Source organism: Caballeronia sp. INML1, from assembly GCF_023631085.1.
Lineage (GTDB): Bacteria > Pseudomonadota > Gammaproteobacteria > Burkholderiales > Burkholderiaceae > Caballeronia > Caballeronia turbans.
Genome location: NZ_JALQDT010000078.1, coordinates 1 through 56,215, shown reverse-complemented (window position 1 = coordinate 56,215; position 56,215 = coordinate 1). Strand labels below are relative to the sequence as shown.

Annotated in this window: 53 protein-coding genes and 3 pseudogenes (1 of these 56 cut by a window edge); 25 read left to right on the top strand and 31 right to left on the bottom strand. The window is 60.3% G+C overall.

Annotated features, from left to right (window positions below; translation table 11 throughout):
• Nucleotides 1–655, top strand: the 3' portion of a protein-coding gene (locus NCR38_RS31530) for a low specificity L-threonine aldolase (protein WP_250478263.1). It extends 452 nt beyond the left edge of the window; the window shows 655 of its 1,107 coding nt (coding positions 453–1,107); its start codon lies beyond the left edge, outside the window; it ends in the stop codon at nt 653–655.
• 766 nt (nt 656–1,421) lie between these two features.
• Here NCR38_RS31530 and NCR38_RS31525 read toward each other — a convergent pair.
• The 5 genes and pseudogenes from NCR38_RS31525 to NCR38_RS31505 all read right to left on the bottom strand — a co-directional run bounded on the left by NCR38_RS31525 (nt 1,422) and on the right by NCR38_RS31505 (nt 5,323).
• Nucleotides 1,422–3,068, bottom strand: a pseudogene (locus NCR38_RS31525) (MFS transporter).
• Nucleotides 3,069–3,087: 19 nt separating this feature from the next.
• Complete coding sequence (locus tag NCR38_RS31520; RefSeq protein WP_250478262.1) at nt 3,088–3,528, bottom strand: tautomerase family protein; 441 nt, start codon at nt 3,526–3,528, stop codon at nt 3,088–3,090.
• A 155-nt stretch (nt 3,529–3,683) separates the two neighbouring features.
• Nucleotides 3,684–4,109 carry a MarR family winged helix-turn-helix transcriptional regulator gene (locus tag NCR38_RS31515; protein WP_250478261.1) on the bottom strand — a complete coding sequence of 142 codons (426 nt, stop codon included), beginning with the start codon at nt 4,107–4,109 and terminating at the stop codon, nt 3,684–3,686.
• A gap of 98 nt (nt 4,110–4,207) precedes the next feature.
• Nucleotides 4,208–4,708 carry a helix-turn-helix domain-containing protein gene (locus NCR38_RS31510; protein ID WP_250478260.1) on the bottom strand — a complete coding sequence of 167 codons (501 nt, stop codon included), beginning with the start codon at nt 4,706–4,708 and terminating at the stop codon, nt 4,208–4,210.
• Nucleotides 4,709–4,813: 105 nt separating this feature from the next.
• Entirely contained in the window at nt 4,814–5,323 is a 510-nt protein-coding gene (locus NCR38_RS31505; RefSeq protein WP_250478259.1) for a DUF302 domain-containing protein, read from the bottom strand.
• A gap of 284 nt (nt 5,324–5,607) precedes the next feature.
• Here NCR38_RS31505 and NCR38_RS31500 point away from each other — a divergent pair, with 284 nt between their 5' ends.
• The gene (locus NCR38_RS31500; protein ID WP_250478258.1) at nt 5,608–6,543 is read left to right on the top strand and encodes a ketopantoate reductase family protein; all 936 of its coding nucleotides are present in this window, start codon (nt 5,608–5,610) and stop codon (nt 6,541–6,543) included.
• A gap of 419 nt (nt 6,544–6,962) precedes the next feature.
• On the opposite strand, the gene NCR38_RS31495 is transcribed toward NCR38_RS31500, so the two are convergent.
• From NCR38_RS31495 to NCR38_RS31480, 4 genes are all read right to left on the bottom strand, one after another.
• The gene (locus tag NCR38_RS31495; RefSeq protein WP_250478257.1) at nt 6,963–7,229 is read right to left on the bottom strand and encodes a DUF4148 domain-containing protein; all 267 of its coding nucleotides are present in this window, start codon (nt 7,227–7,229) and stop codon (nt 6,963–6,965) included.
• Nucleotides 7,230–7,381: 152 nt separating this feature from the next.
• The gene (locus NCR38_RS31490; protein WP_409241449.1) at nt 7,382–7,615 is read right to left on the bottom strand and encodes a DUF4148 domain-containing protein; all 234 of its coding nucleotides are present in this window, start codon (nt 7,613–7,615) and stop codon (nt 7,382–7,384) included.
• 189 nt (nt 7,616–7,804) lie between these two features.
• Nucleotides 7,805–9,223, bottom strand: coding sequence for a heavy metal sensor histidine kinase (locus tag NCR38_RS31485; protein WP_250478255.1), 1,419 nt, complete (start codon nt 9,221–9,223; stop codon nt 7,805–7,807).
• The gene (locus tag NCR38_RS31480) at nt 9,223–9,900 is read right to left on the bottom strand and encodes a heavy metal response regulator transcription factor (RefSeq protein WP_040052414.1); all 678 of its coding nucleotides are present in this window, start codon (nt 9,898–9,900) and stop codon (nt 9,223–9,225) included. The genes NCR38_RS31485 and NCR38_RS31480 overlap by 1 nt, the downstream gene beginning before the upstream one ends.
• 266 nt (nt 9,901–10,166) lie before the next feature.
• Here NCR38_RS31480 and NCR38_RS31475 point away from each other — a divergent pair, with 266 nt between their 5' ends.
• The 4 genes from NCR38_RS31475 (at nt 10,167) to chrA (ending at nt 17,356) form a co-directional block, all read left to right on the top strand.
• Nucleotides 10,167–13,337 (top strand): efflux RND transporter permease subunit, encoded by a 3,171-nt coding sequence (locus NCR38_RS31475; protein ID WP_250478254.1) that lies wholly within the window; start codon nt 10,167–10,169, stop codon nt 13,335–13,337.
• 35 nt (nt 13,338–13,372) lie between these two features.
• On the top strand, nt 13,373–14,551 hold the full coding sequence (locus tag NCR38_RS31470) for an efflux RND transporter periplasmic adaptor subunit (protein ID WP_250478253.1): 1,179 nt from the start codon (nt 13,373–13,375) through the stop codon (nt 14,549–14,551).
• Nucleotides 14,552–14,562: 11 nt separating this feature from the next.
• Entirely contained in the window at nt 14,563–15,990 is a 1,428-nt protein-coding gene (locus NCR38_RS31465) for an efflux transporter outer membrane subunit (protein ID WP_250478252.1), read from the top strand.
• Nucleotides 15,991–16,123: 133 nt separating this feature from the next.
• Nucleotides 16,124–17,356 carry a chromate efflux transporter gene (gene chrA / locus NCR38_RS31460; protein WP_250478288.1) on the top strand — a complete coding sequence of 411 codons (1,233 nt, stop codon included), beginning with the start codon at nt 16,124–16,126 and terminating at the stop codon, nt 17,354–17,356.
• Between the two features lie 413 nt (nt 17,357–17,769).
• Here the strand turns inward: chrA and NCR38_RS31455 are convergent, their stop codons facing one another.
• Nucleotides 17,770–18,678 (bottom strand): LysR substrate-binding domain-containing protein, encoded by a 909-nt coding sequence (locus NCR38_RS31455; protein WP_284503721.1) that lies wholly within the window; start codon nt 18,676–18,678, stop codon nt 17,770–17,772.
• A gap of 99 nt (nt 18,679–18,777) precedes the next feature.
• Here NCR38_RS31455 and NCR38_RS31450 point away from each other — a divergent pair, with 99 nt between their 5' ends.
• The 3 genes from NCR38_RS31450 to NCR38_RS31440 all read left to right on the top strand — a co-directional run bounded on the left by NCR38_RS31450 (nt 18,778) and on the right by NCR38_RS31440 (nt 23,066).
• A complete protein-coding gene (locus NCR38_RS31450) occupies nt 18,778–19,713 on the top strand; it encodes a DMT family transporter (RefSeq protein WP_250478250.1) in 936 nt (311 codons plus the stop codon).
• 167 nt (nt 19,714–19,880) lie between these two features.
• Nucleotides 19,881–20,975, top strand: coding sequence for an NmrA family NAD(P)-binding protein (locus tag NCR38_RS31445; RefSeq protein WP_250478249.1), 1,095 nt, complete (start codon nt 19,881–19,883; stop codon nt 20,973–20,975).
• Nucleotides 20,976–21,386: 411 nt separating this feature from the next.
• Nucleotides 21,387–23,066, top strand: a complete 1,680-nt coding sequence (locus NCR38_RS31440; protein ID WP_250478248.1) for a phage integrase family protein — start codon at nt 21,387–21,389, stop codon at nt 23,064–23,066.
• Between the two features lie 685 nt (nt 23,067–23,751).
• On the opposite strand, the gene NCR38_RS31435 is transcribed toward NCR38_RS31440, so the two are convergent.
• The 3 genes from NCR38_RS31435 to NCR38_RS31425 are packed head-to-tail and all read right to left on the bottom strand — an operon-like array spanning nt 23,752 to nt 27,380.
• Complete coding sequence (locus NCR38_RS31435) at nt 23,752–24,729, bottom strand: ATP-binding protein (protein ID WP_250478247.1); 978 nt, start codon at nt 24,727–24,729, stop codon at nt 23,752–23,754.
• A gap of 27 nt (nt 24,730–24,756) precedes the next feature.
• Nucleotides 24,757–26,754 (bottom strand): integrase, encoded by a 1,998-nt coding sequence (locus NCR38_RS31430; RefSeq protein ID WP_250478246.1) that lies wholly within the window; start codon nt 26,752–26,754, stop codon nt 24,757–24,759.
• On the bottom strand, nt 26,751–27,380 hold the full coding sequence (locus tag NCR38_RS31425; RefSeq protein ID WP_250478245.1) for a hypothetical protein: 630 nt from the start codon (nt 27,378–27,380) through the stop codon (nt 26,751–26,753). The genes NCR38_RS31430 and NCR38_RS31425 overlap by 4 nt, the downstream gene beginning before the upstream one ends.
• A gap of 66 nt (nt 27,381–27,446) precedes the next feature.
• Between NCR38_RS31425 and NCR38_RS31420 the strand changes: the two genes are divergently transcribed.
• Together NCR38_RS31420 and NCR38_RS31415 are read left to right on the top strand one after the other, a co-directional pair.
• On the top strand, nt 27,447–28,019 hold the full coding sequence (locus tag NCR38_RS31420) for an aspartate carbamoyltransferase (protein WP_250478244.1): 573 nt from the start codon (nt 27,447–27,449) through the stop codon (nt 28,017–28,019).
• Nucleotides 28,020–28,674: 655 nt separating this feature from the next.
• Nucleotides 28,675–29,946: a hypothetical protein gene (locus tag NCR38_RS31415; RefSeq protein ID WP_250478243.1), complete on the top strand. Its 1,272-nt coding sequence runs from the start codon at nt 28,675–28,677 to the stop codon at nt 29,944–29,946.
• 30 nt (nt 29,947–29,976) lie between these two features.
• Here NCR38_RS31415 and NCR38_RS31410 read toward each other — a convergent pair whose 3' ends face one another.
• A complete protein-coding gene (locus tag NCR38_RS31410; protein ID WP_250478242.1) occupies nt 29,977–30,231 on the bottom strand; it encodes a hypothetical protein in 255 nt (84 codons plus the stop codon).
• Between the two features lie 124 nt (nt 30,232–30,355).
• Entirely contained in the window at nt 30,356–30,901 is a 546-nt protein-coding gene (locus tag NCR38_RS31405; protein WP_250478241.1) for a hypothetical protein, read from the bottom strand.
• Nucleotides 30,902–31,034: 133 nt separating this feature from the next.
• Here NCR38_RS31405 and NCR38_RS31400 point away from each other — a divergent pair, with 133 nt between their 5' ends.
• On the top strand, nt 31,035–31,310 hold the full coding sequence (locus tag NCR38_RS31400) for a hypothetical protein (protein ID WP_250478240.1): 276 nt from the start codon (nt 31,035–31,037) through the stop codon (nt 31,308–31,310).
• On the opposite strand, the gene NCR38_RS31395 is transcribed toward NCR38_RS31400, so the two are convergent.
• Nucleotides 31,304–32,722 (bottom strand): sensor domain-containing diguanylate cyclase, encoded by a 1,419-nt coding sequence (locus NCR38_RS31395; protein ID WP_250478239.1) that lies wholly within the window; start codon nt 32,720–32,722, stop codon nt 31,304–31,306. The genes NCR38_RS31400 and NCR38_RS31395 overlap by 7 nt on opposite strands.
• Before the next feature lie 460 nt (nt 32,723–33,182).
• Between NCR38_RS31395 and NCR38_RS31390 the strand changes: the two genes are divergently transcribed.
• On the top strand, nt 33,183–33,398 hold the full coding sequence (locus NCR38_RS31390) for a hypothetical protein (RefSeq protein ID WP_250478238.1): 216 nt from the start codon (nt 33,183–33,185) through the stop codon (nt 33,396–33,398).
• Between the two features lie 205 nt (nt 33,399–33,603).
• Here NCR38_RS31390 and NCR38_RS31385 read toward each other — a convergent pair whose 3' ends face one another.
• Nucleotides 33,604–33,855, bottom strand: coding sequence for a DUF378 domain-containing protein (locus NCR38_RS31385; protein WP_250478237.1), 252 nt, complete (start codon nt 33,853–33,855; stop codon nt 33,604–33,606).
• Nucleotides 33,856–34,291: 436 nt separating this feature from the next.
• Between NCR38_RS31385 and NCR38_RS31380 the strand changes: the two genes are divergently transcribed.
• The 5 genes and pseudogenes from NCR38_RS31380 to NCR38_RS34575 form a co-directional block, all read left to right on the top strand.
• On the top strand, nt 34,292–34,471 hold the full coding sequence (locus NCR38_RS31380) for a hypothetical protein (protein ID WP_250478236.1): 180 nt from the start codon (nt 34,292–34,294) through the stop codon (nt 34,469–34,471).
• Nucleotides 34,472–34,700: 229 nt separating this feature from the next.
• On the top strand, nt 34,701–35,051 hold the full coding sequence (locus NCR38_RS34410) for a hypothetical protein (protein WP_311394689.1): 351 nt from the start codon (nt 34,701–34,703) through the stop codon (nt 35,049–35,051).
• A 121-nt stretch (nt 35,052–35,172) separates the two neighbouring features.
• The gene (locus NCR38_RS34405) at nt 35,173–35,346 is read left to right on the top strand and encodes a hypothetical protein (RefSeq protein ID WP_311394688.1); all 174 of its coding nucleotides are present in this window, start codon (nt 35,173–35,175) and stop codon (nt 35,344–35,346) included.
• A 38-nt stretch (nt 35,347–35,384) separates the two neighbouring features.
• Nucleotides 35,385–35,528 (top strand): annotated as a pseudogene (locus tag NCR38_RS34400) (hypothetical protein); the annotation flags it as partial.
• Nucleotides 35,516–35,674 (top strand): annotated as a pseudogene (locus NCR38_RS34575) (hypothetical protein); the annotation flags it as partial. The pseudogenes NCR38_RS34400 and NCR38_RS34575, both read left to right, overlap by 13 nt.
• A gap of 1,080 nt (nt 35,675–36,754) precedes the next feature.
• Here NCR38_RS34575 and NCR38_RS31370 read toward each other — a convergent pair.
• The 6 genes from NCR38_RS31370 to ligD form a co-directional block, all read right to left on the bottom strand.
• On the bottom strand, nt 36,755–37,297 hold the full coding sequence (locus tag NCR38_RS31370; protein WP_250478235.1) for a hypothetical protein: 543 nt from the start codon (nt 37,295–37,297) through the stop codon (nt 36,755–36,757).
• Nucleotides 37,269–37,589, bottom strand: coding sequence for a DUF4148 domain-containing protein (locus NCR38_RS31365; RefSeq protein ID WP_250478234.1), 321 nt, complete (start codon nt 37,587–37,589; stop codon nt 37,269–37,271). Before NCR38_RS31365 ends, NCR38_RS31370 begins: the two co-directional genes overlap by 29 nt.
• A 6-nt stretch (nt 37,590–37,595) precedes the next feature.
• Nucleotides 37,596–37,805 (bottom strand): YjzC family protein, encoded by a 210-nt coding sequence (locus tag NCR38_RS31360; RefSeq protein WP_250478233.1) that lies wholly within the window; start codon nt 37,803–37,805, stop codon nt 37,596–37,598.
• Between the two features lie 332 nt (nt 37,806–38,137).
• Complete coding sequence (locus NCR38_RS31355; RefSeq protein ID WP_311394686.1) at nt 38,138–39,019, bottom strand: cation:proton antiporter; 882 nt, start codon at nt 39,017–39,019, stop codon at nt 38,138–38,140.
• Between the two features lie 12 nt (nt 39,020–39,031).
• Nucleotides 39,032–39,232, bottom strand: coding sequence for a tetratricopeptide repeat protein (locus NCR38_RS31350; protein WP_250478232.1), 201 nt, complete (start codon nt 39,230–39,232; stop codon nt 39,032–39,034).
• A 500-nt stretch (nt 39,233–39,732) separates the two neighbouring features.
• Entirely contained in the window at nt 39,733–42,243 is a 2,511-nt protein-coding gene (gene ligD, locus NCR38_RS31345) for a DNA ligase D (protein WP_250478231.1), read from the bottom strand.
• A 452-nt stretch (nt 42,244–42,695) separates the two neighbouring features.
• Between ligD and NCR38_RS31340 the strand changes: the two genes are divergently transcribed.
• A complete protein-coding gene (locus NCR38_RS31340; RefSeq protein WP_250478230.1) occupies nt 42,696–43,181 on the top strand; it encodes a DUF2934 domain-containing protein in 486 nt (161 codons plus the stop codon).
• Between the two features lie 100 nt (nt 43,182–43,281).
• On the opposite strand, the gene NCR38_RS31335 is transcribed toward NCR38_RS31340, so the two are convergent.
• The 3 genes from NCR38_RS31335 to imuA are packed head-to-tail and all read right to left on the bottom strand — an operon-like array spanning nt 43,282 to nt 48,546.
• A complete protein-coding gene (locus NCR38_RS31335) occupies nt 43,282–46,431 on the bottom strand; it encodes an error-prone DNA polymerase (protein ID WP_250478229.1) in 3,150 nt (1,049 codons plus the stop codon).
• Between the two features lie 14 nt (nt 46,432–46,445).
• Entirely contained in the window at nt 46,446–47,909 is a 1,464-nt protein-coding gene (locus tag NCR38_RS31330; protein ID WP_250478228.1) for a DNA polymerase Y family protein, read from the bottom strand.
• On the bottom strand, nt 47,833–48,546 hold the full coding sequence (imuA, locus tag NCR38_RS31325) for a translesion DNA synthesis-associated protein ImuA (RefSeq protein WP_250478227.1): 714 nt from the start codon (nt 48,544–48,546) through the stop codon (nt 47,833–47,835). Before imuA ends, NCR38_RS31330 begins: the two co-directional genes overlap by 77 nt.
• Before the next feature lie 419 nt (nt 48,547–48,965).
• Between imuA and NCR38_RS31320 the strand changes: the two genes are divergently transcribed.
• Nucleotides 48,966–49,310: a hypothetical protein gene (locus tag NCR38_RS31320; protein ID WP_250478226.1), complete on the top strand. Its 345-nt coding sequence runs from the start codon at nt 48,966–48,968 to the stop codon at nt 49,308–49,310.
• 34 nt (nt 49,311–49,344) lie between these two features.
• Complete coding sequence (locus NCR38_RS31315) at nt 49,345–50,304, top strand: SOS response-associated peptidase family protein (protein WP_250478225.1); 960 nt, start codon at nt 49,345–49,347, stop codon at nt 50,302–50,304.
• 17 nt (nt 50,305–50,321) lie between these two features.
• Here NCR38_RS31315 and NCR38_RS31310 read toward each other — a convergent pair whose 3' ends face one another.
• Nucleotides 50,322–50,585, bottom strand: coding sequence for a hypothetical protein (locus NCR38_RS31310; protein WP_250478224.1), 264 nt, complete (start codon nt 50,583–50,585; stop codon nt 50,322–50,324).
• 270 nt (nt 50,586–50,855) lie between these two features.
• On the opposite strand from NCR38_RS31310, the gene NCR38_RS31305 reads away from it, so the two are divergent.
• Together NCR38_RS31305 and NCR38_RS31300 are read left to right on the top strand one after the other, a co-directional pair.
• Entirely contained in the window at nt 50,856–51,557 is a 702-nt protein-coding gene (locus NCR38_RS31305; RefSeq protein ID WP_250478223.1) for a hypothetical protein, read from the top strand.
• A gap of 30 nt (nt 51,558–51,587) precedes the next feature.
• Complete coding sequence (locus NCR38_RS31300; RefSeq protein WP_250478222.1) at nt 51,588–52,031, top strand: Fis family transcriptional regulator; 444 nt, start codon at nt 51,588–51,590, stop codon at nt 52,029–52,031.
• Nucleotides 52,032–52,043: 12 nt separating this feature from the next.
• Here NCR38_RS31300 and NCR38_RS31295 read toward each other — a convergent pair whose 3' ends face one another.
• Both NCR38_RS31295 and NCR38_RS31290 read right to left on the bottom strand, forming a co-directional pair.
• On the bottom strand, nt 52,044–52,448 hold the full coding sequence (locus NCR38_RS31295) for a hypothetical protein (RefSeq protein ID WP_250478221.1): 405 nt from the start codon (nt 52,446–52,448) through the stop codon (nt 52,044–52,046).
• Nucleotides 52,445–52,774, bottom strand: a complete 330-nt coding sequence (locus NCR38_RS31290) for a hypothetical protein (protein ID WP_250478220.1) — start codon at nt 52,772–52,774, stop codon at nt 52,445–52,447. Before NCR38_RS31290 ends, NCR38_RS31295 begins: the two co-directional genes overlap by 4 nt.
• Nucleotides 52,775–53,160: 386 nt before the next feature.
• Between NCR38_RS31290 and NCR38_RS31285 the strand changes: the two genes are divergently transcribed.
• Nucleotides 53,161–53,484, top strand: coding sequence for a hypothetical protein (locus NCR38_RS31285; RefSeq protein ID WP_250478219.1), 324 nt, complete (start codon nt 53,161–53,163; stop codon nt 53,482–53,484).
• Between the two features lie 74 nt (nt 53,485–53,558).
• On the opposite strand, the gene NCR38_RS31280 is transcribed toward NCR38_RS31285, so the two are convergent.
• Both NCR38_RS31280 and NCR38_RS31275 read right to left on the bottom strand, forming a co-directional pair.
• Complete coding sequence (locus tag NCR38_RS31280; protein ID WP_250478218.1) at nt 53,559–53,750, bottom strand: hypothetical protein; 192 nt, start codon at nt 53,748–53,750, stop codon at nt 53,559–53,561.
• 20 nt (nt 53,751–53,770) lie between these two features.
• Nucleotides 53,771–54,697, bottom strand: coding sequence for a site-specific integrase (locus NCR38_RS31275; RefSeq protein WP_250478217.1), 927 nt, complete (start codon nt 54,695–54,697; stop codon nt 53,771–53,773).
• A gap of 190 nt (nt 54,698–54,887) precedes the next feature.
• Between NCR38_RS31275 and NCR38_RS31270 the strand changes: the two genes are divergently transcribed.
• Complete coding sequence (locus NCR38_RS31270) at nt 54,888–55,793, top strand: H-NS family nucleoid-associated regulatory protein (RefSeq protein WP_250478216.1); 906 nt, start codon at nt 54,888–54,890, stop codon at nt 55,791–55,793.
• Nucleotides 55,794–56,215: the final 422 nt, after the last annotated feature.

Here is a 56,215-nt window from a genome sequence, read left to right as displayed (position 1 = left end):
GCCTATCGGGCAGCTGGAGGCGGTGTGTGCGGTGGCACGGGCTCGTGGGCTAGCACTGCATCTTGATGGTGCCCGACTGTGGCACGCAAGCGCTGCGACCGGCATTCCGGAAAAAGAATACGCCAGGCATTTCGATTCCGTCAGTGTGTGCTTTTCAAAGGGGCTCGGTGCGCCAGTAGGTTCAGCACTCGCCGGCTCCCGCGAATTCATATCGCGAGCCCGTCGCTTCAAGCAGCAGATAGGTGGAGGCTTCCGGCAAGCTGGAATTATTGCAGCAGGGGCACTCCATGCGCTACGGCATCACCGTGATCGGCTGCTAGAGGATCATGAGCATGCAAAGTTGCTGGCCAATGGTATTGCTGGGTTGCCGGGCATCAACCTCGATGTGTCGTCCGTCGAAACCAATATTGTCCGGTTTGGTGTTACGTCGCTGCCAGCGTCAGATTTCGTTGAGAGGCTTTACGAAAAGGGTTTGTACGTGCTGCCGTCAGGTACCGACGGAGTCAGGGCGATTCCTTACCTGAACATTACGCGCAAACAGATCGGCGAGGCCATTGACATCATCAGCGCAGTCGCGGAGGCCCACTCAGGCTCCGCACAAGATGGTCAGGCGTCTGCTGCGATGAGCGGATCAGACAGAGCAGCAGGCTACTAAGCTGGATCCGCCACCGAAGGCACAGGAGGCGGCGCGGACACCACGCCGCGCGCGTGCCATACACGCTTCCATCAAGCCTGCGAGCTGCACGAACCTCCACGTCTCGAAACCTGAGTTTACAATACTATTGCGATACTGTTGATCCAACCTGGGCTGGACCTCGGTTGCTTGATTGCTTGATTCTTCGCGTTTAGGAAGCCGCCCGTCGTGCGCTGGGGCGGCTTTTTCTATGCAGTGGTCCATTACCGCTTGTGCACCGATAATTCGTTTCTTAAAGATCCAGTGACTTTCTACGCCAGCGCAAGCAGTATGGCTTCTCTCCACGATGCAAAGCTTGGGGTACGCGGCTTACCTATGGCGGGATCGTGACGGCTGTATCTTTTCTTAGGCTGCTGCCCGTTGCGCCGTATCGGTGATTAGTAACCCTTTGGTGTCGGAGCGCTGGAGCAAGCAAACGTCTGGTGGGAATCTGCGATGGCGCAACCGCCGGTTTGCTGCTGCGCATCTCGGCCTTCTCGGTCCACACCAAAAAAAAAGCCGACGCGTGGCGTCGGCAAAAGGGCTCGAGCGGAGCCCCTGAGAGAGTGATTCCAAATACCTCAGTTAAAACTTTGCCAACAAATCCGCTGATAGCCGCAAGCGCGGCGATCATTTAACAAGAACTGCATACATACTCGATGTCGACGCACTCTTATCGGCGGGTCGTGCTGTCTACGAATCTGCCCCGGTTTTGATAGTTCCAAAACGAACCGCGACGAACCAGATGTCATACGTCGATGTTTCGATGCCTCGTCTCAGGCAGGAAGATAAAGCCAACGACAAGCGACACCGCCGCGATGATGACCGGGTACCAAATACCTGAATATATGTTGCCGGTTGCTGCCACCAGGGCGAACGCAGTCGTCGGGAGAAAGCCGCCGAACCAGCCGTTGCCGATGTGATAAGGCAGAGACATTGCCGTGTACCGAATACGAGTGGGGAACAATTCGACAAGGGTCGCTGCAATTGGTCCGTACACGAGTGCCACTAAAACAACAAGTCCGGTCAGCATAACCATGACCATTAAGTAGTCAATTTGCTCAGGGTCGGCCTTTTCGGGGTATCCCACGGTCTTTATGCGAGCGGCAAGGTCTTTGTCAAACCTTGCGGTGCTACGCCTCAAGTCATCAGGAGACATGCCGGTACCTTCAAAGCTTCTAACGACATCGCCGCCGACCAGTACCTGGGCGACTGATCCTGCAAGCGCATCTTGGTTGCTGTAATTCACCGACGACCGGGCAAGAAACGACTTGGCAATGTCGCATGACTTGACGAACGCACTAGTGCCGACCGGATTGAACTGAAAGGAACACGAGCGCGGGTCTGCGACCACCGTCACGGGTGCCCTTTCCTGAGCCGATACGAGTGCCGGATTTGCGTACTTAGCTAGACCGTGGAAGATAGGGAAGTACAGGAAAACAGAGAGAAAAAAGCCGGTTAGGAGCACAGGTCGGCGTCCTATGCGGTCTGATAACGACCCGCACAGCACGATTAGCGGGGTCCCTATGAGCAGCGCCCCTGCGACCAGCAAGTTTGAGGTAACAGCGTCAACCTTCAGCGTCTGCGTAAGGAAAAAAAGGGCGTAAAACTGTCCCGCGTACCAAATCACCGACTGACGTGCGATCAGCCCAATTTTGATATTGCGCCACTGCCCGAAAGCTTCGGCGATGGGAGCTTGGACAAAGCCTTATCGGCTTTCATCCGCAGAAACACCGGAGACTCGTGCAATGTCAACCGGATCCACACGGAGATGGATACCAGCACAATGCTAAACAGAAATGGAATTCTCCAACCCCATGCAGCAAAAGAAGATTCGCCGACGATTAATCGTGCGCCAAGCACAACTACTAAGGATAGGAAAAATCCGAGCGTCGCTGTCGTCTGAATCCATGACGTGAATGCACCTCGACGACTTGCAGGAGCATGCTCCGCCACGTATGTAGCCGCCCCGCCATACTCACCGCCAAGAGCCAGCCCTTGGAGCAGCCTGAGCAATATGAGCCCAACCGGCGCGACAATGCCAACAGACGAATATGATGGAAGTATCCCGACGATAAATGTGGACGCTCCCATCAACAAGATGGTGATCAAAAAAAGTGTATTTGCGGCCTACGAGATCTCCGATGCGCCCAAATACTAGAGCTCCAAACGGGCGGACCGCGAATCCCGCTGCGAAAGCGAGCAGGGCGAAGATAAACGAAGCGGTCTCGTTAACCCCGGAGAAGAACTGCTTCCCCACAATCGCAGCTAAAGATCCATACAGGTAGAAGTCGTACCATTCGAAAACCGCACCAAGCGAAGAGGCAAAAACAATCTTGCGTTCTTCAGCGGTCATTTTACGAGACGTTCCGCTCGCGAGAATCGTCGAACTCATATGCCTCCTCCTTCTGATCTTATTTGCCAATGCCAAGAAGGTAGTTTCGATCTTCTAGCGACATCGCCTGAAGCCATTGCGCTTCCGTACCGGGCTCTGGCAGTACCTTCCCAAATTCCACCATCTGGGCAGGTGGAAGTTCTGCAACATATGCCCAAACATATCGCCTATCGGCACTCGCGCCCCGACACACGGCATCAACAATCTCGCTAAGCAACTGCTTTTTCTGGTCCGGAGTGCGCCCACCCCGGATGTGTCCGTGGACAAATATCTGGTCCGAAACTAGCGGGCTACCACCGAGGAAGTGATTTCCCGAAGTGATCTCTTGAAAGATGACCTGAGCAAAGAATCCCTGCGCTCCGGTCGCAGCCGAATGCGCATCCGTGATCCCTCTCGCTATCGCATTCTTCTCTGCGCTGCTGAAACGACCTTCGGCCGAAGCGACGACATACGTGGGCATGATTCCTCCGTAAGATAAATGTATATACAACTATTGGACGTAGATGTAGGTACAACTATGTGTTGTCCCGATAATATCTAGGCTAAGCACGTAAAAGAAGAAGGGGTTTACCCGTCGCGCGCGGTATACCGCTAGCCCTAACGGGCTCGACCGAATCACGGTGCGACGCGTTGCAAGCACTCTAGCGCTTCCAAGAGCTGCTTGTTGGCTGGTCCTTTCAAGAATCGCTGCACTTCCTTCTCAACTCGTGCTTGCGCAAGCAGCCAATACTGCTCCGCGCTGCGTAGCTTCGCAGTGCCGCGCTTACTTAATCGGGCGATCTTGAAGCGAGCGTCCGTGTCTGAGCTCGTCTCGACCCACCCGGCGTCGATCAAGATCTTAAGATTGCGGGAAATGGTCGTTTTATCCAAAGCCGACTCTACTGCGATCTCCGTGTAAGTCGCAGCCTCCAATCGCTCCAATGCTCGGAGTAGGGAAAATTGCGTGATCTTGAGCCCGACCGGGCGCAACGCGTCATCGTAAATGCCAGTCAGCGCATTCGCCGATCGCCGGAACTGTGTGCAATAGCAATCTGTAAACATTAATCAGTTCAGTCTCTGAACCTCATTTACTTGAGGCGTGGTAAGCATGGACTGCTAGCGCGTATCGTCGACCCCTTGTGCCGACGGTCCCAACATGCTCACTTTACCAGCGCTTCAGTTTTTCTGGGCAGCCGCTCCGCTGTTGCTTGGCTGGGACTGTCGCCCTGCACGAAAGCGTGTGTTTCGCGGCTGATGGGAAGCCCTGTGTTGCGGTCGATGAGGACGGGGACGACTAGGCTGCCGGTCTTTCTGTCGATGAGATCAATTCCCCATTTCCTCCCCCTGCCGGCATGCTTGCGACCCCAAGCGAACAAGGTAACGAGTACGGGCGACAGGTCGCGGCTCTTCTCGGTCACCCTGTATTCCTCCGTTCCCGCTTTCAAGGTCGATGGCACCTTGATAAGGAGGCCCGAATCGACCAGCTCGTTCAACCTGCGGGCGAGCATGGTTGGCGAGATCCTCAAACTCGACCTGAACTGCTCAAACCGCGTGGATCCCTGTAGTGCGTCGCGAATAATGAGCAGGCTCCACCATTCGCCCACCTCTTCCAAAGCCAGTGCGACAGCACAATCCATTTCAGCAAAACTCTTTCGCCTCACGGTGCCCCTCGTTCGAATATTCGCGGATTATGGCACGTGTGACCCTTTGATGTCCGGCCTCCCGTAGCCGACCTGATTCGCCGGCATGACGAATGATCTGATCTGCTACGAACACAGCTCAAGAACCAGTTTCTCCAGCTTGGCGTCGAGGGCCACGGCTGCAGCGCGGAGATCAGAATTTTCTGTAGTGCAGATCAAACTGGATGGTCTTACATAGACTGCAGTGGTACCGCTACCATGGGACCGCTGGGAAAGGAGCAGTTCAACCGGCGCGAACAGACCGGCAGTAACGTCTAGCTTCATCATGGTAATCGCGATCAAGGGGTTACCCAAAATAACGCGAACCGTGGGCCGTCTGATCCCGTAGATCGCAAGCCACGCACCGTGATCGAACTCCCCAAAAATCATGAATCCGCTTCGACCGACGTAGCGCTCTTTGACCTTTTCCTCGAACGCGTGCGAGTCTCGCGCGCTCTGAGCGAGCGTCGCTATTTCTCCGGCGCTCGACTTGCCGCACGCGTCGCGCAAACGATCAAGCACTGTTTCCAGAGAATGTTCCGTTTCAAGCTCAACGCGTTTGCCTTCGAAGTCCTTAAGTACGAAATGTGCCGTCATGTGGTTCCTCTTATCGTGTGATCCTTTCAATATCGAGCCGGACTCTGCAGATCGGCAATGAGCCTTAATCAACACATCGGCTTGCACACAACTGAACACGAGTCGGATCAGATAGTCCGCCAGCGGTTGATCGACTTCTTGAGACGCGAAACGAGATCGACCTAAACCCCACTTTCAACGTGCTCCGTGGGCAAGCAAGTACAATACTATCATGATAGTATAAAGTGGTTCTCACACTCATCGCGCGGAGCGTCGGCGCGTGACTTCTGGCTTTTATACGAACTATGAAGAATGGCCTCAACATTCTCGTCCTTGGCGCCGGCGCAATGGGCGGCTACTACGGCTCTAGGCTCATTCAGGCTGGAGCCGACGTAACGTTTTTGGTGCGCCCCGGCAAGCTTTCGACGTTCCGCGACGCTGGGCTTCGAGTGTCAAGCAGCCTGGGCGATTTCTCCGGTCCGGTGAACGCAATAGGGTCGGACGGACTGCGACCCGAATATGATCTCGTGCTTCTCGCCTGCAAGGCCTATGACCTCAAAGAGGCATCTGAAGCGATCCGTCCGGCAATGCATTCCGGTTCAGTGATTCTTCCCTTGCTGAATGGCATATGGCCGTATGATCAACTGGATAGTCTGTTTGGGAAAGATCGCGTCGCCGGAGGCGCCTCCTACATTGCGGTCACCTCATTGCCAGACCTGACAATCGAGCATTCCGCTACGAATGATAGGCTTGTCATCGGCGCTCGATCGAATCGCCATGTGGATGTGATCGACCGCTTCTACGAAATTATCCGAGGCGCACCAGGCGTGCGGGCGCTGACAGATGACATCGATCAGCAGTTGTGGCAAAAGTGGGTGATGCTCTCCGCTGGAGCTTCTGCAACTTGCCTCATGCGCGCGAACATTGGTGAAATTCTCGCGACCAGCTTTGGGGCGGCAGTTGTTCGCCAGCTGCTTGCCGAATGTCTGGATGTAGCGGCGGAGTCACGTCATCAGCTCGATGGCGGTGCAATCGCAGCCATCGAAGGATTGTTACTTGACCGCAATTCGACTTGGGCCTCATCAATGCTGCGCGATATACGATCGGGCGCGACGAAGATCGAAACGCACGCAATCGTTGGGGACATGGTCAAACGCGCAGAGAGCTTTTCAATTGAGGTACCTGGCCTCAGGATGGCTCTTGCTCACCTCGAGGCATACGAAGCCCAGCAACGCTTGTAAAATGGCACCGCACCGCTCTGGCCCTTGACTGGCTTTTGCGCGCTCAAGCGTTCGTCCCTAGCGCCGTCTGTCGCAGTTCAGTTGCACGCGGAAACCCGATCTCTCCCGCAGATCGGGGCACCTCGTTCGTCGGGAAAGCGATTCCCAGCCGGAACGTTTCAAGCATGGCGATAAAGGTCTTGTGCGTCGCGATCCACCTGGCGAAAGCGGGGGGCGAATGGATAGCCTACTTACGTCGCCTACACGCGATATCGCCCGACGCCGCCTGCCGCGTTCACCGCATCGCGCAAGGCGGTGAGCGCGGCGGTAAAGCCATCGCGCGCATGGAGCTTGCGAATTATGGCATCCGGTGGCGTGCGTTATCCGCAGTACGCCGCGTTGCGTGCGGCGCACCGCCTCGCATGTGGCGCCGGTCCCGACTAGTGATCGGCATGAGTGTCGGGGACGCCGCCATAGGCCGTTGCATCTTGGCTTTCGTGCTGCTCGGCGAAAACGGCCTTATTACGCGCGATGGCGCGTGCGCTCGGCGGATAGTTCGTTCCGTTCGACGGCAGCACTCCTTGGGCTTCAGCCTGAACGAGTTGTTGCTTGACCTCAGCACGCGTGAGGCCGCTCGTCTGCGCTTGAGCCTGGGCGGTGACGCCAACCGTCAGACATGCGATGAGCAGAAGAAGCGTCTTTTTCATGATCGGTTCCTTGATGATCTAAATGCGTCAATTGGGACTGGACGAAGCGTTGGCAATTCGCGGGCCGTGATCGCGCGCAAAAGCTTCGTGCGATACCGCGCCCAGCGCAAAAGCGAGGCTCAGGAGCGCACTCACGTAAGCAGTCCTTCGCATCACTGCGATACCTCGCCCTGATGCAGAGCGCTGCTTGCTTGGGTGCTGGCATTCGCGCCGCCATATGCATCGCGCGCCGGGACCTTTGCTTCGGCGGCCTGCAGCGCCTGCGGGTAATCCGCATCGTGCGTGCTAGGCTGATAGCCCGCCGCTTCGAGCTGCGCGAGTTCGGCGCGCACTTGCAAACGCGTCACATGTGCCGGCGTCGATTGCGCAAACGCTGCGAACGGCATCGAAGTTGCCGCGGCTAGCACGGCACAAATTAATTTTTTCATGGTCTTTACCCTCACTGATGCATGGAAAAATGGCGAAGGGCAACTGCCCTCGAACGCCGTTGCGTTGTACGGGACGTTGATGACATTGTGGAAGTCGAGCGCTGTAGAAAAGCTGACGCCGACGTTACAAGTTTGACATCTTGGGCGTCACGAACGGGTAGCTGTCTTCGGGAAAGACAGTACGAAACGCGTCCTGAGTACGTCGCTTTCCGCGTGTGCAAGCCCGCCGTGCAGTTCCATGATTGTTCTCACGATGGCGAGTCCCAGCCCCGCCGAGCCGCTCGCTGCGCCGGCAACGCGACGCGACGGATCGCCGCGATAGAAGCGGTCGAACACTCGTTCCAGCATCGGTGGTTCGATGGGCACGCCTTCGTTCTCGACGCATACGCGTACGAACGCCGCGTCCGCATCGACGGAAAGCGTGATCGTTCCATCGCGCGGCGTATAACGCACGGCATTGGCGAGCAGATTGCTCACCGCGCGCCTGAACAATTCGACATCGGCCTTGAGCGGTGCGGAACCGCGCACGGCGATGTGCACGCCCGCATCTTCCGCGAGCCCTTCGAAATACTCGGCGATGCGCTGCAACTCCTCGCCGGCTGCGAACTCGCGCAGATGACGCGCGAATTGCGGATGCTCGGCGCGCGCGAGAAACAGCACGTTTTCGATCATGCGCGAGAGGCGATCGCATTCCTCCAGATTCGATGCAAGCAGCATCTGATATTCGTCGGTCGACCGTGGCCGCGCGAGGGCCACTTCCGTTGCGCCGCGCATATTGGCGATCGGCGTGCGCATGTCGTGCGCGAGATCGGCGGTGAATTGCGACATGCGCTGGAAGCTGCGTTCGAGTCCCGCGAGCATGCCGTTGAGCGCGGCGATCAGCGGTTCCAGTTCGCTCGGCACATTGTCCATTGCGATGCGCGTATGGAGCTTGTCCGATGTCACCGTCGCCGCGCTGTTCGCCATGTTGCGCAGCGGCTTGAGCGCGCGCCGCACGAGAAAGAAGCCGATCGCGAAGGTGAGCAGCACGCCGATTGCGCCCGCGAGATGCAGGCGGTCTCGATAGCGGTCGAGCAGCATCCACCGATCGCGCATGTCGCGCACCACGATGATGGTCGCGAGTGTGCCGTCCATCAGACGCGTGTCGACGGCCAGCACCCGAAGCGGATCGCCATAGGCTTCGTGCATATCGACGATGGCCTGCGCGGTGATCTGTGCGCCCGCGGGCACCGCACGCGACGGCAGCGCGACCTGCGCCAGCGCGGCATCGACATTGTGTTGCACGAGCGGCTTGCGCGCAGCATCGACGATCTTTAGCGACAGCGCGCCGTTACCGAGGACCTGACTTTCGAGCCGTTCGCGATAGCGCTCGATATCCGCATAGCTCTGCAATTCATCGACCAGCCGCCGCGTATGGCGCGCGGCGAGCACGATGTCCAGATCGTCCTGCACATGCACCTGGTGCGCGAGCGCGAGATACACGAAGGTGCCGACCAGCGCGAACACCGCCAGCGTGGTCGCGGCGAACACGAGCGCGAGCGTCGTGGTAAGCGAACGCGTATGCATCAATCGTGGCCGGGCGTATTGATCACATAGCCGACGCCGCGCACGGTCTGTATGAGCTTGACCTCGAAGTCGTCGTCGATCTTCGCACGCAACCGGCGGATCGCGACTTCGACCACGTTGGTATCGCTGTCAAAATTCATGTCCCACACATAGGATGCAATCTGCGTCCGGCTGAGCACTTCGCCATGACGCCGCGCCAGCAGTTGCAGCAAGGCGAATTCGCGCGGTGTCAGATCGATGCGCTTGCCCGCGCGGCGCACCTTGCGGCGCGTCACGTCGATTTCGAGGTCGCCCAGCGAAATCAGGTCGCTTTCGCGCGGCGGGCCGCGCCGTGCCAGCGAACGCACGCGCGCAAGCAGTTCGACGAAGGCGAAGGGCTTGACGAGATAATCGTCCGCGCCGAGTTCGAGACCGCGCACGCGGTCCTGCACGTCGTCGCGCGCGGTGAGAAACAGCACGGGTGTGGCCTTCGTTTCGCGAAGACTGCGCACGACGCTCCAGCCGTCCATGGTCGGCAGCATCACGTCGAGCACGATGACGTCGTAGTTCTCTTCCTTCGCGAGAATCAGACCTTCGGCCCCGTCGCCGACGACATCGACGAGATAGCCCGCTTCTTCAAGCCCTTTCTTGATATAGACGCCCGCTTTTTGCTCGTCTTCGACAACCAGTATGCGCATGCTTGCACCCGTCGATAACGATTGACAAGTCCTGAATTCTACGCAATTGATTGCACTTTCGATTGCGGTCTGCCACGAGGCGATCGAATTGACCGCGATTTCAAGCGTGAGGAGGGTGGCTCATCCACGAAGCGTCGGCCGCCGGCTGGCAGACTTCGATATACGCGCTAGCACTCAGATTACGAACTTGTCATTTTGCGGTCAGCATCGGGCAAAGCGCGCACATGCACACTGCGTCGCCAGTGCCCCGACCCGGATAAGACTTCGTGTGGATCGTTCGACTCGCCCTTCGTCGCCCGTATACGTTCATCGTTCTGGCGCTCCTGCTGTTCATAATCGGCCCGCTTGCCCTCATGCGCACGCCAACCGACATCTTTCCCGACATCAACATTCCCGTCGTCAGCATCGTCTGGTCGTATAGCGGCTTTTCCGCCGAGGACATGGCGAACCGCATCACGTCGAACTATGAGCGTGCGCTAACGTCGGATGTCGAGAATATCGAGCACATCGAGTCGCAGTCGCTCAACGGCGTATCGGTCATCAAGATCTTCTTTCACCCGGGCGCGGACATCAATCGTGCGATCGCGCAGGCCACCGCCAACTCCGCGTCCATTCTGCGCATCCTGCCGCCGGGCACGCTGCCGCCGAATATCATCACCTATAACGCGTCGACAGTGCCTATTCTTCAGCTCGGCCTGTCGAGCGATTCATTGCCCGAGCAGACGCTCTACGACCTCGGCAACAGCTTTGTGCGCACGCAGCTCGCTACCGTGCAGGGCGCGGCCGTGCCGCTGCCCTTCGGCGGCAAGATTCGCCAAATCATGGTCGATATCGATCCGCGCAAGCTGCAGGCGAAGGAGCTCTCGCCGAGCGACGTGGTGAACGCCGTCAATGTCCAGAATCTGATCTTGCCTGGCGGCACCGCGAAAATCGGCCCACGTGAGTACAACGTGCAGATGAACGGCAGCACGAACAGTGTCGCCGCGCTCAACGACCTGCCCATCAAGACGATCAAGGGCGGCGTGGTGTATTTGCGCGATGTCGCCCAAGTCCGCGACGGTTATGCGCCGCAAGCCAACATCGTGCGCAGCGACGGCAAGCGCGCCGCGCTTTTGACCGTGGAAAAGACCGGCAGCACGTCCACGCTCACGATCATCCAGCAGATCCGCTCAATGCTGCCGCAGATTTCCGCGGGCCTCCCCAAGGCGCTGAAGATCACGCCGCTCGCGGATCAGTCCGTATTCGTCAAGTCCGCGATCATTGGCGTCGTACGCGAAGCGCTTATCGCCGCGTGCCTCACCGCGATGATGATCCTGCTGTTCCTCGGAAGCTGGCGCGCGACGCTCATCATCGCGGTGACGATTCCGCTGTCGGTCATCACCTCGCTCATCGCATTGTCGGCGATGGGCGAAACCATCAACATCATGACGCTCGGGGGCCTCGCGCTCGCGGTCGGCATTCTGGTGGACGATGCGACGGTGGCGATCGAAAACATCACGCATCATCTGGAAAACGGCGCGCCGCTCGCCGATGCCATTCTCAACGGCTCCGGCGAAATTGCAGTGCCCACCTTCGTTTCCACGCTGTCCATCTGCATCGTGTTCGCGCCGATGTTCCTGCTCTCGGGCGTTGCGCGTTATCTGTTCGTACCGATGGCCGAGGCGGTCGTGTTCGCGATGTGCGCATCGTATTTCTTCTCGCGCACGCTCATTCCGACGCTCGCCATGTATCTCCTCAAGGCGCGCGGGCGCGGCGAACCACGCGGACGCCTCGCGTTTCTCGCGCGCTGGCAGGCGGCGTTCGAGCGGCGTTTCGAAGCGCTTCGCATGGGCTACAAAAGGGTGCTTGCACAGGGCATCGGGCATCCGCGTACCGTGATTGCGATCTTCGCGGTGTTCTGTCTCGCTTCAATTCCGCTCTTGCCCTTCACAGGCCGGGACTTCTTTCCGAGCATAGATACGGGCGAAATCCGCCTGCATATGCGTGCGCCGACCGGCACCCGCATCGAGGAAACCGCACGGCTGACGGACGAAGTCGAAGCGAAGATCCGCACGGTGATACCAACGTCCGAGGAAGCGTCGCTGCTCGACAACATCGGCGTGCCGGTGAGCGGTATCAACCTCACGTATTCGTCGTCGGCGCCCGTCGGCACGGAGGACGCGGACATCATGATCGCCCTCACACCGGACCACGCCCCCACCGCTACCTATGTCGCGAAGCTGCGTGACGTGCTCGCGGCATCGTTCCCCGGCACGATCTTCTCGTTCCTGCCCGCCGATATCACGAGCCAAATTCTTAACTTCGGGCAGCCCGCGCCGATCGACATTCAGATCGTCGGCAGGGACCTCTTGAAGAATCGCGTGGCGGCGAATCAGTTGCTGGCGAAGCTGCGCCATGTGCGGGGGCTCGTAGATGCACGCATCCAGCAGCCCGGCGACGCGCCCGCGATCAACATCGACGTGGACCGCACTAAGGCGATGCAGGCGGGCCTCACTCAGAAGGACGTCGCGCAGGATCTGCTGATTTCCTTGTCCGGCAGCTCGCAGACCACGCCCAACTTCTGGCTCGATCCGAAGAACGGCGTGAGCTATCCGCTCATGACGGAAGTGCCGCAATACGACATTCATTCGCTGCAGACGCTCGCCAACGTGCCCCTCAACGACAGCCAGCTGTCGAGCGCGCCGCAAAGCCTTCTCGGCTCGCTCGGCACGATGCGGCGCGCGTCGCAGCAGGCGGTGGTATCGCACTACAACGTGCAGCCCGTGCTCGATATTTACGGTTCCGTGCAGGGCCGCGATCTGGGCAGCGTGGCCGCCGACGTGGACCGGCTCACCGATCAGGCCAAGGCGCATTTGCCGCCAGGCTCGACCATCGTCATGCGCGGGCAGGTGCAATCGATGACGCAATCGTTCAGCGGCCTCGGCTCGGGACTGGCTCTTGCCATCGTGCTCGTCTATCTGCTGATGGTCGTAAATTTTCAGTCGTGGATCGATCCGCTCATTATCATCTGCGGTCTGCCGGCCTCGCTTGCGGGCATTGCGTGGATGCTGTTCGCCACCGGCACCACGCTGAGCGTGCCCGCGTTGACCGGCACGATTCTGTGTATCGGCATCGCGACGGCGAACAGCATTCTCGTCGTCAATGCGGCGCGAGAGAAGCTGCACGAAGGCGCCCAGCCTTGGGACGCGGCACTCGAGGCGGGCTTCACGCGCTTTCGCCCCGTCATCATGACCGCGCTTGCGATGCTGATCGGCATGCTACCGATGGCGCTCGGTCTCGGCGATGGCGGCGAGCAGAACGCACCGCTCGGCCGCGCCGTCATTGGCGGTCTCGCGCTCGGCACCGTATCGACACTGCAAGTTGTGCCGGTCATGTTCGCAATCGCGCATGCGTGGCTCGCGCGCCGTAGCAATGCCCAATCCACCTACGCTCAATAAGGCCATCAGTTAGGTCACCAATCCGAGTCACTCGAATGAATCCGCAACACGACGCACACACGCGGCCGCGCGCGCGCCGCTTCGTCTTCCCGCTGACCGTGGTCGGCATCGCCGCCGCGCTGCTCGCGGCAGGCATCGTCCCGCGGTTTCGTGCGCAAGGCGCGCTGGCGGCGCAAGTCACGACGCAAAGCGTGCAAACGGTGTCTGTCATCGTGCCCAAACCCGCGCCCGCAACCCAGGAACTGCTGTTGCCCGGCGCCGTCACGGCGTTTTCCGATGCGGCGATCTACGCTCGCACGAGCGGCTATGTGAGGAACTGGTACGCGGATATCGGCGCGCATGTGAAGAAAGGACAGGTGCTTGCCGATATCCAGACCCCGGAACTCGATGCGCAGCTCAAGCAAGCGCATGCCGACGAAGCCACCGCGCAGGCCAACTTCGATTACGCGAAGGCGACCGCGCAGCGCTGGCAGGACATGCTGAAAACACAATCGGTGTCGCAACAGGACGCGGACACCAAAACCGGTGACATGCTCGCGAAGCGCGCCATGCTGCAATCCGCGCAGGCGAACGTGCAGCGGCTGACCGAGCTCGTCTCCTATGAGAAAGTCGCCGCGCCCTTCGACGGCGTGGTGACTGCGCGCAACGTTGATGTCGGCGCGCTCGTGACGGCGGGCGGTGCGCCGGGTCTCGCGGCATCGGCGGGCGAGTTGTTTCATGTCGCGCAGCGCGACACGTTGCGCGTGTTCATCGACGTGCCGCAAAACGACGCGCCCTACGTTTCCGCCAGCACCCAAGCGTATCTGACCGTCCAGCAGTTCCCGGGCAGACAGTTTGCGGCGCATGTCGCGCGCAGTTCCGGCGCGATGGACCCGGTGAGCCGGACGCTACGCGTGGAAGTCGACGTGGACAATCGGGACGGCACCCTGCTTCCCGGCGCGTACGCCCAAGTGCATCTCGCGCTTCAGAACGGCAATCCGGCGCTCGATCTGCCGGTTAGCGCACTGCTGTTCCGCCCTAACGGTGTGACGATCGCCACGGTGGACGCGGCCGGAAAGACTGAGCTCAAGTCTGTCACCGTGGGGCGCGACTTCGGTACGCACGTCGAGATCCTGACAGGGCTGCAAGCTGGTGATCGCGTCATCGACAATCCGGGCGATGCCTTGATGAGCGGCGAACCGGTCAAGATAGCCAGGACGGGCAACGCGTGGTGAAAGCGACGACGATGAAGATTCCATTGCGACGCGCCGCTTGCGCGATGGCTTGCATGTTTGTCGCGGCATGTTCGACTGTTCCGGACTATCGGCCGCCCGACGTCGCTGTGCCCGCGCACTTCGCGTCCGCGCCCGGCTGGTCCGTGGCTTCGCCGTCTGATCAGCAGGCGCGCGGTCCGTGGTGGGCGCTTTTTCGGGACCCGACGCTCGATGCGCTCGAAGCGCGCGTCGACGTATCGAATCAGACGCTCAAGAAAGCCGTCTCTCAGCTTCAACAGGCGAGAGCGATGGTCGACTATCAGCGCGCCGGCTTCTGGCCTACGATTTCGACGAGCCTCAGCCAGAATCGCACGCGGACATCGGCGAATCTGGAAGGGAAATCGCTCGCCGGAAAGACCGTGCCGGACTATGCCGTCGGCCTGTCGGCATCATGGGAGCCCGACCTCTTCGGCCGGATCCACGATGCGACGCTCAACGCGCAGGCCAACGCGGACGCAAGCGCGGCGGATGTCGAAGCGGTGCGTCTTTCCGTGACCAGCCAGCTCGCGATCGACTACTTCAACCTGCGCTCCCTCGACACGCAAAAGAAGCTTCTCGACGATTCGATCGACGCGTATTCGGCCGCGCTCAAGCTGCTGGATCAGCAACTCGCGAACGGCGCAATCGACGCCTCGGCGGTCGCGCAGGCACAGGCGCAACTCGAAAGCACGCGCACGCAGGCGACCGAAACCGCATCGCAACGATCGCAACTCGAACACGCGATCGCGACGCTGGTCGGACAGCCCGCTTCGACCTTCTCCATTGCGCCGGTCGTCCAGCCATTTGCCTTGCCGGCGATTCCCGTCGCGCTGCCCTCGCAACTGCTGGAACGTCGCCCCGACGTCGCCGCAGCCGAACGGCGCGTCTTCGCCGCCAATGTGCAAATCGGCGCGGCGCGCGCGGCGTATTTTCCGAGCCTGGTGCTCGGCGCGAACGTCGGCCTGGAAAGCACGTTCTTCGCGCCCTGGCTGACGGCGCCGAGTCTCTTCTGGTCGCTCGGCCCTCAACTGGCCGCAACGATCTTCGACGGCGGCCGCCGGTCCGCGATGCTTGCCGACGCACGCGCGCAAGATGAAGGCGCCGCCGCCGATTATCGCCAGGCCGTGCTCACGTCGTTTCAGCAGGTCGAGGACGACCTCACCGCGCTGACCGCGCTCGCGGACGAAGCCCGAAGCCAGCGCCGCGCATCCGACGCTGCGGCACTGTCGCTCAAACTCACCAACAACAGGTTTCAGGCAGGCGCGGTCAGTTATCTCGACGTCGTGACGGCGCAAACGATCGCTCTGAGCAACGAACGAACCGCGGATCAGATCGACGCGCGACGCGCAATCGCGTCCGTCGGTCTGCTCGTCGCCCTCGGCGGCGACTGGAACGCATCCGCCCCGCAGGCCGCCGAGTGATTTATGCGCGTATCTTCAAATTGCGTCGATTCATGCAGTCGCCAATTAAATCCTCCGCCGAGCGTTGCGAGGACGGCTGACGGCGGTCGATCTCGACGTCATACCTACCGAAATCCACGATCTGAAGGGCTTTATGGAAGTAAACATAGCGGCGTCCAACCGACGAGCGGGCGCTTCAGTTGAGGTTCTTTTTGTCTTTCTGAAGCTCGGACTGACATCCTTCGGCGGCCCGGTCGCTCACATCGCCTATTTCCGCCGCGAGTTTGTCGAGCGACGTCGGTGGCTCAATGACGAGACGTTCACCGACCTGGTCGGCCTTTGCCAGTTTCTGCCGGGACCGGCCAGCAGCCAAGCAGGCTTTTCGATCGGAATGCTGCGCGCAGGCTGGCTTGGCGGTATCGCTGCATGGTGCGGCTTCACGCTGCCGTCTATCGCGCTTTTAATTGGCTCCGCGATCTTCGCGCCCTCGATGGGCGGTCCGGTCGGCAGTGGCCTGATTCATGGGCTGAAGCTCGTCGCTGTCGCGGTTGTTTCGCAAGCCGTGTGGGATATGGCGCGTCGCTTGTGTCCTGACCATCGCCGGGCGGGTATCTCGCTCGCAACCATCGCTATTCTCGCGGTCCTGACCACTGTCTATGCGCAACTCATAGTATTGGTGATGGGTGCACTGTTCGGCATTGCGTTGTGTCGAACGACCACGCCACGCAGCCTCGCGGCGACACATGAACACACCCAGTCGTTTCGTGTGTCGCGCGTGGCGGGCGCAGCTGCGCTCGGCCTGTTCTGTGTGCTTCTTTTTGCACTTCCCGCGTTGGCGGCCTTCGATTCCACACACGCGATCCGGGTGTTTGATGGGTTTTACCGTGCCGGAGCGTTGGTTTTCGGTGGGGGTCATGTCGTTCTCCCGCTCCTTCAACAGGAAACCGTGACGACCGGTTGGGTGTCGTCAAACGACTTTCTGGCAGGATATGGCGCCGCACAGGCTGTTCCGGGTCCGCTTTTTTCCTTCGCGGCCTTCCTTGGCTGGATCATGATCGGAACACAAGACCACGCTTGGGGAGCGCTGCTCGCGACCGCCGGCATCTTTCTGCCCGGTCTGTTGCTTGTGCTTGCGGCACTGCCATACTGGCAAGCACTACGAGGGCGCCCGTCGATGGTCGCCATGCTCTCCGGAGTCAATGCAGCTGTCGTCGGACTGCTGGCGACTGCTCTCTACTCGCCGGTCTGGACCAGCGCCGCGCGCACCGAATCTGACTTCGCAATCGCTGTCATCGGCTTTTTCCTGTTGGCGCGCTGGAAGGTTCTGCCACTCGTCGTGGTGCTTCTCTGTGCACTGGCCGGTATCGCGGAATCCCTTTCGTATTGAAGTATTCCCCGGCGAAGGAATACATTTCTCCTCGGCCGATCAGCCTCATCATTTGGGTGCCGGCAAAGCCGTGTCATCGGCATGCGTCGGTAAGTCGCCTTCAGTGAGACGATGCGCGTCTGTTGGCAGCCGCTCGCACCAGAAGCGCCAGGGCGGTGCCGAGCCCTAGCGCCGACATTTCCGCTGCGATTGCCGCCGGTTTGCCGCCGCCCTGGCCGCCCAGCCTTCCTTTGTTACAGGGCACCCGGCGGCCGCCGGATGTATAAGCGTTTGTGACCCTTCTCTTCAATGAAGGGAGATTGATTCCGCGCAATTAGGAACGGTCTCTGGTCGATCCATTGTTGCCGGTCGGGATCCCATTATCCGGCGTCGGCATAAGAGCTGGCATCAGCCGTTGAGGCGATAATTCGCGGCTAGAAGTGCACACGCTGCGCACCTCGTGCGGCGATGCTGTCGGTGAACCACCTCATGAGCAATTGAACCGCCTGTTTCGTTCCGGCACTGGCGGGATGGACGAGGTAGTATCCCGCGTCTAACACAAGCAGGTTGTCGAATGGCTCGATCAGTTCTCCTCGAGCCAGTTCCGCTTCTACCAGCATGGGGCTGGTAAGCACAACGCCTTGCGCGCGCACTGCGGCGTCGATCGCCATCAACGACTGGTCGAAGCTGATGCCGGTAATGGTTTCGATCTGCGCGCCGTCGAGACCGCTGAATTGTGCAAGCCACGCGGCCCAGTGGGGGTGTAGCGTGTTATGGAGCAGTGTCGCCGTGCTCAGATCGTCGGGGCGCTTCAATCGGTGTTGTTTCGCGTATGCCGGGTGGCAATACGCGCGTGCCTCGTCATGGCAGAGCAGCTGGACGGATAGTCGTGCATCGGTCCCGTCGAAATGCCTAACCGCGAGATCGACGCCATCCAGTTCAAAGTCGACCATCGTTGTCGTTGTGCTCAGGCTCAGCGCAATCCCGGGGTTTGCCCGCAAGAAGTCGGCCATACGTGGGGCGAACCACTTGGCAGCGAAACTTGGCGGCATCGACAACCGGACGCCGCTGCCGCGACGCTCACGAATGCGGTGGCTCGCGTGAATAATCTCTGCCAGGGCAGGTCGAACCTGCGCGAAGTAGGCGCGGCCGTCGTCTGTGGGCGTTACATGCCGTATTTGGCGCACGAACAGGGCGACGCCGAGCCATTCCTCCAGCTTCTGTATCTGCTGGCCTACTGCACCGGGCGTGACGTTCAGTTCTTGGGATGCAAGAGTAAAACTGCCGAGCCGCATCGCGGCCTCGAACGCAGGTAGAGCTTTCAGCGGCGGGGGCGGTCGCATAGTGCAGTTTTTCTATTCCATAACCGATATTAAATCATTTGTAGCGACTTACCGCGTCGAACACAATCAGGACTTTCTCCGCTTTTCCGGTGCGCTGTCATGAACCCCGCTTATTTCGCCTTCGCCGCCCTCGGACTGATCTGGGGCACCAATTTCCTGTTCATGAAATGGGCGAGCGTCGATCTGGCTGCCAGCCAGATCGTGTTTCTGCGCGTGCTTTTCGGCTTTATCCCGCTGCTAGCCCTCGCGCTCTTCAGTAAGGCGCTCAAATGGCGCCATCTTCGGCACGCTCACCATTTCGTGGTGATGTCCCTACTTGCGACGGTGATCTACTACTACGCATTCGCGAAGGGAGCCGCTCTTCTGTTCTCCAGTATTGCCGGGATGTTGAGCGGCGCGATCCCGCTCTTTTCCTTCCTGTGTGCATGGGCGCTGCTGCGCGAAGAGCGCCCGAATGTGCGCATGATCACGGGCATCGTCTGCGGGTTCGTCGGCGTACTGCTAATCGCGCGTCCGTGGAATGCGCACGCGGCTGGTGTCAACCTACTCGGAGTCGGCTATATGATCGCCGGCTCGCTGAGCGTGGGCTGCTCGTTCGTGTACGCGCGCCGCTTTCTTTCCGGCTTGGACCTCTCCCCGCTGGCGCTGTCGACGTGGCAGATCGGCTTCGCACTGGTCCTGATCGGCTGCGTCACGGACTTCCACGGCATCGTGCGTGTGACTGGCGATGCGAGAGCGCTGATCGGCCTCGTGCTGGGACTCGGTCTGACGGGCACCGGGATCGCTTACATCCTTTATTACTTCATCGTCGGACGGCTCGGAGCAGTGGCCGCGTCCAGCGTAACGTACATTCCACCGGTCGTTGCGTTGCTGATGGGTTCGTGGCTTGCGCAGGAACCGATCGGCGCAGTCGAACTGTTCGCGATGGGCGCAATCCTCGGTGGCGTGTTTCTGCTTCAACGTGGCCGGCAACCACGCGCATCCGCGGCGCGCGGTCCGGCGAGGGCAACCGGTCAGGGCCGCAGTGTCGTATGAATGCTTCGCTGAAATATCGCGAAGACCGCACTCGGGCATCTCGACGGAAATCCACGGGCGAGTGGTCGGCGTACCGGTGCCCGATGCCATATGAAGCTGACATCCGTGCCATCGGCGCGCAGCACCCGGTCGGCGAATCTATCCAACTCATACCAGCGTGAACAAACATGTCTTTAGGGGTCCACTCGACCATATTCGTCATCGGTGGAACGGGCGCACAGGGAATGCAGGTCATCCGGGCGCTCGTTGCTGACGGAAAATATGCCGTGCGCGCCTTGAGCCGCGATCCTGAATCGCGACGGGCGATCGAACTGTCAACTCTGGGGAACGTCTCGATCGTGAAGGGCACGTTTGCCGATGAGGCGGCTCTGCGTGACGGTTTTCGCAATTGCAACGCAGCGTATATCAATCTCGATGGATTTAACACCGGCGAGAAGACTGAGATCTATTGGGCCATCCGATGCTATGAAATAGCCATCGAAGAAGGTGTCAAGTTCTTCGTATATGGAAACCTCGATTACGCGCTCAAGAGGTCCGGATACGATTCCCGGTTTCGGACCGGCCACTATGATGGCAAAGGCCGCGTAGGGGAATGGATTCTATTCCAGAACCTGACAAACCGGGACCGGATGGGCGCCGCGCTGCTTACGACCGGCCCGTATATGGAGATGGCCCTCTCGGCAATGACACCGATGACGCCGTCTGTGGAAAACGGCGTCGTTACGTGGCGGGTGCCACTCGGTGACGGCGCGGTCCCACATGTAGCGCTTGAGGACTGCGGGTACTACGCACGTTGGCTTTTCGACAATCCGGAGCGCGCGAACGGCATGAATCTCGAGGTCGCAATCGATCATGTCGAGTATGCGAAGCTTGCCGAGGCGTTCGGAGCCGTGACCGGACATCCCGCGCAATATATCGATACCGACCTGGAAGCATACTGGAGCGGACCGCTCAAAGCCGCAGCCGACTTGCCTTCCGGATATAACGCCGATCTCCGCGACAAAAGTACGATGAGTTTCCGCGAAAACTTCACCGGCTTCTGGAATCTGTGGAAGCACCGGATCGTCAAAAGAGACTTCGCATTGCTCGACGAAATTCATCCTGGGAGAATCAGGACGGTTGAACAATGGCTCAGGCGCGAAGACCAGCTAGGACGAGCACTGGGCAAGGGAGGCCTCTGGGAAAGGGTTCAGCCTGAGAATGTGCTCAAGTTGCCGCCTATCTTAAAGCTGTCCGAAGATAAACGGAAAGGCACCCTATAAGGTCCCCGCGATCGTCTGGCTCAAATACATAGCGCATCACCACTTTTCACGTGCTTTTTCACGCTGCGATGCTCGCGAAGATCGTTGACGGTCAACGTCTGAAGCTACCGCCAATGTGGCGGACGAGGAGTGGTATGCCAATATCCGGGAACGGCCGGTTGGGTGAGGTGACCAACCGCCGCTTAGTGGCATTGCAATCCGCAAATTGAATTGGCCGACTAACCGTATTGGAGCGAGTAGTCTGGCCGGAGTGGGGACCGTCGTCTGCCGCCTCCCGCTCGGCGCGCTCCACGCGGTGACCCGGATAGAACGCTGGCACCTTTAAGCGCCATCCACCCGTCCTGCAAGGTGCGGCTAGGCCGATAAATAACCTTATCAGTCCGTCACTGGGTTCGCTCTAAACTGGCGAGCATGAAAACGCGTGAGACCCGCCCCATCGCCTTTCCGGACGACGCCGAACTCGCTGCGCTGCGCGCCTGGTATGCCGGGCTCGACACTCGCGCGGCCGTCGCGCGCTATCTGGGCGACCGCAACGCACCGGGCGCATCCGCGCGCGGCGTGCTCGGCCGCATCCGGCGCGCCCTGATCGCATACGCGGCAAGCCGCCACCGGGCCGATCTGGCGGAGGTATTCGGCGAGCGGTCCGCCGCATCGGCCGACACCGTTGCGCGCACGATCGAGACGTTGCGCAGGCTGCCAGCACCGGTGCCGCACATTGCCGACGACATCGATCAATGGTTGCCGCCTCGTGCCGTGGCCGCCCTGCGCGCGCATGGCATCCGGACGCTGGCTGACCTGACCGTGCGGATTCCGCGCCGGCGCCGCTGGTGGACCGCAATCGCCGGGCTCGGCGCCGCCGGTGCACGCCGCGTGGAGGCATTTTTTGCTGCGTACCCGGCGCTGACCGAACGGGCGCGGGCGTTGATCGCCGCAGTGCCCGTCGGAGAGATCGAGCCGTGGGAGCGATTGCGCGTACCGCATGAAGTTGACGGCTCGCACGGACAGTTCCGCGCACCGCGGGCCGCCTGCCTCTTGAATGCGTCCAACGATTACGAGGCGATTCAGTTCTGGCTGTCGCTTCATGAAACGGCCGCCACGCATCGCGCTTACCGCAAGGAAACGGAGCGTCTGATCCTGTGGGCCATCATCGAGCGCGGCCGCGCGCTGTCGTCCCTCACCACAGATGACGCGATCGCGTATCGCGCATTCCTGCGTCGGCCCACGCCGCGCGAGCGTTGGGTCGGACCGTCGCGGCCACGGCACAGTGTGGAGTGGCGACCCTTCATAGGTGCGCTCTCGCCTCGATCGGCGGCGTACGCGCTAAATGTCCTGTCGGCGCTGTTCCGCTGGCTGGTCGAGCAGCGCTACGTGCTCGCGAATCCGTTCGCCGGCGTAAAGGTTAAGAGCCACGCGCCACGCGCAGGACTGGACGTGTCGCGCGGCTTCTCCGAGGGCGAGTGGCTATTGATCCGCACCGTAGCCGACGGCCTCGAATGGTCCTATGGCTGGAGCGTGCCAGCCGCTCAGCGGCTGCGGTTCCTCTTGGACTTCGGCTACGCAACCGGCTTGCGCGCCAGCGAGCTGGTGGACGCGACGCTCGCCGACGTCCGCCGGGACGAACACGGCGATCACTGGCTTTACGTGCTCGGCAAGGGTGGCAAGCGCGGTAAGGTGGCATTGCCGCCTCTCGCGCGAACCGCACTCGACCAGCACCTTGTGCAGCGCGGCCAGCCGGTCACGCCCGCTCGCTGGAACCCGGCTACGCCGCTTGTTGCGAGTCTCGAGGGGGACGGCACAGGCATCGAAAGCACGCGACTCTGGCGCGTACTGAGGCGGTTCTTCGTGCTGGCCGCCGATGCGATCCAGGGCGAACGGCCCGCGACGGCTGAGAAGCTGCGCCGCGCGAGCCCGCACTGGATGCGGCACACGCACGCGTCACACGCGCTGGCCCGGGGTGCCGAGCTGATCATGGTGCGCGACAATCTGCGCCATGCGTCGATCTCGACGACGTCGACCTATTTGCACAGCGACGAAGTGCAGCGCGCCCGGCAGTTCGATCAGGCGTTTACTGCACGCAATTTCAAGCGGTAGGCAAGCAACCGGGCGGCTCGCTGGAAAGCACCGGCGAGGCGATCCGCACTGCACACGAAGCATGCTCTACCCAAAGTGCAGCCTGTAGGACTTCCCGCAAATTGCAATGCGCTCCTTACGCGTCATGGGCTGGTGAGAGGCTGGCGAATACACCCTGTTTCCATAGGCCCATCGGCAATATGCGCATCGATACGGCGCTTCAAGAAGCTGCACGTTGATCACGAATGGGGCTTCGTATCCGCAACGTCGGCACGCAGTCTCCAGCGGAAGATGATGGGCCGGGCAGACATCGACACAGTCGAACTGGTGGATGACGCTGTGGTAACCGCGCCCCATACACCGGCGACACCGGCGAAGGCGATCGTTGCAACGGCTTCGCTCCGAAATCTGTATGAGTGATCCATGAAGCGTCTTGCGTGGAAGATCGAATGCAGGGCGAAGCCGACAGACATCGACCACGTCGGCCCGCGGCACGACGCCCTCATACGGATCGATTTCAGGACCGAGCAGGCGCGCCATAATGTGACCCGCCGCCGAATTCGCCCTGGCAAATTTCCAGAAGATCGAAACAAGCGATTCGCACGGATCCACCCACTTGCGGCTGAAGACGTAGCCCATCGCCGGCGTCAGTTTATGCTGGTCCATCGTCATGATCGGAAAATGCGGCGCTGAGCCGCGCTTCCCCTCAGGCGGCGACGAGAACGCGGCCGGTCGCATGACGGGACTGCACATAGCCGCAGTGATGCACCGCGTGCGCCCACAGCGCAGCATCGGGCGTGTACTGTAGACCGTCCTTGAGCTCACTCTCCTTCAGCACGATTTCGACCGCCCGCGCGAACGACTCCATCGGTATCTCGAGCGTGCCGGGCAGGTTTGCGCGGTGATGCGCGGACTCGAACGCGTGCCAGAGAACGCCGGCGTCGCTGACCAGACGATATCCGGTCTCGAATGCGCGCGGCACGTAAAAGCGCGTAAAGCTCCAGTCGCTGCCCTCCGGATAAGCGGTCCTGTCGTAACCGTCGAGGCAGGTCGCCACGTCCTCCGCGTCGCGGATGCCGTAGAAGGACAGCTCGTCGACCATCAGTCGCGCGACGATCTGCGTCTTTCCGGCGATCTGCAGGCCGGTCTTCTGGGCGAGAAGCTCCTGCTGACCAATCAGGAACGTGAAAAGCTTGATCTGCTGACGGTCCAATGCATCGTGGACATCGCGCAGCCACTCATATTCGTTCTCGTTGTAGCGTTGCGCCTCGTCGCAAAAAAGCAGTACGGTTCCGCTGCCCGCGCGGGCGGCCGCCTCGCGTATTCTCAGCGAGAGTCGCATCCGCTTCGAAGGGTTCGAACCCGCGTTGGGATCCGGGTCCCCGACGGCCTCAAGCAGGTTCGCAAAGAAGGGGCCTTCGGCATGCCGGGGTTTATGCTCACACTGTGCGTGGTAGCTGGTCATCTTCGGATAGTTGCGCGCCAGCAGCAGTCTCACGTACTCGATCGCCCGCGTCTTGCCGATGCGGGACGGCCCGTAGATCAGCGCGCCCATGATCCTGTAGTGCAGACACCGGATCACCAAATCATAGAAGGCCTGGATCGCCGGAGTCGCGATGCGGTAGTTGCCGGTAGCAAGCGGATGCAGCGATGGATCGATCGGTTTCGGAACGTCAACTGACATGATTCGCCTCCAGTTTCTGTTGACGGGTTAGAACACTTGGCCTGAGCCGATCGAGAGCTTGCGCACGCGAACCCCGCTGCGAGGGCTCTGTGTCGGGGTCACGTCCGTGGGCTTCTGAACAACGGGCAATGCAGCGGGCACCGCAGGCGGAGCCGCGGCGCGCACAGGCCCGGCTGGCGTGCGAAGGGTCGGCGCACCCGCCAGTACTCGGACGGTCTGCGCCAGATCATTCGCCGCCCGGCGGCTCTTCTTCGCCTGCGCGAGCTTGGCCTGGACATACGCTTCAAGCGGATTCGAGTCGATTCCGGCGCGGGGTCGCCGTCTGCCGCGCAACTTGAGGATTTCCTGCCGCAGCTTCAGGTTATGTGGCATTACGCCCCATGCACCTTGCGCATTCAGGACGCCCAGTTCCGTGCCGTCTGGCAGGAACGCCCGCACGCTACGCAAATCGTCCGCGTTCAGGTACAGCAGCAGTTTCCTGCCTATCAGCTGGGTGCTGGCGGCCAGGACGTCATTCGTATAGCGAACCCCATACAGGTTGATATGCGGTCGCACGCCTTGCGGCAGATACGCTCGGACGCTGCCGTGGCGCGCGGACTGCATCAGGCACAGCGTGCGACGATGGTGTTCGGCCAGCCATGTCACCATGACCTGTTTGCCGCGAACGAAATACTCCATCGCCTCCAGCGGCGTGACATTGTTCAGGCCGGCATGCGGGGTGCCGTGATAGCTTGCGATCGCGTATTCAACCAGCTCCTCCAGCTCATCGAGCGACACGTAGAGACGCAGGTTACCCTTCGGATCGGCGAGTTCGCGCCGGAGGTCGCGCAGATGGGAACCTGTATAACCCGGCAACCGCGAAGAAAGCCGGCTTGCGACTGTTCCGAAAAATCGCTCGATGTATGGACGCTCGTCCGGGCTGTACTTCGGTCCCGCATCGACACAGCAGCCAACGAACTCGCAGAGCGCTGTGAGCGTCTCATTCGCCAGGTTCGCCTTCGCGTTGTCGAGCCTGATCCATTCCCAGGTCGCCCACGCCAGCTCGGGCAAGCGATGTGACGCAAAGCCCTCATGCGGACCGTACTCAAGCCCGGGTATCGAGAACGACCGCTTTGGATGCGGCTCAAGTGCCTTCTCTACTGTCTTGATCACGTCGTAACGGCTGTATTCGCGCGCGAGGACAATGTGGTGGCCCAACACCATCCGCGTGCAAACGTCGATGATGACCAGCAGCCATACCCGTTCGATCTCGAATTCGTGCTCAAAGCCCAGCGGATCGCGCACGAGCACCTTTAGACGGATGTCGAGCCGATGCCCGTCAAACTCGACAACCTGATACGGCCGCGTCGCGGCTGGCGTAGCATTGTCGTCGTGCCGTGGCAGACCTTTCAGATGCGATGCGCCTGCCGAACGCGCAGCGGTACCGAAACCGCGCAGCATCTCCGCTTTCAGTCTTTGCGATAGCGACCGGATCGCGTGTCCCGCCGTGTTGAAGGGATAGTCCGCCGCCGTGAGTCCGACAGCGCGACATTGCCGCAAGAACTCGTCGTGCAGCGGTCGAAGCCCACGCAGGCGCGTACGAAGGCGGCCGTCCGTCACGACCTGTTGCAGCAGTACACGGCGTTGTTTTACCTGTAACAGCAGCCATGCGGCCAGCGGCGGATATCGCTCGAAGAGCAGCGACAAGGCGCCCACGGCGCCGCGACTGCCGCGGTCACCGTGAACCTTTACGGGACTTGTCCTGACATAGTCCGAGACGCGCACGTGTTTCAATAGCGCGCGAAAGCCGAAGATGCGCCCGTCAGGATGCTGTGCCAATGCCCTGTCAAGCAAGCGATAAAGCTGTCTTCTGTTCACGCCTGTCGCCAACTCGATCTCCCCGATGGACTCTCCTCGCGCATAACGCTCGACGGCATTCACACGACGCTGGAAAGCGCGACGCTCTTCGTCGCCAAATTCCGTATAGGCGACGCCGGGCCATGTCGCAACGTCCAGAGCCTGGAAATCAGTGCGCCGCCGGTTCATACCACTTCTCCAACTGCGACAAACTCCGTGAGTAGCGATAATTCGTGCGTCCTCAGTTCCGGTGCCTGCACACGGCCGGCATGCAGCAAGCCGAAAACTGCGGCACGCACGAGAACAGGATCCCCAGTCGTGAACTCGCGCTCAATCGAAAGTAGCCGATGCGGACGAGATACAAACCGCTCAATCGCGCTGCTGAGCGACGGAGGCACGAGGCCACGCGTGGCGATGAGGCAAGGGAGCATCCGCTTCCAGTTCGCGATCCACGTCCGAGAGGCAGCGATTTCAGACGACTGAACCGCCCTGACCGTCAGCCCCGCATGCTCGAGGAGCGCGTCAGATTTTGCAGGTGGCTCGGATGCCGAATCGAATAGGATTACTAATTCTTTACGGTCAAAGTAACGCACCCAAAAATCCGCGAGATAGCGTTTCCCTTCAGATTGGATAAAACCCGGTCGCTCACAGAACGCAATGACCGCTGGATCTGCCTCGAGAATTACCCACTGCTCGATCACGGACTGACGGTAGAGCGTTAGCCGCCGACCCGCCTTCAGGCTGAAAGCTTCCAGACGATGAGCGCCGCGCGGACGATCGAGCGCGGTCGGCTGACAGGGGAGGCTCTTGTCCATAAGATCAGCGAGTTACGGAGAAAATTCGAAGTTTAGAACGCGAATTGACGAATTTAATGCGGACTTATGCGAATTGACGACTTTATTTCGTTCGAACAGGAATCAAAGTCGTCAATTCCCACCCGTAGACGCCGCTGGCGCCTCGATTCCGGATTGACGGATTTATTGCGTTCTACGTATGTCGACGCCGAAGAGCCGCAACGTCAGTCCGAAGTCGCACAACGAGGTGCGGAGGTGATGCCCTTTTCCCTGGGCGCAACGACGCATATTTTCAGCAAAACAAGCGATGGCGGCACTCAACGCGTAGTCGCCAAAAATCCCGCAGACAAGACGCAAGTACGTCTGATACGCGAACACCTGCGTAGCATCGGGGAGCAGTTTCGGAACGGAGATTTCTCCGCACCTTCTCAGATTCATGGGGATGACATGCCGGGCCTCGCGCAACTCAAGGCTGCAAAGCCGGGCCAAATCTCCATGGACTACAAGGACGTTCGTGCTGGGGGACAACTAACCTTTCGCACTCGAGATACCACCCTTGTAGTCGCCCTTCACGAATGGTATGGCGCCCAACTTTCCGACCATGATCCCGATGCGATTGAAGGACACCAGCAACACCATGGAGGCATGCAGACGCAATAGCCGCGAAGGAAACACCTGATTCATATCGCCTGTCAGAACAACTTCGCGCGGCGGTGCCGCACGTCACATTCACGAGCCTGAAGCTGTTCTGCAAGTGGCGTCTCATCGAAGTCGAAATTTGATTTCGCGAAGGTGTCCGACGGAGGAGCTGTACGCACAACTTCTGCACAACCGGCGATGTGTCTCGCAATGGGCGTCCTTGTATTTCTGTGAGGCCTATATTGAACGTCAAAAAGTTTCGCTACTCCTCCCAGGGCCTTGCTGACTTAATTCGACCTTTAAATGCAAAGCTCACCCACATCTCTTCAAAGTGGAGCACGGACCTAGCGTTTCCCGTGTTGGCAGGGCGGGTATGTTCCCGGCCGCGTCCGGCCGACCAAAGACCAAAGGCCGCTTCGCTACACCGAATGGTCGCTTGAGAATATCTCTATGACCGTCGCATAAGGTTCGGTCCCAGCCGGTCACGACGCGCCACACCATCGAATGGAGCGGTAACACTTCCCAGGAACTTGCAGCGGGATTCCGAAAAATTGTAGTCAAGTACACGTCGAGAGTGTTACCTGCGCGAATTCGCCAATGCGGCATGGCATGTAACACTTTGCCGGTCTGTGTAGATGTGATTGGCAGGGACGAAAGTACCTCCCGTGCGGTCGCCATGACCGAGCGACGCGACAGCGCCGAGGTTGCGGTCCGAAGCAGAACCGGGGCGCTGACCCTCAGCCCGCTAAGCGAATGGACGTCCGATGATGTGTGGACGATGCTCGCGCTGCTGGCCGCGGACGAAGGCATGACGTTTCCCTCGCCGTTGGCACCGAGCACTATTCACCGCCTGTCCGAGATCTACCGGGCAGGAAACGGTGGAACGTGCGGTGTCGTGGTGGGCGAATCGGGTGCTCGCGCCGCGTGCGGCTCGCGTTTTGGGTGCTCCTTCTGTTGCGTCGCCGGTGATCGCGACAAGTCGCTGGAGGCCATGATCGAGGATGAGCAATACGGGCATCTTCGACCGCTGAACGACTTCCGCAACTATCTGCTTGCGATCCAGTGGGACATGTCGCGACGCGAGTTGGTGGGCCGGTCGTTGAGTGACGCCGGTTACACGCGCATCCAGGCAGACACGTACAGCTACCTGACGCGCGTCGATCTTCTGAAAAAGCTCTGCAGTATTGACGCGGCCGAACGCGACCGCGCCGAAGCGCACTCGGGGGCACTGGTGACTGGTTTAATTCCCGATACGGAAGAAAACCGGGCGTTGTGTGAGCCGCAATTTGAATTCGTCACGCCACAGCAGTTGGTGGCGATCGACTTCTTTCTCTCGATGCATCATTACGCGCCGCATGCGTTTCCTGCACTGGCGGTTTGGCACGACGTGAACGTGCTTGGGCGTCGGTATCCGGTTCCGAAGCTCGACGGCTCGCCTAAGACCGACATCGTGCTGCACGGCTGGTATCCAGTTGGGCAGTACGACCGGGACGCACCGTCAGTCGGGCTGCGCTCGTTCGATGCAGAGCAGTGGAATCCGTACCGGCATCCGGGTCGGCCCGGGCGATATGCGAGGACGACTGGCGGCGAGCAGACGGTGTATTTCGAAGAAGCCTCGCAGTTTGAGGTGGACGCGGAAGCCGCCTGTGCGTTCGTGACGTGCACGTATGACACTGCTTTCATGTTGGATGCGCAGCATCGTAACGCAATCGAATCAGCGCATTTCTGGCTGAACGAAGGCATCGTGAAATTGCCGACCGGTATGGCGCAGCGGTATCAGGACATGGCCAAGCGCGGGCAGTACTTCGCGCGACTCGCTCAACGACTGAATCTGACGCCAGCAGATCTCGACGCGCATTTGGTCGAGAACGCCATCGGCGACGACGAGCATCAAGCATTGTTGGGCTGTGACACTACGCAGTTGAGTCTCTTTGCAGAAGCGGCGTAGCCGCAACCAAGTTTTTCAACACGTCCCAGGCTAAAACCCTGGGACGTTTTTTTTTGCGAGGTCGAAATCATCAAAGTTCGGCGCGGGTAGTGTTTCGCCCGGCTGCACTCCAAGCAGCCGCAGCGCGTGCATCATCGCCGCGCTTTCGCGAGCGAAATCAAGCCGGAGGGCCTCGCCTTCCATCGTGGCCTCTATGCCGGAGAACACGCTGAAGGCGTGCAGCGCGAGATTGAGCGCACGAGCGATTTCGCCGTCGCGCGTCTTTTCATCGAAAATCGGATTCATAGCTGCCCCCTGGGCTCGGCATCCCCCGTAAGCAGCAGACACCGTGCCGGGCGGGAGCGAACGCCTCACGTGCTTCGTGCTCGCACCGACGCGAGGGGGAAACGCCCTAAAAGTTTGGAGCCCTTCATTGAAACAATCTCGTTTCACCTGCGTTGATTGCGGCTTCTGCCAGCCCGTGCATCATCCTTGAGCCGATTATCTCTGGGAGGTCGGGCAATAGCTCCTTTTTGAGTTCGAGTACGGCCTTGGCGGTGTCGCAGCCATCGCCTTCGAGAAACGACTCTTCGAGGCTAAACCACATCAAGGTGACGTTGGTCCACTCGTCGCTTTCATAGCTTTTGCTCGAGGTCACGGCGATCACTCGTCCAAGACAAAAGAGGGCCAGCGCTATCCACCCGGGTTGTCGCGGGTCGCCTGTCAGCTTCCGATGCGCACGTGTAATTGCAAGAACGATGGGATCGTCAGGATGCGCCGGCCGATTCTTTCGGATCATCTGATCGATGAAGTCCACGAATTTCTGGTTTCGGAATGCTTGCTGCATGCCCTCTGCCCAAGCTTGCGGCGCCACGGCCTTCCATTGTTTGGCCATTCGTGCGGCGCCGAGCGGGGCCTCTCGTAGGGCTTGGGCGAGCTCATCCTCCCCTATGGCGTCAGCAACCTGACCGAACATTGATAATTGCTTCGCTCGCTAACGCGATGCGAGTGCGCGGGACTGTATAAATTGCTTAATACCTGTCGATCAGTATAAGTTACCTTTGATTCCGGTTACTATTTGGGAAACAAGGTGTGTACGGGGAGCCGGTATGGAAGCGGAACGGGAGGTTCTCTACAAGGGTTTTACGCTTTCGCCGATGGCCGTCGATGATGGCGATTTTTATACTGCGATGCTGATCGTGCGAGCGCCCGGTGGAGAAAGGCGAGCGAGCGGTATGCTGGGTCAATTTCCCTGCGCTTTATCGGCGACCCAATACGCGCTTGCTTATGGGATGGCGGAGGTTGATCACCGGGAACTGCCGATTTTGGATTGGCCGGTCAGGATCCGCGTACCGCTTGCAGGGCGCCGCTTAAGAGCTTATTGACCGAAACGATGCTGGGTCACTTCCCGCCTGCTACCCTCCGTTCGTATCTCGCTAACTTCTGCCGCATCGACCACCCGGTTGCGGCCGCGCTCCTTCGCCCGGTACAGCGCAGCGTCTGCGAGGTTGAGCAGCGCCGGCGCCGAATCCGGCGAGGTGGGGAGCGAGCACGCAAGACCAATTGATACTGTCACCGGCCCACCGTTTGAGGATGCTGACGGGATGCCAAGTGTTTCGATCGCGGACCTCAGCGACTGCGCGACGCCCAGCCCTGCCGTTGCCTTACAGGCCGGAAGCACCATGACGAACTCTTCGCCGCCGTAGCGCGCCACGTAGTCGCTTTGCCGCCGCAATGTGGTCGAGAGTGTGCGCGCGACCCGGCGCAAGCAGTCGTCGCCGGCAAGATGCCCGAAGGTATCGTTGTATTGCTTGAAATGATCAACGTCGATGAGTAAGACGCAAAGCGGCTGGTCGCTGTCAGATGCGAACGAAAAATCGCGCGGGAATCGATCGTCGAAGTAGGCGCGGTTGAAGACCCCCGTCAGACCATCGCGCGCCGACGTCTCCACCAGTCTTTTATGCGTCTCGGACAGTCGCCGGTATAGGCCGGTCGTCTCGTAGATCAACATCCCGAGGACTGCACTCGACGAAATCATCGACGCTGCGCGCGCCGCGTACCAGCCCACGCTATAACGCGCCCCGGCAGACAACGTGAGCGTCACATCGATAAGCGTGCCGAGGAGCGCGACGGCGAGCCACAAGTCCATCAACGAGCGCAGTCGAGTCGTCGATACATGCAATCCGAGCGCTGCGAGGCAAATCGCCTCCACAACGATCCCGGCCGGACTGCTGGACAACTGCGCGTACGAACCGGAGGCTGCGACAAAGGGCGGGAGGTGCGCTTGCCCGGCGGTGGCGAGCGCGCAGAGGCTCAGCGCTAGCGCGACACAGGCTAATGCGACGGCTCTGCCCCGGGCGAGGCGGCTTGCAGTGGAGGGAACGGTTCGCGTAAAAAGGGAAGCGGTTATCAGCGCCGGAAAGCCGCCATGCCAGAACACCCAAATCCACACCGCCGTCTGAGGCCCCGCGCCAAGGAGGCCGGTAGGGGAAAACACGCCCGGAAAGACGAGCAACTGGATGGCGGCGATGGCACTCGTGAACGCATATGCACCGCTTAGTGCAGCGAAAAGCAGCCTGCCCGAGACGGCGAACTGAGTCCACAACAGCAATGCTGTCAGGCCTTCGGTCAGCGTCACCCATGTCGCGAACACAGGCAGGAACGGGGGAATAACCGGCCCAGGACTTTTCGCATATGGCCAGACAAAGACGGCGCCACTCATTGCGAGCAAGGCCACGATCGCCGCCATAACTCGATGCCGGAGGGTGGATGGCAGGTGAATCAGCGTTGTTTGCATTTGGTGAGCGTGCAAATGCGGCCCGGTTGCGGCCGTCGCCCTTAACAATTCATCGGAAGGTTCCGCTTTTACGGTCGGAGCGCTGGCTTCTTGAGAGCGCCGCCAGCACAATGCGCGCCGGGGTTGGCTTAGCCGTTGCTATTGGCTAGATGGCAGGCAACATTAGAAAAGTTCGATGCCATGAAAGTTACGATCGTTTCCTATGGCGCTCCTCCGCCGGGGCATGAGGAGGACATGCGCAGGTTCTGCTTCCAGACGGAAGACGGCCCGAGCCCGCCGAGACGTCACTCAATCTCCCTGCGCACCGCCCGAGTCATTCTGGAAAGCAACCCTCCCGACGACGCGCTTACCAAAATGCTGCGCGCTATCGTGAGCACTGCCAGCGGGGACTACGACGGCCTTATTGGAAAAACCTACACAGACAACGGTGATGCCCCCTATGCGCGAAGGCGTAGAAACGATGAAGGTCGAGCACGGTGATTGGACCATCGACTCGCGGCCACAACAAATGGGCCACCATTGGCATTCGTGGTGCGAGATTGAACGCCGGCCAACGGACGACGGGGTCGGTGGGGAAATTTTCCATTTGTCCGATATCGGCCACTTCGACACGCAACAGGCGGCCTACGCCCGAGCCGTTTCATGGGCAAAGGCGTGGATAGAGGCGAACTTCTAACGCGGGTGACCTGGAGGCAACGGGTTTGCGTTCGCGCTCACATCTTATCGACAGGCTTGCCGATACGCGCTCAGTAAAAAACGGGTTATTGTGGTGGTCGTTGTGCGGCCAGATGAAATTGAAGACCTAAAGCGACTGTTCGGAAAGGAAAAAGGACGACAGTGCGCCCGTCGTCCATGCGCTGTGGCACTCCTGCCAGCGTTCCTCAGGACGCTAGATGATGATCGCGCGCGGGCATGAATGCGCGGATCAGCATATAGAGGCCCGAGAGGCCCACGAGGACATACACGATGCGCGCGCCGGGCGAACCCGCGCGGAAGATGGCCGCGACCAGGTCGAACTGCAAGAGTCCAACGAGCCCCCAGTTCAACGCGCCGATGACGACGAGCGCACCCGTGATCCAGTCGACGGGATTTCGATGAACGGCGACGTTACCTTTCGAAGTGATGGTTGGCATCTCTATGCTCCGGAAATGGATCGACTAGTAGAAGCGTGTCCTACGGTGACTGCGCCTTGCCCGAGCCGAGCTCCGCGCCGGACCGCGCACGTCGTGGGTTGTCATGCTTTAAATCTCACAGCGACTGAGAGGAGCGGGCCTTCGTCACTTGCAGTCGGGCTGCTGCGAGCCTCAGCGCTTGAACATCGCGCTGGCGGGAAGCGGCGAAACCGCGCCGCATAACGGTTAAGGGTCAACAAAAACTCGTCGGGAAACGCCAAGTTTTTGAGTATTGGATGCACCTAGGAATCCGTACTTTTCTTTCAGCACTCAACGTGCCGTTGCCGAACGAAAAAACGGGAACGACAGTTGCAAAACGCTCATGCACCGCGGTTCAATGTTCAGGTCGCAGGCCGCTCATTGGTTCCTTTCATCGTTAACCGTTCAAGGAGCCGTCATGGCAGCCAAAACTACCCAGGACCTCTTCGTCCATGCACTATTCGAGCACCGCGCCGAGAAGCTACTGAACCGCGCGCTGCTCAAGCTCGCGCGCGCCAGCACACCGAGTCGCGTCTTTAAGCCCGGACGACACGCCCGCAAGGCGTCTTGTGACGATCGACAGCGAAAATCCGAGTAATTGAGAGTCCGACAGCGCATGAAGACGCGCTCGGCGGGCGCCAAGGGCAGCCCCCCGATGAGCTGCTCCCGGAATCCATCGCGCCGCAACTCGCCACGCTCGCGAGCCGACCGCCCGCGAGCGGCGACTGGCTGTGGGAGATCAAGTTCGACGGCTATCGGTTGATGTGCCGAATAGAAGGCGGACGCGCGAACTGATCACGCGTGGTGGACACGACTGAACGGACAAGATGCGGACACTGGCGACTGTCATCGAAGGCATGCCGGTCGACAACGCCTGGCTCGACGGAGAGGTGGTTGTGCTGACTAAAAGCGGGGTGCCCGACTTCAACACACTGCAGAACGCGTTCGACCGGCGCAGTACGGCGCAACTGACCTTTTTCGCATTTGACATTCCCTTCTTGAACGGCAAGGCCCTCCGCGACGTGCCGTTCGCACAGCGCAGAAACTGCTCGGGGAGTCAATCAGCCAGACATCAAGCAAGCGCATCCGTTTTAGCGAATCGTTCACGGAGGACCTGCAATCCCTGCTGGTCCGCGCCTGTCGGATGCGGCTGGAAGGCATATCGGCAAACGCGTTGATGCGCCGTATCGATCCGGTCGCTCGACGGCTTGGATCAAGCTCAAATGCTTGCTCAGGCAAGAGTTTGTCGTGGGTGGGTATATGCGGCAAGTGGGCGCAAAGTCCGGGATGCGCTCGTTAATGCTCGGCGTGCACGAGCGCGACGGCAGTTTGCGCTTCGCCGGAACAGTGAAGGCGGAGCTGAAGCCGCGTCCGCTTGCGGAACTGGAAAAAAAAGCGGCGAAACTCCTTCGGGACAATCCGCCTTTCTATAACCCGCCCCCGCGCGAAAAAGATCCCGACTTCGTTGGCTAGCGTCCGAACTCGTCGTTGAAGCGTCGTTCCTTGAATGGACGCCGTCGGGCGAGGTTCGTCATCCCGTTTTCCAAGGCATGCGCGAGGACAAGCCCGCCACCGCCGTGACCGAAGAGACGGTGGTCGAGGTCGATGAACCGATGAACCCGAGAGCGCGGTCGCGCACTAGATGGCGCGACTGACGCGTGAGCGCTTCTCCGCGGTCCTCGGACCCAAGAACCGGGTAAAAAAGATCTTCATCGACTACCTGCGCAACAGCAGAGGGGCAAGCACGGTCGCGGTGTTCTCAGCACGCGCGCGATCAGGCATGGGGGTGTCGATGCCCATTTGGCTTTCACCGCACGCGGCAAGGCATTACGGTGGCGATGCGAAGGGCGGTCGGCCTGCGCTGACCGGTGCAGCATCAGACTTGCTGTTGCCTGCCGCAATTATCGAGCACGGCGGCACGATTAAAAACTGATTCCGCGAGCCCCCGAAAAGCATGCGACAGCTTGGCTTTTCTACGACGATACCGCCGCCTTCTCAGACGACTGTCGTATTTTCATTGACGTCACGCTGAAATTTACACGCTTAAACCGCAGTGTTTGTATTTCTCGCGGGAAGCGATCGGCACGCTGTGTGCAGATGTGGAGGTACTGGCGGTACATGAGGAACCGATCCCCGGTGACATCAGGTCGTGCAGGTCTCGGACGGCACGCATACCGTGGTGCTGTGGGAGGCACCCGAGCCGGACCTTTCAGTGCGGCCGCGTATGCAAGCGATGCTGACCATTCGTCTTTGCGATCCACTGAATCCCGTGCGTAGGAAAGATGTCTGCGAGCGCTTGCAGTCGCACCTAAGCGCAATGCGCAATGAGAAGCGCGCTGCACGTGAGCGACCGCGTGCGCATGGCTGGGGCGTGCAAGCCGCCGCGTAGCGCCTGCGCGCGAATCAGGCAACGCTGTCTCAATGTCAGCAGAAGACGTACTGCGCAACGGGCGGTGCCATTAAGAGAGCTCGTTCCGTTGCCGTCCTATCGGCAAGCAACTGATCCTCTATCCTCCGGGAAGAGCGCGATTCCTGCTCTTTTTTAACGAATGAGACTACTGCATCGACACGTACACTTCTTTCCGTGGCGTTGAAACGAAAACTCGAGTCGCACAATGGCAGTCACCGAGCTTCCGGCCCAACCTCACGCCTATCCGGACAAGCGGTTGCCGCGCGTGCGTCGCAGGTTTCGTCGCTGCGCTTCGACAGATTAGTCGTTACGGGGAAGTTGTTGCTGTCCAGCGATACAGAGACGGTGTAGGAAGTTGACGCAGTAGTAGTCATCGAAGCCCCGGCCGGTCATCGGTCGGGGCTTCGTCCTTTTTGGCGCGGCGCTGCAGCGGAACATAGTGCGTGGGGGAATCCAAGCGTACGGGGTAAATCAAACTGAGGCAAAGACGACGCGCCCTTCCTTTTTCAGGCCGGCATCATTCGGCTCGATGATCCAACATTCGAGTTCGGGGTAAGCAAGCCGACGATACACGCTGGTTTCCAGCAACTCGCCGCGAAACCGGCGGTATAGAAGGTGCCCAGAGAAGTAGTACTGCGGCTCAAACGAAGAAGGCGCTGTTGAGGGAACGGCTCCGCGGAAAGTCGTGCGCGTGTCTGCTTCAAACGTCGTCCATAGTTCGCTGCGCGCCGGCAGCAGCGTCGCGGGCCTCACCGCGTCCGTTACGGCGTATCCCCAGCCCGCTTTCGGCAGCGCGTGCCGTGCGCCGATCTTCGTACACTTAATTTCAAACGCGCTGCTGACGACCTCGAAGTCCCAGTCGCATCGATTCTCCACGGCGAACGTCACCTTCCCTGGGGAGCCTGGGATGATGCGAGCCTTGCTGATCGCAATTGACAGTTCCCGCGCGTGCGTCGTTTGGGTCGACTCGTAGTCGGTCACCGGTTCACTGAGTTCTTGTTGGCATGCATTCATGCTGATACCAGTAGTCGACGAGGCGCTGCGCGTACTGCAGGTCTTCGGGATAGTGGGGGTCGTCCCAAAACGGTGAAGGGTCATATCCCGCCTTGCGCAACGCGGCTAACTCTGACTGGTGCTCAGCCATCGTGGGGCTCGGGTTCGTCCTCAGTGCAGTCAGGTCATGGCACTCGCGGTCGGTCAGGTACCTGCCGGGCGGCGGCATCTCGCCGACGGTGCAACCGGCGAGCAAGGACGCCGACGCAAAGGCGATCAGACAGTGTTTGCAGGTCGCGCCCACGATGGCCATCCGCGTTTAGTCGCCGCTGCCGAGTTCGCTGTGCTTGTGCGAGTGCGTGGCCGCGTGAACGAGCTCATAGTGAGCGCCTTTGCCGCTCCGGGTCGGCGGGAAATGCTCACCCTCGACGCACGTCACCTCGAAGCCGGATCCGCCGTCGCCTTCCTCCACTACCCTGTAGATGCCCGAGGTTTGCACCTTCTCGCCGGGTTTGTGCTGCTCTGCCATAGTTTCCTATAGAGAGCAAAGACTGTTCCGGCACGATCACTTGCGGCTGAGGTAGCGATCGAGGAGGGGGGTGGCGCTGGCGCCATGCACAAACGAAGAGGCGGGGCACGACCGCGTTGGCCCAATGCTTCCGAAGTAGAACGCGCCGACGCCGCGCAGGCCCAACCATCCCGACAGAAACCGCTGATGGCGGTCCATCGACGAGCCAACGAGAGAGAGCGTGCTGCCGAGTGGCCGGGCCACAATAAACAGGAAAAGCACCGGCCAGACAAGGTGTTGGAATCAGTCGAGCGGGGCGAGCAGGAGGAAGCCGCCAAAGATCCGGAACTGGCTCATGCGTATATCGCGGAAAACATGATGGGCTTCTCGGTCGAGACCTCGCTTGGCGGCTTGTCACCGGTTGCCTTCATTTCCTGCCGCCGTAGCGCGACGCCGGCGGCGAAGACTGCGATGAAGGCGTAGCCATCGACGATCAGCGTCGCACCGTAGGCCAAGGCAACGAGCCCGAGCGCCAGAAAGCCTTCCAGCCCCAGCGCATGATCGTACTTCGTGCGCAGTTTCGTCACTAGCACGACCACCCCGGTGCCCAAGGCCCAGCCGAAGAAGAGCGCGCTCGCCAGCCCCCACGCGATCGCAAGGGCGAACGTCCAGGGGTTTCCGCTGCCCAGACTGCTGACTCCGCAAAGCGCCAGCGCAATGTAGACCATCGGAGAAGCCGCGCCGTCGTTGAGTCCGCCCTCCGATGACAGGGCGAAGCGCAGTGGCTCATCGTCGCCGGCTTCCTCGACGCGCAGTTCGTTGGCCAGAACCGGGTCGGTTGGTGCAAGCGCAGACGCCAGCAGCAACGCCGGGCCTGCGGCAAGCCCGAGACCCCATCGTGCGCCGGCGAACATGATTGCGATGGTGATCAGCATCGCGGGGCCGGCGAGGCGTAACGTCAGTCGCCAAAGCGGGTCGGAGAGCTCCACGCGCAGATACATTCCGATGGCGAAAAGGGACACGACAAGTCCCGCTTCGGTGAGCGTGCGAAGTAGGCGCACGTCGCGCTCGATGTCGATCGTCAACAGCCCAGCGCACGCCGGACCAAGCAGGAAGCCGACGACGAGGTACACCATTGCGCCGGTCATCGGCAGCCGCTCGACCAGTTTGCGGCCTAGCGCCATTAGCACCATCAATGCCCCGACGATCAGGAACCAAACGGCTTCGATCGTCATCAGCGTCTCCTATTAGAGCTTCTCCAGTCTGGGGAACTGATTGAAGTGGCGAATCGCCAGGGTCGCCTCGCCCAGTTCTTCATAGATGCGCGCGGCGTTGAAGTGGGCATCTGCGAAGTCGGGGTCGTGTTCGATGCAACGCTCATATGACTGCAATGCTTCGCGGAAGCGGCCGGAATCTTCAAGCGCCACGCCGATGTTGAACAGAAGCACCGGGTCGTTCGCGCGGTATCGCAGCGCCTCTTGATACACCGCGATGCCCTTTCATTCTCAGCCCGTCGCAGGTGTGGCGGCCGTCGCCATCGGGCAGTTCAACGTCGGCTCGGATCACATCGAAGAGGAGGCTGCCCGCCAATGCGCGTGCGGTCTTACAGTCGTATGCGACGAAAGGTTCGTGACCATCTGCTCGATGAGCGCGGCCAGTCCCTTTGCAAAGTCACAATCGTCGTCCAGAACGAGAATTCTCATGGTGTTTCCCAGCAACGCTGCGATTTTTGATCCGTTGCGAGCACGGGCTCACGCATAGAGGATGCCAACCAATGAACACTGCAGCCAGGTCGCGTCGCGAAAGCCGTCGGTTGTTGTGGAGCGAGCTCTGCCTATGCCATCTTTTCAACGGGGCAGGAATGTGTGCGGGCGTCGGATCAAAGCGGGGCGGCGAAAATCCACTGCAGGGGCCGATGGCGTAAGTTGACTTGCCGAGCCTACGGTTCTCAAGCGAGACGCTCGATCGCCGACGACAAAGATTGTCCGGTCGACCAGAAATCCGTCCAGGGGTCCCGCGACTGAAAACTGAGGTATTCGCGCGCCGTCTGGACATTCCATTGGGCGCCGCTCTTCAGCTCGGTGAGCTGCTCCCACGCGAGCGGCATGGAAACGCCCATGCCCGGCCGGGCGCGCGCCGAGAATGCCGCTGCAGTCGTCTGTCCTTTCCCGTTGCGCAGATAGTCGACGTAGACCTTGCCCAAACGATTCGCAGGCCCGGATACCGCGGAGAAGCGCTCGGGAATCGTCTTGGCAAGGTGTCGGACGAACGCCTGCGAGAACGACTTCACCGTCAGATAATCCAACTCTGGAGTGAGCGGTACGACCACATGCAGGCCCTTCCCGCCGCTCGTCTTGAGCCACGCCTCAAGGTCCAGTTCTGACAGCAGCGTGCGAACGAGCAGTGCCGCCTCCTGGACGTGGTTCCATTTCACGCCCTCGCCGGGATCGAGATCGAACACAACCCGGTCGGGTTTGTCGAGCTGGCGGACGATTGAATTCCACGTATGAAATTCGATCGTGTTCATTTGCGCGGCGGACAGCAAGGCGTCTGCCGTATCGACTGTCAACAGCGGCGGATGATTGGGCCAAAGTTCGCGATTGTGCGCAGTCAGGCCGGGCATAGCCGTGCGCTCGACATGCTTTTGGAAAAACAGGTTGCCCGCCACACCTTCGGGCGCGCGAACCAGGGCTACGGGCCGGTCCTTTAGGTGCGGCAACATCCACTCGGCTACGCTTGCGTAGTAGCGAACCAGGTCGGCCTTCGTAATCGCCGCCGACGCATCGATGACTCTTTCCGGGTGAGTGATCTTAAGCTGCGGCGAAGGCTCTGCCAGCTGCGTCTTGCCTCCCTCTCGGACGACGCTGCGTGCGGGCTTATCAAGGCGCAGACCTTTAAACGATGATTGTCGTATGACACCGTCACCTGTCCATTCGGCGAACTCCACTTCGGCGACCATGGTCGGCTTGAGCCACCGTTCGCTGCCTGCAGCACGTCTGGACCATCGTCGTGCCTTGGCAACCTGCACGTCGAAGGGCGCCGCGTCGATCTCCAGCCCAATCAGGCGATTCCAGAGATCTCGAGCGGTCTTCGAGTCCCAGCCGGTGCCGACGCTTCCCGCGTCATGAAACTTGTCGCCCACGTAATATCCAAGCAACAGGCTGCCGACCTCGCCGGATTTACCGCCGCGGCCGGTCATGCCGCAGATGACCAGTTCCTGCCGGAGTCGGGCCTTTGCCTTCAACCACGATTCCGTGCGTCCCGACTCATACGGCGCATCGCGCCGTTTGAGCACAAGACCTTCCAGCCCTAGCCCGGCGGCAGCCGCGAAGACCTGTGCGGGAGGTGCGTTAAAGTCCTGACTGAACAGAAGCTGCTCTCCTGCGTTTTCGAGAACCGTAGCCAGTCGCGCTCGCCGTGCCCAAACCGGCACTCTCCTGAAATCTTCGCCGTCCAGGTACATCAGATCGAACAGGAAGAACACGATGGCTTGGTTGTTTCGCCCGTCAATTGCATTCTGAAGTGCCGAGAAGCTCGGGATGCCGTCTTCGAGTACGACAATTTCGCCGTCGAGCCACGCGCTCACGACCGGGAGTTCTTTGATCGCGGCGGTCAGGGCCGGAAACTTCACGGTCCAGTCGTGTCCGTTCCGCGTGAAGAGCTTCACTCGACCCTTGTTGATTCGAGCCAGCAGGCGGTAACCGTCCAACTTCGTCTCGGTGATCCAGTCGCCGCTTTTGGGAAGCGCACTTGCCAGTGTGGCAAGCTGCGGTTCGAGTTTTGCCGGTAGCGGGGCCGGCACTGCGGCGGATAGGTCGATCTTCGACTCCTTGGCGCGCGGGCGTGCGGTTGTCTTCGGCTCGCGTTCTTCAAGAAGCCCCAGCGGATTGGCGACGATGCTGTCGGGCAGCGCCTTGATAACGTCGTATTCTTCAAGCGGGCGAGCCCACTCGTCTCGCTTCTTGAACAACATCCATTGGTCCTGCTTGTCGCCCGGCTTGGAAATGCGCACCAGCTCCCATAAGCCGGCAAGCTTCTCACCGTGCAGGCGAAAAACGAGCTTGCCTACCTCCATGCCTTTGGCGGCGTCGCCTACCGGCTCCCACGTTCCGTGGTCCCACACAATGACCTTGCCGGCGCCATATTGCTTAGGCGGGATCGTGCCTTCGAAGCCCGCATAGGAGACTGGGTGATCCTCGACTCGCACCGCCATCTGCTTTTTGCTGGGGTCGTAGCAGGGACCTTTAGGCACGGCCCAAGAGAGCAGTACGCCGTTAAGTTCGAGGCGAAAGTCATAGTGCAGACGGCTCGCCCAGTGTTTTTGGACGACGAAGCTGAGTTTGCGTGCGCGGAGGGGAGTCTCGGTGGTAGACGCACGCGGCTCGGGCGTGACACTGAAGTCCCGCTTCTTTCGATAGCGGGCGAGGGGAGGCGCAGTAATGTCGCGGGGCGAGGCCATGACGCAATCAGTAAGTGCGGCTGCGGCCGATGGTCACTGCCCGCAGCGACGCGCGGATTGAAGAACAGCAGCGCCCGCGGGCACGGCAAGTTTCGCGCCTTTCAGCTCGATCAGGTCGATGTTTGGCATGGGTCCGGGTCCGCCCTGTCGCCGTCTCCCGTCTTGATGCGCGTCGTGCCTGGCGTCGCGAGAGGGTCGTTCGCGAGGAGCGGTCCTTGACCGATTTACCAATGAGGCCCTCCGACTTTTCGGTGTTGAGGCTCTTAGCAGTCTTAGCCACGGTGCGCTCCAGGCGAGATTGACGGAAGGAGCAAAGCGCATTCCATCAGGACTCGGCGGTTTAGCAGCTGGGGACGGGAGCCATAAGGCGTCGGTTTGCAGAGGCAGCCCGGCGTTGAGCAACAGAAGACGACCTGCTATGTTGTCTGCACTTCAACTTTGATACGACTCCAATGCCTACTGCGCTAACTACAGACGAAATCCGCGTCCGTGCCTATCTGCTGTGGGAGAGTGACGGTCGCCAATCCGGACGTGATGACCATTATTGGCACGAGGCGATTCTTCAACTTGAGCGTGAGCGTGTCTCCGAGTCTGAGAGCGCAAGCATCGGCGTCGCCGCTTCGTCGGACGCTTCCACTTCAAAGCCAGCGAAGCGAAGCGCAAGCACAAAGGTCGGCAGAGCGTTGCCTGCCAACGTTGGCCAAGGAACCAATAGCGATAAGACCGGTAAGAAAATTCGCAAGGTGACGGGGGAGCGTGATATGAACGCCGGTACCAAGTCCGACACGAAGGCCGATGACAAGGCGAATGCGAAAACCGAAGCAAAAGTGAAGGTCAAGAAGAAGGCGGATGCGCCCACAGCCGCTTCGAAACAGCCGAAGAAGTCGCGGCGTATCAAAGAAGATACCGGACAGGCGCAGCCGAACAAGGCGCCGTAAAGAATCGCGGCCAGACGGAGCGCTGCACGAAGCGACACGACTCGAACAGCGGCGGGACCGGCCCAACCAGCTTCATCGACTCGGCTCGGACGGGCGGCCCTCAGCAGAAGTTGCGACTCACGGTCGTGAGCCCGCCGAGCAGGTGCGACATGTCCACCAGCCGCTGCGCAACGAGATGTCGGACCTCGCCTTCGCACTGCCATGTGCCATACACGGCGAGGAGCGCTGCGCCCAATGCCTCCTTTCGTTGCTTCTCGAGTAGCGAGGGCCAGACAATCACATTGACATTGCCGGTCTCGTCTTCCAGGGTGACAAACATGACGCCCTTCGCAGTGCCGGGTCGCTGCCTTACCGTGACAAGTCCGCAGCCACGCGCCAATCTTCCGTTGGGCAACCCGCGCAACGTTGAGGCTGGCATAAGCCGGTGTTCCAGCAGAACAGGGCGCAGAATCGAAAGCGGATGCCGGCCCAAGGTCAGGCCTGCTGCGTTGTAGTCGCTGACGATGTCTTCTGCCTCAGACGGCGCGCCAAGCTCTGGCGTCTCGTCATCGATCCGGCTGTCGGCCAGGATGTCCCGGTCGGGCACTGCTGCGACCGATTGCCAAAGCGCTTCACGGCGATTGCCAGCGAGCGACTGCAGCGCGTTCGCGCCCGCCAACACTTGGAGATCGTGCCGATCGAGTTGCGCGCGGCGCGCCAGGTCACTCACGCTCGCGAAAGGCTTCACGGCTCGCGCATTCTCAATGCGCTCCGCTACTCCATCGCGCATCCCTTTGAGTAACGACAGGCCGAGGCGGACGACTGGCTTCGCACGATCGACATGACGCTCAAGCACCGAGTCCCAGCCGCTGATCGTGACGTCGATCGGCAGCACCTCGACTCCGTGGCGCTTCGCATCCTGCACGAGTTGTGAGGGCGAGTAGAAGCCCATCGGCTGCGAGTTGAGCATCGCGGCGAGGAAAGCAGCGGGTTCGTGGCATTTGAGCCAGCTGCTGGCATAGACGAGTAGGGCGAAGCTCGCTGCGTGACTTTCGGGGAAACCATATTCGCCGAAGCCTTTGATCTGTTCAAAGATGGCCTCGGCGAACGCCTTGTCGTAGCCACGCTCCTGCATGCCGTTGACGATGCGGTCGTAGTATTGCTGCAATCCGCCTTTGCGTTTCCACGCAGCCATCGCGCGCCGCAGCTGATCCGCCTCGCCCGGTGTGAAGCCTGCCGCAAGGATCGCGACCTGCATCACCTGCTCCTGGAAGATCGGCACGCCGAGCGTGCGGCCAAGCGCCGTCTCCAGCGCAGCGCTCGGGTAGGTGACAGGCTCAATCTTCTGACGCCGCCGAAGATAAGGATGCACAGCGCCGCCCTGAATTGGACCGGGGCGCACGATCGCAACTTCAATGACTAAGTCGTAGAACGTCCGCGGCTGCATGCGTGGCAACATGCTCATCTGCGCGCGCGACTCGATCTGAAAAACCCCGACCGTGTCGGCCTGCGAGATCATCTCGTATGTCGCAGGATCTTCTGACGGGATGTCCTGCATCTCGAAGCGTTCGCCGCGCTGCTCGGAGACGATATCGAGCGTACGGCGAATGGCGGACAGCATGCCCAGCGCGAGCACATCGATTTTCAGTAGCCCCAGCGCCTCGAGATCATCCTTGTCCCACTGGATCGCACTGCGGTCGGCCATCGCGGCGTTCTCGACGGGCACGAGCCGCGTGAGCTTGCCTCGACTGATGACGAAGCCTCCGGAGTGCTGCGATAGGTGCCGTGGGAAGTTGAGTATCTCGGCAGCAAGCTTCGCCCACATCGTGATGAGCGGGTTGGCGGGGTCAAGCCCAGACTCCTCGAAGCGACGCAATAGATCCTGCGAGTGATCAAACCACTGGTGACTCTTCGCGACCTTGTCGACGATCTGCGGATCGATGCCAAGCGCCTTGCCGGTTTCGCGCAGCGCACCGCGCGGCCGATAGGTCGAGACGGCCGCTGCGATGGCGGCGCGATCCCGTCCGTACTTGCGATAGATGTACTGGATGACCTCTTCACGACGCTGATGCTCGAAATCCACATCGATATCGGGCGGCTCACCGCGTTCCTTGGAGATGAAGCGCTCAAACAGCATATTGCCGCGCGACGGGTCGACTTCCGTCACACCGAGGCAGTAGCAAACGGCCGAGTTCGCGGCTGATCCACGACCCTGACACAGGATGTGCTGGCTGCGCGCGAAGCGCACGATGTCGTAGACCGTCAGAAAGTACGCTTCGTAGCGCATCTCGCGAATCAGCTGCAATTCATGCTCGATCTGCTGCTGAACCTCAAGCGGGATGCCGGCTGGAAAGCGTTTATGCGCGCCGATGTACGTCTCCTGCCGCAGATACGCCTCGTGCGTGAAGCCGTCCGGCACGAGTTCATCGGGATACTCGTAACGCAACTCATCCAGCGAGAAGGTGCAACGCTCCAGGATGTTGAGGGTCTGTGACAGCGCGTGCGCAGGATACAGATTGGCGAGCCGCAGACGCGAGCGAAGGTGTTGCTCAGCGTTGGGCGCAAGATCGTATCCGCACTCGGCCACGGGCTTTCCGATGCGGATCGCTGTCATGGTGTCCTGCAGTGGCTTTCTTGAGCGGACGTGCATTACGACGTTGCCGAGCGCGACGACCGGTACGCGATGCTGCTCGGCGATGTATTCGACGCTACCTCGATGAATGTCATCCATCGCGCGTTGATGCAGGATCAAGCCCACCCATGCGCGAGCAGGAAACGTCTCGTTGAGCCATTCCACCTGCGCGGAGAGCGCATCTTCTTTCGCGGGGAACTCCGGCACAAGAATCGCCAGGCAGTCGGGCATGCCGCGCAGATGCGCGAACTCTTTCTCGGGCTTCGAAAGATCGTGCGGCGTGAGCAGGTACTCTCCTTTCGCTGCGCGCATGCGACCGAGCGTGATCAACTCGGATAGGTTGCCGTAGCCGTTGCGATTTTGTGCGAGCAGGATGAGACCGAACGCCGGGCTCTTGTCCGCATGAACAAGCCGGAAGTAGGAGCCGATGATCAGCGGGAGATTTTCTTCCTTCGCCTGGACGTGCGCGCGCACGACACCTGCCAGCGAGCATTCGTCGGTAATGGCGAGGCCTGAGTAGCCGAGTTGCGACGCCCGCAGCACCAGTTCTTCGCCGTGTGAGGCGCCATGCAGAAACGAGAAGTTTGTGAACGCGAACAGCTCCGCGTAGTCGGGTAGGGCCGACGAGAAAAGATCCACGGCGACGCCACCGATTATCCGAAGAGTCCATGAAGAAACCAGCGGACTTCTTCGGTCTTCACGCTCGGTCGTTCACGGTAGATCCAGTAGCAGCTCTTATCGGCAGCTTCCGCGACGTAGTAGTCGCGCGTTACCAGTTCGCCGTCATGCCAGCCGGCTTCGATACGCTCGCCGGTCGAGACGAGCTTGAGCGGTGAACCATAAAACGGCCGGTGATTGTTGATCATCAGCCGCACAGGCGTATCGAGTAACCACGTTGGCCGCGGCAGTTCAGCAGGAGGCGGGCAGGCTTTGACGGTGTCCTGGACCGGGACCCAAAGATTCGCCTGTTCGGGGCGATGATCCGACGTCGGCGCGGGACGCAACACATTCTCTGCACCTAAACGAGCCACCAACAGTTCGAGCAGGCGATTGTGATCCTGCGTGGATCCGCCGGGATCGGGGAAAAGCGAGTCGCTCGGCGGCTCGGCTGGCTGCACTTTCGAAGCAGCCAAGCGTACCGCGATGACGGCCGCTTCGAGCTCGATGCGTCCGAGCCGCTCCTTGAGCAGTCGCACGAGGTGCTCCTCATGCCAGGTTGGTTCCGCGAGCGCGATGTCGATCGTCGTCGGCTCGATCGCCTGGCGGCCCCGTTCATGTTCGAGCGTGATCGTCGCCTGCGTGAGCGCGAGCTGCTGCGCGCTCAGCCATCCGCACAGCTGCACGATCAGTCGTCGCGCGCAAAACAAGACCGCTTCAGCATGTTCAACGCGATCGGGCAGTTCGGAGCGCGCGCTGAAGGAGGGTGGCAACTCGAGCCATTCATAAAGTTCGGGCGACAGGCCGTAGGCGCGGTCAAGAGAGTCCAGTAAGTCCACGCCACACCTCTTTTTGAGACCTGCACGCGGCAGGCGTCGAATATCGTTGAGCACTCGGCAACCGAGGCCGTTGAACCACTCGGCGAAGGGCCGCACTTCGGGACTCACCATGAAGGGCAACTCGCCGAGCGTGCGTTCCAGCGAACTCATCTTGAGCACGCGCCGGCGACCTCGTTTGGCAAGAAGCCACGCACCTTGACCCGTTGGCGCGACGCTCATGCGAGCGGTTACGCCAATCGCATTGACCACCTCTCGGATCTGCCGGCAAACCTGCGCGATGCCGCCAAAAAGCCGAAGGCTCGCTGTCACGTCGACGACGATGGTTTCCTCTTCTCGCACGGCCACTTGAGGAGAGAAGCGCAGTAGAGCGAAGGCGACCTCGCGCTGCACGTCGAGCTCACGGGTTGGGCAGCGGTCGTACATCAACGCGTTGGCCATGAGCGTCGCGACGCCGCCGCGCTTCATGCCCACCATCACCCCTGCGTCTCTGGCTGCCTGGTCGAGGACGATGACCTTGTCACGCTCGAGCACCACACAGCCGTGTTCAGTCGGAGACGACCATCTCGGACGGAACACCTCCAGCGAAAGCCGGGGCAGGAAGATTGCGACGAACACGGCCATGAGGGCTGAGCAGAATCGGAGACGGTTGAAGATGGATGGACAGTTGGTCGGTTCGGATGGGCCCTCGTCGCTTAACGACATCGACGACGATGCCGCTGTCGGCGGGCCGCACCGCCAGCCGTAATGCGGCGGGCGAAGAATCTTGGGCGGCGGCAAGCGGTCGAACCAGAATCAGTAAGGTTTCCGTCGCTTGTGCCGCGAGATGCAATCGCCGTAAGGCCTCAGATCGGATGTGCTGTTGCCAGAAGAGCAGCGCGCCGCAACTTCGGGCGTTCAGCACGCGCTCGGCGCACCACAGTGCGTCGGCCGTCTTGGGCGCGCGCAGCATCATCAGCTTGTCCAGCGGCAGGCCCAGATACGAAAACGCCAGGCTGTTCGGCACGTGCGGCGCCTGGAGTAGCGCGACCGGCCGTTTGCTCGCGGCCACGAGCGCAGGCTTTAGCAGCCGCATCTCACCAATGCCAGGCTGCTGGACCAGCAGCTCTACCAAGGCGCCGATGGGCCAGCCACCGCCCGGCAGCTCCGCCGACAGGGCTGCGTAGCCGGTGTCGACGGTTTTGCCGTAGGCGCGCGCGAGTTCCGAGCCGCGCCAGAGGCTCGCATGGATTGTCTCGATGTGTTGCGGCAGGGCGGCCATGGTGGAAGGGGTTGATCAATCACTGTATATTTATACAGTAGTGTAGCGCAAAAGTTGAAGCAGTGAATTTCGTCTTACATACTCCCGTGCAGGCCGACCGATGGATATGCTTCGGAAACACCCGTGGCCGAGGCCGCGACCTTTGTCGCCAAGGTACCCGGGGCGTCCGGCGCGCAACGATTGACGCGGCAATGCGAGCGAGCCGCTTCCTCCGGACGGTCATGACGTTGAAGAATTCAATGGCTGGAAGGTCGAAGATAGCGTGCGGGGTTGCCGATTCTGTGCCCGGTGCGACGGTTCGTGCGTGGGCACAGGAATGCGCTGCGGCGAGCGACGTTAAGTCCACGTTGTTGAAAAGTCCCGCGTTCGTCCGCACGTGCATCTTGACGGCTGGCAGGTTGGGACCAAGTAGGAGCGAAATGAGCAAGCCCGATATTGACGAACTAACAGGCGCGCGATCGGATCTGCTGTGCTTTCTGGTGGCAACCGTGGCCGCTTCGTACGCGCTGACGCAGGAATGGCGAGTGGATCACGTCGTGGAGAGCTGCCGCATCTGGCTTAAGCGCAACCTCGTCATGATGCATTGGCTTGAGCGCATTCGGATCGGCCAACTGGCGTTCAAGATCGCTCGCCACGATCTGAAGAAAGCAGGCATTGCGGTTCGCCAATCGGATGTGCAGGCGCTCTTCACCGGCGACATGGGGCTGAATCATGCGAGCACGGTCGTCCAGAAGATGATGCGGCTCTGCCGCGAATCGCTGTGACACGGCCAGGCAACGAAACAGGAGACGATGACAGATGTGTTATTCGGCGCAGATTCAGGCGGACTATCGACGCTACGTGAAGATGTTCGGCGCGCAGATGGACATCCGGGAGTTTGCGCGCCTCTTCTGGGAGCGTGCCGAGGGCAGCAAGGCGAAGATCCCGAAGGCGATGGAAGACGCGTTTCTCAATCCGCAGAATGACGATGAACGGCAGATCAAGGCATTCATCGATCGTTACAATGCGGAGCAGGCGACCAGTCTGGAGCAGGAGCTCTTCAGGCAGCGAACTCGCCTCGCCGATGCGCAGCGTTCCCTGCAGGGCAAGACCACAAAGGCGGCCGCCGGGAGCAAGCGCATTGCGACCGACAAGATCGACGCAGCGCTGCGCCGCCTCGAAGATCTCAAGCGAACCGAAGGACAGCCGCGGGATTCGCGCATCTTCCCGGGTCACTACGCGCCCGTGCTCGTCGTTGAAAACGGAAAGTACGTCGTGAAGCCGATGCGGTATCAGTGCCGCATTGCCGGGAAGCCGGCCATTTACGATACGCGTTTCCCCGGGACGTACAACTGCCGTGTCGACAGTCTTTCGGGCTTCTGGCGACCGCTGTTCGGCTATTCCCACGGCATCATGATCGTGAACCGCTTTTACGAGAATGTGAGCCGCGCACGTATGGAAGGGCGAGCGCTTGCTCCCGGCGAGAAAGACGAAAATGTCGCCCTCGAATTCAAGCCTGACTCGGGCGGTGACATGCTGGTCGCCTGTTTGTGGTCGCGCTGGACGGCGAAGGATCAGCCGGACTTGCTTTCGTTCGCGGCCATCACCGACGAACCGCCGGTGGAAGTCGCTGCTGCCGGCCACGACCGTTGTATCGTGCCGGTCAAACCGGAGAATGTTCAGGCGTGGCTGAATCCGAACCCGTCAAATCTTGACGCGCTCTACGCCATTTTGGACGACCGCGACCGCTTCTACTATGAGCACCGACTCGCGGCGTAGCTCGGTGGCCGGCTGATTCATGCCGAAGGGTTCGTGCTTAGCCCGCGCGAATAGCGCGCATCCATTTCGAATGGCGGAAGCGGCGGCGTCTGCCCGTCGACAAACGCGAATGCGCATCGGATGGCGAATCGGTATGCACCATCCCTGCTTGCGAATGCACCGAGATCGCCCAACGAGGTGGCGTGGCCATCGCGTTCCAGGATAGAGGCGCGGGCGACATAGGTTCGTCCGACGCGTGTGACCGACGGTTGAATCGCTGCACCGTGGTGATAGAAGATCATTTTTGTGTGTCTCCATTATCTCGTGCGCGAGAACCCAGCATAGCGCGGAAAGAAAGTTGGCCACAAAGGGATTTACCTTTCTTGATTAGCCGCTTAAATCCGCCATGCGCGGGAGCACGCGTACAGGCAAATCGCAATACGGACTGACCGTCAATTAGCGATCGCGTCGCATAAAGCACACACGACGGGCGGGAACGCCTTGCTGGTTCTCGGGAGCGCGCGCAGAACTCCTTATAATTCCTGCTCCGAAGCTCACGAGGATGATGCGCGATGTGGCAGGCCCAATTGCAGCAATGGCAGCAGATTCCAGCTTTTCTGACTCAGATCAACTGGCCGCAGTGGCTGGCCATTGTCGGCATGTCGAGTGCCATCAGTTCCATCGTGGTACTGTTGGTGCAAGGGTTGAAAGACCGGGTCACTCATCGACGTGAGCGGCGCGATGCGGCCCTCGAAGTGGCGATCTCGCTCGAGGGTTACGCCCGCGTCTGCCGCGCCATGATGCATCGTGCTGACTGGGCACGCGACGAGTTGAGCCGAACGGGCAACCGCGATGCCATCAAGAGCGCCATGCTGCCGGCTTTCCTGTTTCCCGAAAAAATCCAGTGGCGACGACTCGGCCATCGCGTCGTATCCGACTTGCGTGACTTCCCGGCCAGGATACATGCTGGACGTGAAGATCTCGGGTCATTCGCCGACTATGGCGACCCTGTCGCGCTTTGCGAGGAAGTGAGCGTCGAGTGCGCAAAGGCAGCGCGAGATGCGCTGGCGCTGGCGCGGGAGACACGAAAAAAACATGGATGTGTGCCGTGGCGACCAGGCGCGAAGGATGCGGACCTGAACCGCGACCTCCTGACCTTCATTTCGGCCGCGCAAGAGAAACGCGACGCACAGCGCAATCGCCAGACGATGAGCGTCGGACCTGCGATCATCTCCGAAGCTGCTGGGGCGGATTCCCGCATCGCGCTGCAGTGAACGCACGATCCGAATGGTAGACCTGACGAGATGCCTGTCTCCAAAAAGCGCAGATCGCCCAAAACACCGACGCGTGCGCAATCGAAGCGGTTTCTGCTTCCCATGCCGCGGCAGGAGGCCGACGCGCTCTGTCTGCAGCCACGCATTGCGCTCGAATCGGCGCGAGGAGGCCGCGCCGGAAGTCACGAGACGACCATCCTCGCGCACACGGTCCTGCTGACAAGTTTCCTTACCGAAGCAGGACACGGTGTGCTCGACCTGTCGTTCGTTCGTCAAGTCGAAGAAGCTGTGCTCGCGATCCTCGATGCAGGCAAGGCAACCGGCGAATGGAACTTCGACGAGACATTTGTCCAGTCGCTGACCACGATCATCAATGAGTACGACCGCCAGATGAGAGAGGCGCGATTCGGCCAAGTCTTGGCAGCCACCCAGCGTCTGGATCGGATGATCGCCTCGGTACGCGCGGCCCGTTGAGCAGGAAGTCGGCTAATCCAGCTCTCCCTTGTATGAGAGGAGCACTGGAGTGACACTGAACCGGCAACCGTACTGATCGATTTGCAGCGGCTCTTCACGCGATTCGTCGGTATTGCATCCACTCTCCTCGCGATGTTCGCGTGGCCACGTCCACGCTTCAAGCGCCCAAGCAGGGATGTCGCTCCTAAGCTCGAATTGATACTCGACAGATGACGACCAGATGTCATCAAAGGTTTCGTCGAGCATTTCTTGCACATAAGCGAGATCTGCGAAGCTCATTGGCGTGCGCCGCCTCCTGTACCGGTCCTGGCCCGCGATAACGCACCTAGACTGGAGATCGAGCACGAGGCGATGAATCAGATAGGGTTCACTTCCCCAAATCGACGTCCAGTCTCCCATGGCGTATCGATCTGTCATGCTCGGTCATCCGATATGTGATCGTCTTGCGACTGCTTCAGCAGTTCCTCCTCGGCTTGTTGCAATAAGGCCCGCGCGTATTCCGAGATGAAGGCGCTATCGTGATGGGTGGCCTTTCCGAACACCGTGGCGAGATTGCGCCGTGCTTCACTCGCAAATGCGGCACGGTCTTCCCCCGTGCTGAACGTCACGTCAGTGACGATCCGTTCGGCGTGGTCGTGGATGGTGCCGACCTTCTTCCCATCGAACAGAATTCGGGCCGTCGCGTTGACGCCATGTCGTGTCTCGGTGAACTGGATGCTCAAGGGATCGATGGTATAGGGCATGTAGGCTCGGAAGAAAGGATTGGAGGGTTGAATACCTGCGCCGTTGTTTTGGCAGATCTCTGATCCTATTCATCTACTCGAGAAGTCAAGGAAGCCCTGCAAAATCCACAGTCAGCGGACTCGATCCGCAGAGACGAGCGCACCCTTTCCTCAGTGCACTCGCGAGCCAGCTAGCCACCGGACTTCAAAAAGGCGTGCCATCCTCAGAACAAGACACGAACTGTCTTGATCAACATTAAGATGTTGCCCAAGCTCTCCGCCGAATCTCACTTGATTGGGCCGCTCGACGGAAGGGCGCGCACGCAGTGCACCGCGTCACGCCATTCGCGCTGCATCTCATGAGCGCGCGTTCACTTAATGTTGTGCAGACGTTTACTCCGGCGCCCATGAAGACACGCACGCTTCCCCGCTTCGAACCTGTCGGCGTCGACGAGGGGCGGGTGCTATGGAAGAAGTACCGTGGGAACGCAGACGTTGAGCGCATGCTGCTCGAACTTGCGCAGGCGCGCCAGACCATGGGAGAGATTGAAACTTACTTCGACTCGGTCCGGCGGGCATGGGAAGAGGAGAACCTCGGACAGTTGGTCGCCATGGAAAAAATCCGCCTGTTGCTCATGGAGCAGCATCTGAGATACCGTGCGCTCGCCGGATTGAAGCCGCCGCCTCGAGATGAGAATCCCGACGAGCCAGAACCGGCGCTAGTCGATTAGAAACGCGTCATATCGCTTCGATTTACTTCGATCGGTTGAAGATTTCGATGTTGAAGCCCTTGGGCCAACCTGATTCATGACGCGCAGTGCATCCTCTGCAATCGGTTCGCGGACGTCTTCATAGTCCCTTGCGGCATGACGAGCAACAGTGCGTAATTCGTGCCCTTCGTGCCCTTTGCCACCGCGATCTTCCCGGCCAGGTTGTTCGTTTCGGTTGTCCATCGCCGGATCTGATCGTCGAGGACCTTCTTGTCATCTTTCGTCATGTTTTCGTTTCGTTCGTTGTTTAGCCTTCGACACAAGCTGCAGCGTTAAGCGTGAACCGAAGGCGCGTCACGGTTCGGTGGCTCGACAGGCCGAGCAGGCTGCTGACCTGCTCATTGGTTTTCCCCGCGGCGAGATGGCGCCTTCCATAGGTATTGCGTAGGAGGCGAGGGCTTTCATCTGCGGCCGATAGCCCCGCAGCCTCGAGCGCCGTGCGAACGCACTTGACCAAGGTGTCGGGTTTCATAGGCTTGCCTGCGGCCGTTGCCACGAAAAGCCAGTCCGTCGCGCAAACAATCGCTTTCCGGGCCTCATAGTACGCGCGCAGCACATCAGTGGCGAAACTGTCGATCGGTACGCGTCTGGCGAGCCGCGGACCATGTTTCTCAACGAGCAGGCTAGGCCGCTTGTCCTCCATGTCAAGGTCCGCGACGCGGAGAAGACTCAGTTCCGCCGCCGTGACGCCGCACCCGAGAAAGAGCGCGACGACCGCCGTATTGCGCAACTCTTTCGCGGATGCACAAGTCGTCGTCCGACACACCGCCTGCAGGCGCTTGTCGTCCTCTTCAGATAGATAGATTGGCGTCGGTTCATCCTCGGGCCAGTTCTCTCGCGCAAGCAAGTCGGCGGCGGGATTCTCTTTGCGCAATTCAAGCGCAACGAGATGTCGGGCAAGTCGATCGATGAGCTTCAGATATCGATAGCGAGTCGTGGTTCCCGGATGACAGTCGCGCGCGAGTTCTCTAAAGAATGCATCGATGTGATCGGCACCGAATGTGGCTACGCATTGCCCACGGGTCGACAGATAGTCATTGAATCGCGAAAACATCGAGCAATGCTGGACGATTGATTGATCCGCGAAGGCACGACGATCGGCGCCGGTGGCTTCCGCTCGCTGCCATTGCGCATAGGCTGTTTCAGGATCAGAGAGCCACTCGTCGGTGCGCATAAAGTCGATATACTGAATTTGCCAATCGTTAATCTAACGCGAAGCTGGCGCTTCGCCAACATCTGCAAGCAGAAAAGCCGTCTTGAAGCGCGCCTTCTCCATTCTTTTAGATGCTGATTAGACGATCGCTGCTAGCCCATTGCCGCGGGCCCGTGGCATAGTGCGAGTATTTTCGGAATAGGAGAGGGCAATGGCGACGCTAGAAGCGATTCAAGCGCGGATCAAAAAACTCGAAGCTCAGGCGCAAGCTTTAAAAGCCAAGGCTGCGAGCGGCGTGATCAAGCAGATTCATGACTTGATGGCGCATCATGAGATTTCGATCGATGACGTCGCCGGATTTGTTGGCAAGGCATCAGGTAAGACCAAAGCAAACGCAGTGGGAAAAGCGGGTTCAGCGAAGTATGTTGATCCGCAGACCGGTGCGAGCTGGAGTGGCCGTGGCAGGGCGCCGGCGTGGATTGCGAATGCAAGCGATCGGACCGCGTTCCTCGCGGCGGGTGCTGGTGAGGCGCCTGTTCGCGCGAAGGTGTCGGAAAAGCGCAGGACAGCCGCACGCAAAGGACCTCAGCCCGCTCTGTATCGCGATCCGGTCTCGGGATTGACATGGAGCGGATTCGGTCGCGCACCTGGTTGGATTTCGAGCGCAAAGGATCGTAGTGCGCTCCTGATTGAGAAGGACAGTGCAGCGAGCAACGCGGGCGCACTGGTGACCGCGAAAAAGGGTGCAATTGCGAAGCAGCCAGCACCGAAAAAGGCCGTAAAAGTGGTCGCGGCAAAGCCGGTCGGGAAGAAAGCGGCGTCGAAAAGGGCGACGGCAGCGAAGAAGGGAGCGACTACGAAGACGGGACCTGCAGCGAAGAAACGAGTTGCTGCCAAGAAAGGGGCAGCGGCGAACAAAAGCGCAGTCGCCAAGAAAGGAGCAGCTGCGAAAAAGTCAACGGCGGCGACGAAGGTCGCTCAGAGCGCAGCGACAAAACGTGCTCGCTCTCTCGGCACGGGTCCGGCCCGTAAGTCACGAGCACCGGTTGAGAGTGTTGCACCTGTTGAAAGCCCTGCCCAAAGCGTTGGGGCGGAAGGCGAGGATGCGAGCCAATAAGGCATTCTGCGATCGCCGCGGAGAATCTGCGCGGCGATTACCTTCAGTCGACTTGCTCGGCGAATTAAGTGAAACCTATCGAGGCCAAGGACGTTATCAAATCACCTGATTCGGCCTTTGGCGACCTTCGCCGTTCATCCTTCGTGCGGCTGCAGTTCGCCACGTAGCTGTCGTTCGCGATGCGGCGCAATCAAACGTCGGCTTCCGGGAAGGGCGAACGAGGCTTGACGGCCTGGAGCGGAAGTTCTAGCTGTGAAATTCGCGCACCGAAAGCTCATTCAACTGTCGATGTGACGCGCATCAGCGAAGACAAGCCCGCATGAGGATGATCATGCGGTAAGGCGGCTAAACGCATGCGATTACACACAAGTCATTCGCCGAGTTCTCGGGCGTACTTGAGGCCGGCGGCGAAATCCGTCACT

Bases quoted from the DNA above. Each gene is read 5' to 3' on its own strand.
- NCR38_RS31520 (WP_250478262.1), bottom strand. From the start codon at position 3,528: ATGCCCACGTATGTCGTCGCTTCGGCCGAAGGTCGTTTCAGCAGCGCA.
- NCR38_RS31515 (WP_250478261.1), bottom strand. From the start codon at position 4,109: ATGTTTACAGATTGCTATTGCACACAGTTCCGGCGATCGGCGAATGCG.
- NCR38_RS31505 (WP_250478259.1), bottom strand. From the start codon at position 5,323: ATGACGGCACATTTCGTACTTAAGGACTTCGAAGGCAAACGCGTTGAG.
- NCR38_RS31500 (WP_250478258.1), top strand. From the start codon at position 5,608: ATGAAGAATGGCCTCAACATTCTCGTCCTTGGCGCCGGCGCAATGGGC.
- NCR38_RS31495 (WP_250478257.1), bottom strand. From the start codon at position 7,229: ATGAAAAAGACGCTTCTTCTGCTCATCGCATGTCTGACGGTTGGCGTC.
- NCR38_RS31490 (WP_409241449.1), bottom strand. From the start codon at position 7,615: ATGCCGTTCGCAGCGTTTGCGCAATCGACGCCGGCACATGTGACGCGT.
- NCR38_RS31485 (WP_250478255.1), bottom strand. From the start codon at position 9,223: ATGCATACGCGTTCGCTTACCACGACGCTCGCGCTCGTGTTCGCCGCG.
- NCR38_RS31480 (WP_040052414.1), bottom strand. From the start codon at position 9,900: ATGCGCATACTGGTTGTCGAAGACGAGCAAAAAGCGGGCGTCTATATC.
- NCR38_RS31470 (WP_250478253.1), top strand. From the start codon at position 13,373: ATGAATCCGCAACACGACGCACACACGCGGCCGCGCGCGCGCCGCTTC.
- NCR38_RS31465 (WP_250478252.1), top strand. From the start codon at position 14,563: ATGAAGATTCCATTGCGACGCGCCGCTTGCGCGATGGCTTGCATGTTT.
- chrA (WP_250478288.1), top strand. From the start codon at position 16,124: ATGGAAGTAAACATAGCGGCGTCCAACCGACGAGCGGGCGCTTCAGTT.
- NCR38_RS31455 (WP_284503721.1), bottom strand. From the start codon at position 18,678: ATGCGACCGCCCCCGCCGCTGAAAGCTCTACCTGCGTTCGAGGCCGCG.
- NCR38_RS31450 (WP_250478250.1), top strand. From the start codon at position 18,778: ATGAACCCCGCTTATTTCGCCTTCGCCGCCCTCGGACTGATCTGGGGC.
- NCR38_RS31445 (WP_250478249.1), top strand. From the start codon at position 19,881: ATGTCTTTAGGGGTCCACTCGACCATATTCGTCATCGGTGGAACGGGC.
- NCR38_RS31440 (WP_250478248.1), top strand. From the start codon at position 21,387: ATGAAAACGCGTGAGACCCGCCCCATCGCCTTTCCGGACGACGCCGAA.
- NCR38_RS31435 (WP_250478247.1), bottom strand. From the start codon at position 24,729: ATGTCAGTTGACGTTCCGAAACCGATCGATCCATCGCTGCATCCGCTT.
- NCR38_RS31430 (WP_250478246.1), bottom strand. From the start codon at position 26,754: ATGAACCGGCGGCGCACTGATTTCCAGGCTCTGGACGTTGCGACATGG.
- NCR38_RS31425 (WP_250478245.1), bottom strand. From the start codon at position 27,380: ATGGACAAGAGCCTCCCCTGTCAGCCGACCGCGCTCGATCGTCCGCGC.
- NCR38_RS31420 (WP_250478244.1), top strand. From the start codon at position 27,447: ATGCGAATTGACGACTTTATTTCGTTCGAACAGGAATCAAAGTCGTCA.
- NCR38_RS31415 (WP_250478243.1), top strand. From the start codon at position 28,675: ATGACCGAGCGACGCGACAGCGCCGAGGTTGCGGTCCGAAGCAGAACC.
- NCR38_RS31410 (WP_250478242.1), bottom strand. From the start codon at position 30,231: ATGAATCCGATTTTCGATGAAAAGACGCGCGACGGCGAAATCGCTCGT.
- NCR38_RS31405 (WP_250478241.1), bottom strand. From the start codon at position 30,901: ATGTTCGGTCAGGTTGCTGACGCCATAGGGGAGGATGAGCTCGCCCAA.
- NCR38_RS31400 (WP_250478240.1), top strand. From the start codon at position 31,035: ATGGAAGCGGAACGGGAGGTTCTCTACAAGGGTTTTACGCTTTCGCCG.
- NCR38_RS31395 (WP_250478239.1), bottom strand. From the start codon at position 32,722: ATGCAAACAACGCTGATTCACCTGCCATCCACCCTCCGGCATCGAGTT.
- NCR38_RS31390 (WP_250478238.1), top strand. From the start codon at position 33,183: ATGAAGGTCGAGCACGGTGATTGGACCATCGACTCGCGGCCACAACAA.
- NCR38_RS31385 (WP_250478237.1), bottom strand. From the start codon at position 33,855: ATGCCAACCATCACTTCGAAAGGTAACGTCGCCGTTCATCGAAATCCC.
- NCR38_RS31380 (WP_250478236.1), top strand. From the start codon at position 34,292: ATGGCAGCCAAAACTACCCAGGACCTCTTCGTCCATGCACTATTCGAG.
- NCR38_RS34410 (WP_311394689.1), top strand. From the start codon at position 34,701: ATGCGGACACTGGCGACTGTCATCGAAGGCATGCCGGTCGACAACGCC.
- NCR38_RS34405 (WP_311394688.1), top strand. From the start codon at position 35,173: ATGCTCGGCGTGCACGAGCGCGACGGCAGTTTGCGCTTCGCCGGAACA.
- NCR38_RS31370 (WP_250478235.1), bottom strand. From the start codon at position 37,297: ATGAATGCATGCCAACAAGAACTCAGTGAACCGGTGACCGACTACGAG.
- NCR38_RS31365 (WP_250478234.1), bottom strand. From the start codon at position 37,589: ATGGCCATCGTGGGCGCGACCTGCAAACACTGTCTGATCGCCTTTGCG.
- NCR38_RS31360 (WP_250478233.1), bottom strand. From the start codon at position 37,805: ATGGCAGAGCAGCACAAACCCGGCGAGAAGGTGCAAACCTCGGGCATC.
- NCR38_RS31355 (WP_311394686.1), bottom strand. From the start codon at position 39,019: ATGACGATCGAAGCCGTTTGGTTCCTGATCGTCGGGGCATTGATGGTG.
- ligD (WP_250478231.1), bottom strand. From the start codon at position 42,243: ATGGCCTCGCCCCGCGACATTACTGCGCCTCCCCTCGCCCGCTATCGA.
- NCR38_RS31340 (WP_250478230.1), top strand. From the start codon at position 42,696: ATGCCTACTGCGCTAACTACAGACGAAATCCGCGTCCGTGCCTATCTG.
- NCR38_RS31330 (WP_250478228.1), bottom strand. From the start codon at position 47,909: ATGGCCGTGTTCGTCGCAATCTTCCTGCCCCGGCTTTCGCTGGAGGTG.
- imuA (WP_250478227.1), bottom strand. From the start codon at position 48,546: ATGGCCGCCCTGCCGCAACACATCGAGACAATCCATGCGAGCCTCTGG.
- NCR38_RS31320 (WP_250478226.1), top strand. From the start codon at position 48,966: ATGAGCAAGCCCGATATTGACGAACTAACAGGCGCGCGATCGGATCTG.
- NCR38_RS31315 (WP_250478225.1), top strand. From the start codon at position 49,345: ATGTGTTATTCGGCGCAGATTCAGGCGGACTATCGACGCTACGTGAAG.
- NCR38_RS31310 (WP_250478224.1), bottom strand. From the start codon at position 50,585: ATGATCTTCTATCACCACGGTGCAGCGATTCAACCGTCGGTCACACGC.
- NCR38_RS31305 (WP_250478223.1), top strand. From the start codon at position 50,856: ATGTGGCAGGCCCAATTGCAGCAATGGCAGCAGATTCCAGCTTTTCTG.
- NCR38_RS31300 (WP_250478222.1), top strand. From the start codon at position 51,588: ATGCCTGTCTCCAAAAAGCGCAGATCGCCCAAAACACCGACGCGTGCG.
- NCR38_RS31295 (WP_250478221.1), bottom strand. From the start codon at position 52,448: ATGACAGATCGATACGCCATGGGAGACTGGACGTCGATTTGGGGAAGT.
- NCR38_RS31290 (WP_250478220.1), bottom strand. From the start codon at position 52,774: ATGCCCTATACCATCGATCCCTTGAGCATCCAGTTCACCGAGACACGA.
- NCR38_RS31285 (WP_250478219.1), top strand. From the start codon at position 53,161: ATGAAGACACGCACGCTTCCCCGCTTCGAACCTGTCGGCGTCGACGAG.
- NCR38_RS31280 (WP_250478218.1), bottom strand. From the start codon at position 53,750: ATGACGAAAGATGACAAGAAGGTCCTCGACGATCAGATCCGGCGATGG.
- NCR38_RS31275 (WP_250478217.1), bottom strand. From the start codon at position 54,697: ATGCGCACCGACGAGTGGCTCTCTGATCCTGAAACAGCCTATGCGCAA.
- NCR38_RS31270 (WP_250478216.1), top strand. From the start codon at position 54,888: ATGGCGACGCTAGAAGCGATTCAAGCGCGGATCAAAAAACTCGAAGCT.